Source organism: Caulobacter sp. 1776 (genome assembly GCF_040545685.1).
GTDB lineage: Bacteria > Pseudomonadota > Alphaproteobacteria > Caulobacterales > Caulobacteraceae > Caulobacter.
Genome location: NZ_JBEPMI010000008.1, coordinates 227418 through 284382 on the forward strand (window position 1 = coordinate 227418; position 56965 = coordinate 284382).

Consider the following 56965-nt stretch of genomic DNA (forward strand, 5'->3'; position numbering starts at 1 on the left):
AGCCCCAGGCGAGCGCCGCCGGCGGCGGTGTTGGTCGGGCTGCCGCCCAGGTACTTGGCGAAGGACGCCATGTCCTCCAGCCGACCGCCGACCTGCTGGCCGTAGAGGTCGACGCTGGACCGGCCCACGGCGATGAGGTCAAGGGTCTCTACGTCCTGGGCCATAAGGTTCCACGCCACTTCGGGGCCGGCTCCCTACCGGCGATGCGTAACGCATATTCCACACCCAAAAGCCGTGCAACATTCATTTCATTCTGGACCTGAAATGGAACGAACGGTTCAGCGAAGCCGCTTGCCCTTCTTCTTTTCCTTGCCAGCCTCGAAGGCGAAACTGATCACCAGAGCCTGGGCCAGGCAGATGGAGGCGGCCAGCGACCGGAAGGTCCGCACCTCGGACTCGCGCACGTGCAGCACCAGTTCGGCCGGCTTGGCGATCGGGCTGACCAGGCTGTCGCTGATCGACAGGATCCGCGCCCCGCGCTGGGTGGCCATTTCAACCGCCTGCACCGTCTCCTCGGCATAGGGGTGGTAGCTGACGGCGATCAGCAGGTCGCGCGGGCCGATGGTCTGGACCTGCTGCTTGGTCAGGCCCGCCACGCCGTCGATGAACATCGTGCGCTTGTTCGCCTGCTGCAACGAATAGGCCAGGTACGAGGCCACGGGGAACGAGCGGCGGAAGCCAATCACATAGACGGTCTCGGCCCGATCGATCAGCGCCACCGCCTCGCGCAGATCGGCTTCGCTGACCGTCTGGCCCAGGTTCTGCAGGGCCAGGGTATTGCCCTCGACGAACTCGTCCAGCACGTCCGCGCCGCCCTCGGGCTTGCGGGCCACGGCCTGGTTGAAGTGACGAACGCGCTCGCTGTAGCCCAGGCCCGCATGGCCCGACAGCAGGCCATCGCGGAACAACCGCTGCATTTGGCTGGCGCCCGCATAGCCGAAGCTCTTGGCGAAGCGGACGATGGCCGAGGGCTGCACCCCGCAGCGTTCGGAAATCACCGCCAGGGTCTCCAGCGCCAGTTCGTTGGGCTCGTCCAGTACGTAGCGGGCGATCTGCTGCAGGCGCTTGCTCAGCGAATCGTAGCGCTCGAGAATCGCCGCTCGCAGCTCCTCGGCCGTGGCCGGCGGGTTCGACGTGGTCTGTTCGGTCATTTCCGCCCCGATATGCTCACTCCAAGTTTAGAATATCCATTCCGCGCCCGAACACAAACGCCCCTGGAAGCGCTTCCCAATTCCACATTTTCCCTGGAAGGAATTTTTGTTCCACATTACAGGAAAACGGACCGCCGCCGTCGACCATCGGCGCGAGAGAGCATCAAGGTTCCCATGCACGACATCGCCATTTTGGGCGCCGGCCGGATCGGCCGCATCCACGCCAAGAACGTCGCCGGCCAGCCGGGCCTGCGGCTGAAATACGTGGTCGATCCGATCGCCGCGGCGGCCGACAGCCTGGCCGCCGAGACCGGCGCGAGCGTCGCCGACCTCGACACCGCCCTGAACGATCCGGCGGTGACCGGCGTCATCGTCGCCAGCTCGACCGACACCCACCTCGACTACGCCCTGCAGGCCATCGCGGCCGGCAAGGCGGTGTTCTGCGAGAAGCCGATCGACCAGGACCTGGCCCGCGCCCGCTCGGCCGCCGGCGAACTGGGCGGTCCAGGCGTGAAGCTGTTCCTGGGCTTCAACCGCCGCTTCGACCCCAACTTCCAAGGCCTGAAAGCGCGCTTGTCGGCCGGCGTCGTCGGCGCGTTGGAGACCGTGCACATCACCAGCCACGATCCGGCCCCGCCGCCGGTCGCTTACGTCAAGGTCTCGGGCGGCCTGTTCAAGGACATGGCCATCCACGACTTCGACATGGCCCGCTGGCTCTTGGACGAGCCGGTGACCGAGGTCTACGCCGCCGCGAGCTGCCTGGTCGATCCGGCGATCGGCGAGGCCGGCGACGTCGACACGGCCAAGATCATCCTGCGCACCGCCTCGGGCAAGATCTGCATGATCAGCAACAGCCGCCGCAGCGGCTACGGCTACGACCAGCGCATCGAGGCGTTCGGCGCCAAGGGCCTGGTCCGCGCCGACAACGTCATGGAGAGCACGGTCTCGGTCTGGAGCGAGGCCGGCGCGGCCAGCGACGCCTTCCAGAACTTCTTCCTCGACCGCTACGCCGAGGCCTATCGCCGCGAGCTGGCCCATTTCGCCGAGATCATCCGCGGCGAGGCCCTGCCCTCGGTCGGCTATGTCGATGGCGTCGAGGCCCTGGCCTTGGCCGAGGCGGCCGGCCAGTCGGCGAAGACGGGCCAGGTGGTGAAACTGTAGGGCAGCTTCGACCTTCGGTCTCTTGACCCGACAATTCCAACTTCCGTCATTCCCGCCCTTGTGGCGGGAACCCCTGGTTCAACTGACACGTGAAACGCAAGCGACGTGCTGAACACGTCGCCCCTGCTGCACCTGCGGCTGATAGAGGGCTTCCCGCCACAAGGGCGGGAATGACGAATAGTTTGGATAGATGACGAATACACATCCGTCGCCTCATCACCCGTTCGCCGGACTCTTCAGCTTGCCGTCGACGATCTTCCGGAAAGTTTCCAGCGGGCACAGCGTCGGCTCGCCCTTCACGCCGCAGCCCGGGATTGGAAAGTAGGAATAGGCCGGCGGGTTGCTGGCCGTCAGCGGCTGCAGGTCGCGCAGCTGGTCCATGAACTGAGCGGTGTAGAAGGCGCGGACATAGGCCTTGCCGGCGCTGTCCTTCAGCAACTCGAAGCCCATGGCGCCGCCGGGCGGAGGGTCGTCCCGCGGATAGTCGGCGGCGGTGAAGTGCGCGTCCAGGAAGCCGCGCAGGGCGGCGATGTTGGTGTCGTGGCCGACCAGCAGGGTCAGCTTGCCGCCAATCTGACCGCCGGTCTCGCCGCTCAGGGCGCCGACGATCTCCTTGGCCAAGGGCGCGGCGTAGCGGTCGGCGACATAGGCCGGCCCGACCTCGTAGCGGAACTTGACCGTGTGGAAGCGCAGCATGGCCTGGATATCGGCCTTGGAGGCGCGGCCCCAGCCGACCTCGCTCATCGGCTTGCCCTCGACATACTCCAGCAGCACCGTCTGACCGGCGGTCGAGGCGATCCCCAGCGCGCCTTCTAGGTTGGCGTTGTCGTCCTTGGCGGCTTCCAGACGCGAGTCCCGCTTGGCGATGTCGACGCCCAGCACGCGCCGCAGGATCGCGAACTCCTTCGACAGCGCCTTGGCTTCGGCCGTCAGGCCTGGCTTCTGGCGCAAGGAAGCCTTCAGAGCCAGGTCGCCGTCGATAATGGCCGATGGGTGGAAGATCACGTCGGTCTCTTCGCTGTCGGGGTGGGCGACCTTCAGGCCACAGCCGGGCTGCAAGCCCTCGACGAACATCTCGGCGGTCTTGATGGCGCGTTGCTTGCCACTGGCCCAGGCGACAACGTCGCCCGACGCCGCGCAGCCGTCGCGGGGCAACAAGCCTCGAGCCCCTAGAAACGTGCGGTAGTAAGCGCCCATCAGCCGCGCGCCCTCGCCGCCGTGCGGGGTCAGTTCGCCATAGGGCGTGGTCCAGCGCGACCAAGGCTGGGCGGTCGCGCCCTCCGGCGCGGCCTGCGCCTTGGTCGGCGGACGCACGCCGTGGCGCATCACCATGACCATGCGTTCGAGCTTGAGGTCGCCCGTCGGTCCGGCCGGGGTCGAGGCGCTGGCCGTTCCCGCCAGGCTTGCGGCCATGGCGACCGTCATCAGCGCGTTTCGAAGCCTGCCCATGGTCTCTCCCCCGATGACGCGGCGCGTCCGCGTTCGGCCTCTAGGCGAGAACCACGACGCAACCGTGACAACCGGCGCGAACCAACCGCGCAAAAGAAAAGCCCGGCGAAGCCGCCGGGCTCGAAAAGTTGGGGAGGAAACGCCCCAGGAAAGGGCAGAGGCCAGCGGCCTCACGGGGAGTGATCTATGGTCGGTCGAACGCCGTTCAAGGGCGGCGGACAAAAAACTTCCCGCTCAGCGCGCTTGGTTTGACCGGGCCGTATGGTAAGGAGCGCGCTCGACGAGTGAGGGCCTGCGCCCGAAGCGAGCGCCAAGCCCATGTCCGATCCCACCGATCCCGAAGACACCGCTCCGGAAAGCCCGCCGGCGCCGAAGCCCCGCAAACCTCGGAAGCCGCGCGCCCAGGCCGTGATGACCGAGGCCGCCGGCTTGGTTGAAGGCGCGCCCGAGGTCGCCGCGCCGAAGCCGTCGCGCCCGCGCAAGCCCCGCGCGCCTAAGGCCGTCGTCGCCGAGCCTGCGATCTCTCCCGAACTGGTCGTCGAGCCCGAGGCTCTGCCGGAAGAGGCTTCCCCCGAGACCGCCGAAACCGAGCTGCCCGAAGCGGTCGAGGCCGTTCCGGAGGCCGCTCTCTCGCCGTCCGAACCGGTCAAGCTCGTCAAGCCGCCGATCTGGAAGCGGCCCGCCTGGCTGATCGGCGCGGCCGCCGCCGTGGCGCTGGTCGTCGTCCTGGTCGCCTCGCTGTTCTGGTCGCTGCCGCTGAGCCGGGCGCTGGAGCCCCTGAACAATTCGGCCATCGTGCTGGTCGCCGAGGACGGCTCGCCGATCGCCCGTCGCGGCTCGTACAAGGAAGCCCCGATCGACGTGGCCAAGCTGCCGGCCTATGTGCCGGGCGCCTTCATCGCCATCGAGGATCGCCGCTTCTACAGCCACATGGGCGTCGACCCGAAGGCGATCGCCCGGGCCCTGGGCAAGAACGCCAAGGCCGGCGGCGTGTCCGAAGGCGGTTCGACCATCACCCAGCAGCTGGCCAAGAACGCCTTCCTGTCCAGCGACCGCAATCTGCGCCGCAAGGCGCAGGAGGCGATGATCGCTCTCTATCTGGAAGCCCGTCTCTCCAAGGACCAGATCCTCTCGCGCTACCTGTCGTCGGTCTATTTCGGCGACGGCGCCTTCGGCCTGCGCGCCGCGGCCCGCCACTATTTCGGCAAGCAGCCGGAGCAGCTGTCGATCGGCGAGGCCGCCATGCTGGCCGGCCTGGTCAAGGCCCCGTCCCGCCTGGCCCCGACCAACAACATCGACGGCGCCCGCGAGCGGATGCGCGTGGTGCTCGGCGCCATGGTCGAGACCAAGTTCATCACCCAGGCCCAGGCCGACGCGGTCGGCGAGGTCTCGGCGGTCGAGGCCGAGGACAAGTTGCCCACCGGCTCTTACTTCGCCGACTGGGCCCTGCCCCAGGCCCGCGCCGCCGTCGGCGCGCGTTATGGCGAGACCATCGTCAAGACGACGCTGGATCCTGAGATGCAGGAAAAAGCCGAGCGGATCCTCAACGACTTCATCGAACGCGACGGCAAGGTGCTGAACATCACCCAGGGCGCCCTGGTGGCCATGCGCAAGGACGGCCGCGTCGTCGCCATGGTCGGCGGGCGCGACTATCGCGCTAGCCAGTTCAACCGCGCCGACGGCGAGCGCCAGCCAGGCTCGTCGTTCAAGCTGTTCGTCTATCTGGCCGCCCTGCGCGAGGGCATGACCACGACCAGCCCGATCCTAGACACCCCGGTGCAGGTCAGCGGCTACATGCCCAAGAACCACGAGGGCAAGTATCGCGACCGCGAGATCCCGCTGATCAGCGCCTTCGCCGCCTCGTCGAACGTCGCGGCCGTGCGCCTGGCCCACGACCTTGGCCCCAAGAAGGTGATCAAGGTCGCGCGCGACCTGGGGATCACCGAGAAGATCCCCGACGACCTGACCATGGCGCTGGGCACCGGCTCGATGAGCCTGACGCGGCTGACGGCGGCCTACGCCTCGGTGGCTGCCGGGGAATATCCGATCGTTCCGCACGCCCTGGCCGACTTCAAGAAGCCAAAGACCACGGCGTATGATCCGAAGGTCCTGCTGGGCATGCGCGACCTGCTGCGCTCGGCCACCCATCGCGGCACGGGCCTGGAGGCGGCCATCGAGGGCGCCTACGGCAAGACCGGCACAACCCAGGACTATCACGACGCCCTGTTCGTCGGTTACGTCGACGACCTGGTGGTCGGGGTCTGGGTCGGCAACGACGACAACAGCTCGATGAACGGCGTGGTGGGCGGCGGCGAGCCCGCCAAGATCTGGAAGGCCTTCATGCTGTCGGCCCTGGGCCGCCAGGCCGCCGCGCCGGTCCAAGAGGATCCGCTGGAGGATCTGGGCCTGCCGCTGGAAGGCGAGATCGGCCCCGACGGCCTGCCGCTGGCCCCGCTGACGCCGGTCCCGGCGGAGCCGATCGCGCCCAACAGCGGCGTGCCGATCGCGCCGCCGCCACCGCCGCCGCCGCCACCGCCGGAGCCGAGGGGTTAAGCGCGAGGCCGGAGGTGGAAAACAACGACACGTCGCCGCCAGTCCACCGTATCGGGCGCTGGACGTTCCATCCCGACACCTGCCGCCTGCAGGCTCCGCACGAGACGCGTCCACTCGAGGAACGCGCCGCGCGTACGCTTGAAATCCTTTGCCGCCGTCGGGGTATGGTCGTGAGCAAGGACGAGCTGGTCACCTTGATCTGGCGCGGGCGGACAGTCAGCCCCAACAGCCTCGCGATCGTGATCGGCGATTTGCGCCGCGCTTTGGACGACGATCCCCGCGCGCCCACGCTGATCCAGACCGTCAAGAAACGCGGCTACCGGCTGGCGGCGCCCCAGGCGCCGATCATCGTCAGGCCGCGGATTTGGACACGACGGCTAGCGCCGTCGTCCGCCTTCCTGGCGGCGGCGCTGCTGGCGATCGTCGCGCTTAATGCGCGCGCGCCGGTCGCGCTGGTGATCGAACCGACGCGCAACGAGACGGGTCGGACCGAATACGCGCCGCTCGCGACGGCGCTCGGCAGCGTCGTCATGGACAGCGCCACGCATCTTCGCGGCTTCAGGATCACTCAGAACTCCAGGGCGAAACGAAGCCTCATTCTACGCACCCGCCTCATCCTCTGGGACGGCGCGCCCGAGCTGGCGCTCACCGCGATCGACCACGCGACCGGCGTCGTCGTCTGGTCGGGCTTCGCACCGGGGCCGAACGATCGCCTGGCGCGTCACAGCGCCGATCGCATCCGCGATATGGGCGCGACGCTCGGTTCACGATCGATTCTTTAGCCGTTCTTGAGTCGTCAGCCGTCAGCCGAGGAAGCACAGGCTTGCGCCTTCTTTCGCAAAAGGACGCCATGTCTTGCCCTGCTCTCGTCTCCTCGCCCTCGCCGGCGCCCTGACCCTTCTCGCGCCCGCGTCAGCGCGCGCCTCCGTCGAGTCCGACACACGCACCGTCGATACGCTCGTCGCCGCCTATCACGAGGCGGTCGTCAGCCATGACGGCGCGCGGCTCCTTCAGCTGTTCGCGCCGACCGGAACGGCCTGGTACAGCGCGTTGTCGGACGAGGCCCTCACCCGAGCCCGGCGAGCGAAGCCCGATGTCGCCAAGCTCCGCCCGGGCAGCGCCCAGGCCTTCGCCGCGATGGTCTCCAACAGCAAGGCTAGCCTGGATCCCCGTCACGGCGACATGAAGATCCTTAGCGACGGGACGATCGCGACCCTCTATTTCGATTTCAGCTTCTTGATCGATGGCCAGGAGCAGAACCGCGGCAGTGAAAGCTGGCAGCTGGTTCGCGGCGCCGAGGGCTGGCGGATCGTCTCGATCATCTACTCGTCAGATCCCCCCGTCCGATAGCGTCTTGCATCGCCAAGCCGCCGACGCGAACACCAGACCAGAACCGCCGAGGACAATAGGAGGCCGCTCAGCATGACGCCGATAGCGAGGACGCCGCGCGGCGTGACTCGAACCTCGGCGCGCGCGCGCAGCGGCCCCGCCTCGAACTCAGCCAGAGCGGTTTGCGGGATGTCGAACGATTCGTCGGACATGGAGCCTCCGGGCACGCCGTCCCGCAGACTGCGGACGCCACGCTCCCGGCGCAAGGTCTACGCCCCGACCAGCCTTCCCGCCGGCGGCACGCGGACGATGAAGTGACCCTTCACGCCTTCCGGCCACTGGCGGTACGGGACCACGCCCTCGTCGCTGGCGGCGTAGGCGACCGCGTAGTCGAGGATGGCGCGGGCGGCCTCCGGCGTCGGCTCGAACCGGCCCAGCACGTAGCCGATCTTGCCCGGCGCCCGCAGATGGATCGAGCAGTGCTGCGCGCAGTTGAACAGGCACGGCATCTCCTGGATCGCCACGCCGGTTCCGGGTGCGATCTCGCGCAGCGCCGCCGCCAGCACTGCCCCGCCCCGCACGCCCTCGGACGTCTCGCGTTCCGCTTCCGAAACCCGGCAGGTGTTGCAGACCACCACCGCCGGGCCGTCGTCGGCCTCGCGCAGCAGGGTCAAAACTCGATCCCCGCCTGGGCCTTCACGCCAGAGCGGCACGGGTGCTTGACCTGCGCCATCTCGGTGACCAGGTCGGCGGCCTCGATCAGGGCGTCGGGGGCGTTGCGGCCGGTGACGACCACGTGCTTGCCCTCCGGCCGATTGACCAGGACCTCGAGCACCTCCTCCAGCGGCAGGTAGTCATAGCGCAGGATGATGTTCAGCTCGTCGGCCACCACCATGTCCCAGTCGGGATCGGCGATGCGGGCCTTGATCACGTCCCAGGCCAGCCGGGCCACGGCGATGTCGCGGGCGCGGTCCTGGGTGTCCCAGGTGAAGCCTTCGCCCATCGGCCGGAACTCAACGTGGTCAGGAAAGGCGTCGAACACGACCTTCTCGCCGGTCTGCATCGCGCCCTTGATGAACTGGACGACGCTGACCCGCTGGCCGTGGCCGATGGCGCGGCAGACCATGCCCAGCGCCGCAGTTGTCTTGCCCTTGCCCGCCCCGGTATGGACGATCAGCAGGCCCTTCTCCAGCTGGCGCTCGGCCATCATCTTGGCGCGGGCGGCCTGGATGACCTTCATCTTGGCGTTATGGCGCGCGTTCCTGGCGGCCTCACCCGAGGCTTCGTCGGCTGTCTCGTTCATCACCCTGCCCTCGCCGGACACCCCGCCGGCCGTGTTGATGTGACGAAGGCCGGTCTCCTGGCTTACGCCCTCCCGTCGCGGCGCCTTCCCAGGACTCCTCAAGGTCGAGAGGGGGTCCCAGTGGCCAGTGCCGTGACGATCGACGGACGATCACAGTTGCGGGGGCAGCCGCGGATTGGTCACCGCGTTCCCGGAGATCTCGCGATCTCCATGCCTTCGCCGTCCGGGGTAGGCGCGCCGGCCCGAGGGGTCAAGCTAGTTAGGCAAGGTCATCGAGGTAGGGTCAGGCGATAGACCAGGATCAGGTTGTCGTTGTCGCCCGTCCCGGTGTCGCCCTTCAGCGCGGCGTCGAAGTCCTGGCCGTTGATCCGGCCGGTGGCCGTGGCGAAGTCGTTGTCGCTGCCGACCAGCAGGAAGACGTCGCGCGGGGCGGCTCTGTCCAGCGCGGGCGCCAGGGCCAGGGCCTCCAGCTTCTCGGGCAGGCTGGCCGCGGTGGACGGGCTGACCGACAGGTTCATGCCGACCTTGGCCAGTTGGACCGGGTTCAGCAGGTTGACCAGCTCGGCTTGTGTGACCGGCTTGATGTCGGGGTTCAGGACGCCGTCCTTGGCGATCGGGGTGACGTCCTGCTCGTACGGCGTGCCGGCCAGGTTGGTGGCGCCGGCTAGGTCGACCAGCAGGATGCTCTTGTAGACCGGGGCGTTCGGCGCGCCCTTGCCGCGGCCGTTGCCGTCGCGGGCCAGCAGCAGGAAGCGGCTGTCGCTCAGCGCGGCGATCTCGGACTGGGCGGCGGTGGCGTCGGCGGCCTGGCCGTCGCCGGCCTCGCGCACGGTCGGCAATTGCAGCACATAGTGGCCGATCGGGGCCAGCGGCGTGCGGGTCTTGCCGATGTCGTAGACCAGGACCCGGGTGTTGTTGCGGGTGGCGTTGTTCGAGGTCGAGTCCTGCATCGTCGCGCTTTGCAGCACCGCGATCAGGCGCTGGCCGTCGGGCGTGACGGCCAAGCCCTCCAGGCCCTGGTTGTTGCGGCGGCCGGTGGTCGGCGCCTTCTCGGCCCCGAAGTCCAGCTGGCCCTTCTTGATCGGCTTCAGAGCCGGAACGGTCTCGATGGCCCCGGTCAGCTTGCCGGTCTTGTCGAACAGATAGATGCCGGCCGCGTACTCGTCCGAAACGTAGAAGCCGCCGTCCGGCAGATAGGCGATGGCCTCGGAGTCCAGGCTGATCCGCCCCGCCCCCTCGCCGGCGGCCGGCGACGGATAGCGGACGCCGTCGCGGACCAGGATGTTCGAGCCCGGATCCTTGCCCGTGAACGGCGCGCCCGCCTGGTCCTTCAGCAGGAAGCCGCCGGTCGGGGTGATGGTCAGGCCCTTGCCCGGGACGAGCCTGATCGCGTGGGTGTGGACGCGGTTGGAATAGTCGGTCGTGCCGGCGAACGGCCCGACATTGTTGGGTCCGCGATCCGGCAGGGTGCGGAGGATCCCTTCATAGGATCCGTCCGCGTCCCGCTTCCAGCCGTCCAGCGCCATGCTGGAGAACGAGCCCAGGCTCTCGCCGTTGAAGTCGCGCGTCGCCGCCGGCAGCCAGCCCACGGCCACCAGGCCGTGGTTGACATAGGTCTTGCCCTCGAAGCTCACCGCCACGTCCCCCGCGTGCTTGTCCCAGTGCGGGGTAAGGTAGCTGAGCGATTGCGCCGACGCACTGGCCGTGGCGGCCAGGGTGACGACGCTCGCGAGGGCGGCGACGAGGCGACGGCTCATGGACGGCTCCCTAGGCGGATCGATATTCAAGTGAGCCCCCTTTCACCGCTCATCCCCGCGAAAGCGGGGAGCCAAGCGGCGTCGGGAAGCCTGTCACGGCCTGCTTCAAAAACTGAAGGTCAGCTTGGGTCCCCGCTTTCGCGGGGATGAGCGGGTTTGGGAATTGCCCCTTAGAAGCGATAGCGAATGGTGGCGCCCACGGTGCGCGGATTGCCGGGATAGCCTTGGATGATGCCGGTCGACTTCGTCAGGCCCAGCAGGTTGATGTAGTAGGCCTTGTCGGCCAGGTTCTCGACCCAGACCTGCAGGTCGAGGCGATCGTCCATGAACAGCGTGCCGATCCGCAGGTTGGCCAGGGCGTATTCCTTGATCTGCGCCGCCGGATCCAGGGTGATCGTGGTGTTCTGGGTCGAGCGCCAGTTGGCGTCCAGGGTCACATAGCTGGTCGTGCCCGACACGAACGAGTGCTCGTAGTTCACCGTGACGCTGCTGGTCCACTTCGGGGCCCAGGCGACCTGGCGGCCGGTCAGGTCGCAGGTCGGGGCCGTCAGCTGGGCCGGGCAGACCGAGTTGTGGAAGCTGCCATAGGTCGCCTCGTTGTAGCCGAGCAGGCCCTTGACGCGCAGCTCGCCCAGGCGCGCCTCGCTCTCGACCTCGACGCCCTTCGAGCGTAGCGAACCGACATTGGCCAGGAACTTGACGGCGGTGTTGCCGACTCCGATCGCCTGGTTGGCCTGGTAGTCCTTCACCTCGGTGTCGAAGGCGGTGACATTCAGCAGCAGGCGGCGGTCGAACCACTCGCTCTTGAAGCCGGCCTCGATGTTGTCCGAGGTCTCGCCTTCCACATCCTGCTTGGCGCCGTAGATCGCGGTGGCGGGGTCGAACGGCAGCAGGTTGAAGCCGGCCGACTTGTGACCGCGCGCGGCGGTGACATAGGCCATGAAGTCGGCGGTCGGGCGATAGCTGACGCCGATCTGACCCGACAGCGACTTGTCCTTCAGCGCATCGGTCGCGCGGCCCAGCTGGGCGTTGGCGCCGGCGGCCGACATCGCGGTGATCTGGGCCTGGGTCAGATTGCCGAGATTGCTCTCGACCCAGCCGCTATAGGCGTAGTCGCGGTCTTCCCAGGTCTGGCGCAGGCCGAGGTTGATGGCCCACTTCCGGTCGGCGTCCGGATGCCAGACGACGTTGCCGAACACGGCGGCCGTATCGGTGTGGAAGCTGGCGTACGAGCGCATGCCGAAGCCGGCCACGGCGTCGGCATAGGCGCCCTGGGCCCAGGTCTTGCCGCCCAGGGTCGGGAAGGCCGTCGCCGAGGGGTTGGCCGCCCAGATGTAGTATTGATTGCCGAAGCGGATGCGCGAATTGACGCCCAGGTACTGGGTCGACAGGAACGCGCCGACCACCGCCTCGACCGGCTTGTCCTTCGGCGAGGCCCAGCGCAGCTCCTGAGAGTACTGGCGCTCGACGTTGCAAGAGCCGTAGTCCGGGATGGCGTTCAGCTGGGTGTAGTCGTTGTCGTTGTTGGTGAAGCAGGTCCAGTTCTGGAAGGCGCTGATCGAGGTGATCGTCCCCTTTTCGCCCAGGTCCCAGTTCAGCTCGCCGCTGACCAGGTTGGCGTGGGTGGTCGCCGTCAGCGGGGCGTCGATATTGACCTCGCGCTTCTCGGCGTCGCTGACCAGCAGGGTGTAGCCGGCGGCGGCCATGCGTGCCTGCAGGGCGGCGGGATTGTAGACCGCCAGCGTCACCGGGCCGATAGAATTGAAGTTCTGCTCGGTGTGCTGGGCGATCAGGCGGAAGGTAACGTCGTCGCCGACCTTGGCCAGGAACTGGGCGCGCACGCCTTCGCTCTGGCGGGCGTTGGCGGCCGGGCCGCCGGCGCGGTTGGGATAGTTGCCGTCCCGGTCGGTGTAGAAGGCCGAGATGCGGCCGGCCAGCTTGCCGTCCAGGATCGGGCCCGAAACGCTGGCCTTGAACTGCTTCAGGCTGTCCTCGCCGAACGTCGCCTCGGCCGAGCCTTCCGGCGTGAAGGTCGGAAGCTTGGAATTGATGATCACTGCGCCGGCCGTGGTGTTCTTGCCGAACAGCGTGCCTTGTGGGCCACGCAGCAGCTCGATGTCGGCGATGTCGCTGAAGTCGCCGCTAACCATGCCCTGGCGACCAGTATAGACGCCGTCGACGAAGATGCCGACCGAACCGTCGATCCCGTCGGTGTTGAAGCCGTTGTTGCCGATGCCGCGGATGCCCAGGTTCTGCTGCTTCGGATTGGTCAGATAGACCGAGAAGGCCGGGAACTTGTACTGGAAGTTGGTGAAGTTCAGCAGGTTCTGGCGCTGGATCTCATTGCCCGAGATCACGGTCACCGGGGTCGGCACGGTCTGGACGTTCTCCGAGCGCTTGCGGGCGGTGACCATCACCTCCTCGATGCGGGAATCGTCGGCCGCCGGCTCGGCGGCGGGGGCCAGATCGGCCGCGCGGGCCTGCGCCACGGTCAGCAACATGCTGCTGGAGAACAGGAAGGCCAGCCCGTGCTTCAGGCGCGACGTTTGGATCGACATAGGAAATCCCCGACAGTACTCGTTTCCTGATGGAAACAAACGCGTCGGCGCGACGTCCGAATTCCGAACACAGGCGCGCGGAGAGGCGCACAGTCATAAGACTGTCTTAAAGGAGACCCTAGCTTCGACCAGAATTCGGACGCTGAGCGCCTCTGAACTTTGCGTCGCTCTTAGGGCGTTACTGCGTAGCTTTTGTGACTGGGTGGACGGTTTCCGAGAATGATTATCGTCCGGATACGGCGGGCTCCATCAGCGCCCGCGCGACGCCGTTGGTCCAGCCGAAACCGTCTTGGGTCGGATACTCCCCGCCCCCGCCGGCCTTGGCCTCCTCGACATCGTACTTCTCCAGCATCTTGCCGCTGGCCTTGTATTCGCGCTCGACCGTGGCCAGCCAGCGCTTGGAGATCTCGGCCGCCAGGGCGTCCTCGCCGTAGCGGCGCAGGCCCGAGACCGCCACCCACTGCAGCGGCGCCCAGCCATTCGGCGTGTCCCACTGCTGGCCGGTGCGGACCGTTGTGGTGCGCAAGCCGCCGGGGGCCAGCAGTTCGTCCCAAGCCTTCTGAGCCACGACATGGGCCTTGCGCTCGTCGGCCGCGCCGACGAACAGCGGGTAGAAGGTCGCCGCGCTCAGGTGATCCAGCCGCTGGTTGGTCTTCCACTGATAGTCGAGATAGGCCCCCTTGGCGGAGTCCCACAGGTAGAAGTCGATCGCTTCGGCCCGCGCGTGGGCGCGGCGGTCGAACTCGGACACGCAGTCGGCGTCGGCCAGCGTGGCGCAGCCGGCGGAGATCGCCTTTTCCAGGCCATACATCAGGCTGTTGAGGTCGACCGGCGTGATCGCGGTGGTCTGGATCGTCGCCAGCGTCTTGCCGTCGGCCATCCAGCGCGAGGAGAAGTCCCAGCCGCTCTCGGCGCCGGCCCGCAGATCGCGGAACACCTCGTCCCGCGGCCGGCCGCTCTTGGCGGCGGTCGCCAGGTCCTCACGGTAGGACTCGTCGCGCGGCGTGGCGCGGTCGTCATAGTAGCGGTTGAGGATCCCGCCATCGGCCATGGCCACGACCCGGCGATGGGCCTCGCCCGGCTTCACGTCCTCCTCGCCCTCCATCCAGAACGCATGCTCGCGGCGCATCAGATCCACGCGCGTCTTCAGCACCTTGGGGTCCGTCGCGCTGGACAGCCCGACCATGGCGAAGAAGAACGGCGGCTGCGAGCGGCTCAGATAGTAGGTCCGCGCACCGTTGGGGATGTGGCCATAGGTGTCGATCAGGCCGCCGAAATCGTCGATCATGTTGTCGACCAGATCGTCACGGCCATCGGCCTTCAGGCCCAGCATCGTGAAGTAGCTGTCCCAGTAGTAGATCTCGCGAAAGCGCCCACCGGGCACGACGAACGGCTTGGCCATGGCCAGGGCGGAACCGCCGGGGACGGGCTTGACCGGCGGCCGGGTCAGGTGCGGCCACAGGGCGGCGATGTGGGCCTTCAGCGTCGTGCGCTTGGCCGAGGGCTTGGGCGCCCGCCCCGCCTCCGGCACGATGAAGTTGGCCCGCACGAAACGCTTCAGCTCGGCGTCGCTGAACCGGGCATGGCCACGATAGGCCACCATGATCTTTTCCGGCGCGCGCTTGGGGATCGCGTCGACGAAGGTCTTGCCGTCCGGAAAGATCCGCCTGGTCTGAACCTGGTGGAACAGATCCTGATAGGTGTCCGCTGGCGTAGGGATCTTGGCCGCGTCCTGGGCCTGGGCGGCCGAGGACAATGTCAGGGCGGCGAGCGTCGCGGCGACCAGGCGGATCATGCGGAGCCTCACGGAACAGAAAAACGCGGACCGGCGAGGAGGCGGCCGGTCCGCGCGAGTGTACGGGGATATGGAGGATCGTGGGACTAGAAGTTGTAGCCTACCGACAAACGCACCGACCGGCCCAGGATCGGGCGGGCGTTGGCGCCGCTCGTGGACCGCGGATCGCCCTCGGTCAGGCCGTGGCTGTCGGTCAGATTGTCGGCGGCGACCTGGACGCTGAAATCGCCGACGTTGAAGATCGCGCCCAGATCCACCTTGGTGTAGCCGTTCAGCTTCTGGGTGTTGGCGTTGTCGCCCCAGCGATCGTCCACGGCGCTGATCGTGCCGTAGAAGGTCGTCGCCACCGAACCCAGTTGGACGTCGTAGCTGGGCGTGAAGCGGATCTGCCAGTTGGGCTGGCGCTGGGCGCTATTGCCCTTGTTGGCCGCGATCGAGGACTTCTTGATCTCGGTCTTCTGCAGCGTGCCGTTCAGCGACAGCGACAGGCCGAAGTCCGAGCGCCAGCGGCCGTCCAGCTCTATGCCACGCGCCTTGTTGCCATTGGTCTCCAGAATGCCGCCGACGTCGGCGAACTTGGCCCCGTCGAAGGTGTTGGCGAAGCCGGTGGCGTAAAGTTCGAACGGTCCCGAGCGCAGCTTGTAGCCCAACTCGTACTGCTTGACGCTCAAGACGTCCGTCAGGTTTTCGCGGAAGTTGTCGAAGCTGGGGAACTTGTAGCCCTTGGAGTAGCGGGCGAAGACACCCGAGATCTCCGAGAGGTCGTAGTTCAGGCCGGCCGTGTAGGAGAGCTTGCTCTTGCTGTAGTCGACGGTGCGCAGAGCCAGGCCGTCGGGATAGCCGTTGCCGTCGTCGACGACATAGTCGGTGTCGAAGGTCTCGTGGCGCACGCCGACGTCCAGGCGCAGGGCGTCCATGATCTGCCAGGAATCTGCCAGGTAGAAGGCGTTGACCTTGCCGTCGCCGTTCGAGTTCAGGCCATAGGCCCAGCAGCCTGAGCCGCTGCCCGCCGTGGTCAGGTTGGCGCAGCTTACATTGGTCGCCAGGTAGTCGCCATTGGCCTTCACCTGCATCGGCTTGAAGTTGCCGATGGTCCAGAAATCGTCCGACGAGAAGCTGGAGGCGTAGTAGCCGGCCGAGATCGAGTGGCCGCCGATCTTCTTGTTGATGCTGAAGTCGTTGACGAAGGCCTCGATGTCCTTCTCGACGATCCAGGCGCCCCAGTTCTGGACATAGGATCCCGCGCCCAGGGCCGCGCCGCCGCGGGTGCGGACCGGGCCGCCGATCACGGTCGCCACCGAGGCCGCCGTCACCGCCCCGCCATCCGGCACCAGGCCATAGGTGTCGGCGTCGCCCTTGGTGAAGCTGAAACGGTCGCGCACCGTCCAGCCGTCGCCGAACTCGTGCTCGAAGCTGCCGCCGGCCACATAGCCCTTCCAGCCCCGGCCGTGGGCCAGGTCGAAGTCGCGGGTCTGGCCGTTGGCGTGGACCTGCAGGGTCTGCTGGCGCGAGAGTTCGCCCAGCTGGGTGTATTCGCCCTTGTCGACCCCGGGCACGTTGATCGCGAACGGCAGATACCAGGCGCCGTGGTCGTCGGTGAAGCGGGCGTAGAAGTTGACCTTGCCGCGCTCCAGCCGCTTGGTCAGGTTGACCGTGAACTGCTGGCCGCGCTCGCTGTCGAACTGAGTGTCGCGGATGCCGTGCGAGCGGGTCACATAGCCGCCGGCCATGAAATAGAGATCGTCGGCCAGCTTGCCGCTGACCACGCCGTCGACGCGGCGCAGGCCGTAGTCGGAGGTGGTGGCCTTGACGAGACCCTTGGTCTCCTCGCCGCCTTCCTTGAGCATGAAGTTGGTCGTCAGGCCTGGCTGGCCGTTCGAGAAGATCGGGTTGGGACCCCCGCGCAGGGCTTCCATCCGCGAGATGGTCTCGTCGACGCGGAAGATCGACGAGTTCTCCAGGAACGACAGGGTCGAGGGCGGATAGATCGGCGCGCCCTGCAGCTGGATGGTCAGGAACTCGGCGTCGCCGGTGGCGGGGAAGCCGCGCACGAAGACGTTGGCGCCGGCCACGCCGCCCGAGGTCTCGACCCAGACGCCGGGCACCAGGGACAGCAGCTCGGCGCTGCTCTTGGGCGAGGCCTTCAGGATGTCCTGGGCGTTGACGGTGGTGACCGCGAAGCTGGCCGACAGCTTGTCGATCCCCGCGCCGCCGGGAGTGCCGACGACGATCACTTCGTCGACCTGCGCCGGCTCTTCCGGACGGCTTTGTTCTACGGCGGTGGCCGGCGCGGCGACCTGGCCGGCGGCGCTGGCCGAGACCAGCAGCGGTCGCTCGCGGATGGCGTAGACGCCGCTGGCAGTGGGCTGGGCCACCAGGTTCGAGCCGGACAGCAGGCGGGTCAGGCCCTCGTCGGCGCTGAACTCGCCCTTCAGCTTGGGCGCCCGTTTGCCGCGCGTCAGGTTCTCGTCGAAGGCCAGCTGCTTGCCCGAGGCCCGGCCGAAGGCGCGCAGGGCGCCGGCCAGGTCCTGGGCCGGAATGTCATAGGTTTGCTCGGTGCGGGCTTGCGCCTGGACAGCAACGGGCGCGGCCAGGGCCATCAGCACGGCCGCCGAAGCGCCCAGCAGCCAGCGTTGATCGAAAGACTTGCTCATACGTCCCTCCCTCGCGCCGCTTGTTCTGTCGTCTCGGCGCTTTTGGTAAGTGAGACGCCTCACTCCACGGAGGACTCACCACCACCCGTGAAGTTTTTTGGTTGGCGCTGGAACGAGCGCAGCACGGTCTCGCCCTGGCCGTTGACGGCGCGCACCGGCAGCACGGCCGTGACGCCGTCGACGAAAGCGCGGGTATCGCCCGACGTGAAGACGCCGCTGATCCGCAGGTTGGCGACCGTGGGATCGCCGATCCGCAGCTTCTCGCGGGCGTAGCGGTTCACCCGCTCGACAGCCAGGCTCATGGGCTCGTCCTGGAACACCAGCTGGCCGGTCTCCCAGGCGCCGGCGCGGGCCGGATCGGCCGGGGCGACGGTGGCGGCGTCCGAATTCAGTTGGGCGACCAGCTCGTGGTCGGGCGTCAGCGATTTCTCGGTCGGCGCGCCATTGACGCGCAGCAGCGGCGGCGGGCTGCCCTTGGCGCCCTCCCCGTCCAGCACGGCGACGTGGCCCTCGTAGAGCACGACGCGCATCTGGCCGGCGATCCGTTCGACGCTGAACGTCGTGCCGGTGGCGACCACTAGCTTGCCGCCGGCGGCGACCGAGAACGGCCGCAGCGGGTCCTTGGCCACCGCGAACTTGGCGCGGCCCTGCTCCAGCCACAGCCGGCGGCGATCGCCGTCGTAGCGGACCTTCAGCACGGTGTCGGCGTCCAGCGAGGCGCGCGAGCCGTCGGCCAGCTCGACGATGCGCCGCTCGCCCTCGGTGGTGCGGTAGACGTCCGGCAGGCTGGCGCGCCAGGCGAGCCCGCCGCCGAGCGCGACCGCGGCGACCAGCGCCGCGGCGGCGCTCCAGATCGCCACCCGTGGGCCGGGCTTGCTGGCCCACTGCCGGCGCTGGGCGCGGCGCAGATCGTTCAAGGCCTCGCCGCGCAAAGCGATCATGCCGGGATGGGCGGCCTGCTCGTCCACCGCCCGCCAGGCGGCGACGGCGTCGTCCAGCAGCTCGCGATGCTCGGGATGCCCCGCGAACCAGGCGTCCAGCTCCAGTTGCTCCGCCGGCGTCAGTTCGCCCTCGGACAGGCGCACGCACCATTCGGCCGCCTGGTCCAGCGCGAGGTCGAGGTCGAGATCCATCGTGTCGTCGTCCATGGGTCCGCTCATTCGCCCGCCCTCAGCTGTCGCGTCAGGTGGCCCATGGCCTTGAGGATGTGTTTCTGCACGCCGCTGGTGGTCATGCCGTAGAGGGTCGCCAGTTCGGCCTGCTTCATGCCTTCCAGCCGGTAGAGCAGGAAGATCGCCCGCGTGCGCTCGGGCAGCTCGCGCAGGACCCGCGACACCGCGCCCAGATCCTCGCGGCCCAGCAGGATGCGGGCCGGGTCCAGCGGCTCTAGGTCGACGGGGTCGCCGGCCGCGATGGTCGCGCGATAGCTGGCCCGCACCCGCTCGCGCCGGTGGCGGTCGCGCAGCAGGTTGGCGGCCATCTGGAAGATGTAGGCGTCGGCGTTCTCCATGGCGGGGTCCTCGACCCGGGCCAGCTTGGCGAACAGCTCCTGGGTCATGTCCTCGGCGTCGCTGTGGCTGGCGGCGCGGCGCATGAAGAAGGCCATCAGCGCTGGCCTGTAGCGCCGATCCAATCCTCTCAGATCGTGTGGCGTCGCCTGCCGCACCGTCGAACCTCACCGAGCCTGATACCGCGCCCTGCAAGACATGACGCGCATGTCCGCCGGACGCACACCACCACCGCTCAAGTTTTTTGGCCAGGACGTTCGCGGCGCCACCCGGAACCCGCCGCTCCGGCGCGCCGTTGGACCGCGATGCGGATCGCCACCTTCAACATCAACGGCGTCAACGGCCGGCTCGCCGCGCTCCTGCGCTGGCTGGACGAGGAAAAGCCCGACGTGGCCTGCCTGCAGGAGCTGAAGGCCCCGCAGGACCGGTTTCCGGAAGCCGCGCTCCGCGAAGCCGGCTACGGCGCCATCTGGCACGGCCAAAGCGCCTGGAACGGGGTGGCGATCCTGGCGCGCGGCGATCCGCCGGTCGAACGCCGGCGGGGCCTGGATGGCGACGCCGAAGACACGCACAGCCGCTATATCGAGGCCGAGATCGGCGACCTGATCGTCGGCTGCCTCTACGCGCCGAACGGCAATCCCGCCCCGGGGCCCAAGTTCGACTACAAGCTGAAATGGTACGCGCGCTTCCTGCTGCACGCCGAGGACCTGCTGGCCGAGGGCCGGCCGGTGATCCTGGCCGGCGACTACAACATCATTCCCACCGACCTGGACGTCTATGTTCCTGACCGCTGGCGCGACGACGCCCTGTTCCGGCCCGAGGTGCGGACGGCCTATCGCTACATGCTCGACCAGGGCTGGACCGACGCCTTGCGCACGCTACATCCCGACGAGCGGATCTACACCTTCTGGGACTATTTGCGCCGCCGCTTCGACCGCGACGCCGGCCTGCGGATCGACCATCTGATGCTGGACCCGATCCTGGCCAAGCGCCTGGTCGCCGCTGGGGTCGATCGGCGCGTGCGGGCTCGCGAGAAGCCCAGCGACCACGCGCCGGTCTGGGTGGAGTTGAAGGACTAGGCCGCCAACGCCTCGTCGGCCGGGCCGAAGAACTCATAGTGGATGCGATCGGCCTCCACTCCCGCCGCGACCAAGCCCTGGACCAGGACCCGCAGGAACGGCTTGGGACCGCACAGGTAGAAGTCGGCGGTGTCGAACGGCGTCTCCGCCTTCAGCCAGTCGATCGAGACGAAGCCCTCGACGTCGTGGGTCTGGCCCAGCACGTCGGCCGCGCCCGGTTCGCTGTAGAAGGTGGCCACCTTTGCGTGACCGTGGGCGGCGGCCAGGGCCTTGACCTGATCGGCCATGGCGTGGGTGTCGCCGTTCAACGCGCCGTGGACGAAGTGGGCTTCTAGCTCCGGATGGTCGGCGGCGATGGTTTCCAGCATGGCCACCATCGGCGTCAGACCGACGCCGCCGCTCAGCAGCACCACCGGACGCGCGGCGGGCTTGAAGTGGAAGTCGCCGGCCGGCGGGGTGGCCATCAGGACGTCGCCGACCTGGATGGCGTCGTGCAGGTGGCCCGAGGCCAAGCCGTTGGTCTCGCGCTTGACCGAGATGCGATAAGTCTCACCGTTGCTGGCCTGGCTGATCGAGTAGTTGCGCTTGACGCCCTTGTCGGTCGGCGTGTCGAACGTGAAGGTCAGGTACTGGCCGGGCTTGTGGGCCGCCACCTTGCCGCCGTCCTGGGGCCGCAGGACGAACGAGGTGATCACCGCGCTCTCGCGGATCTTCTTCTCGACCACGAACGCACGCCAGCCGCTCCAGCCGCCGTCTTGGCTCTCGATCTCGTGACGGATGCCGGCCTCGCGGCCCATCAGGATATTGGCCAGGGCCCAATAGGCCTCGCCCCAGGCGGCCAGGATCTCGTCGGTGGCGACGTCGCCCAACACCTCCTCGATCGCGCCCAGCAGGGCCGTGGCGACGTAGGGATAGTGCTCGGGCAGGATGTTGTAACCGATGTGCTTCTGGGCGATGCGCTCGACCGCCGCGCCCAGGACACCCAGGTTGTCGATATTCTTGGCGTAGGCCAGCACAGCCCCGGCCAGCGCCTTCACCTGCGCGCCCGACTCCTGGTTGGCCTGGTTGAACAGGGCGCGGATGGGCTCGTCCCGGAACAGGCGGGCGTACATCGCCGCGGTGATCGCCGCGCCATGCTCGGCGAGGGCCGGGACCGTGGCCTTGACCAGGATGATCGTCTTGTTGCTCAGCGGGGTCGTCATGGGGGCGCTCTTCTTTATAAGATGCAGAACGGATGCATCTATATCCATGCTGGAGCCGGAACAAGAAAAGATGCCTCTTACGTACCTCTTTTCCCGCGTCTGCTCGGCGCCCCTCTCGACGCCGGCGAAACGGACCTGTAAGCGACCCTCCAAATGCGCCTGACCCGCTACACCGACTATGCGATCCGCGTGTTGCTGCACCTGGCCGCGCACGAAGATCAGACGGTCTCGATCCAGGCGATCGCCCGCGCCTACGGCATCTCCAAGGACCACCTGATGAAGGTGGTGCAGCAGCTGTCCAAGGCCGGGTTTGTCACGGCCCAGCGCGGGCGCGGCGGCGGGCTGCGCCTGGGTCGTCCGGCCTCGGAGATCCGCATCGGCGATGTGGTGCGCGAGACCGAGGACGGCTTCCAGCTTGTGGACTGCGGCAGTTGCAAGGTCGCGCCGGTCTGTGGCCTGCCCCGAGCGCTGAACGAAGCCACCACTGCGTTTCTGGCCGTGTTGGACGCCCAGACCCTGGACAAGATCGTCGCCGACCAGGCCGCCGCGCGGCGGTTACTGGCGCTCGCGTCATAGGAGCCGCGCGCGCCCAGCCCCCCCCCGAAAGCTTCACCAAGGTGCGGCGACGCCGTCCGACCCCGAGATTTCGTCCGCATACGGACACCGTCGCAAAACTGTCGCGGAACCGTGACAAAAGCCCCTGTATTGCTCCGGCACGTTCCCCTGCGTTCCCGGACAACACAGGATTTGACGACATGAACAAGCTCATTGGCGCGGTCGCGACCGTCGCTCTGCTCGCCGTCGCCGACAATGCCTACGCGGCTCGCGACTATGTCTGGGCGGCCGGCTCCTCGACCGTGTTCCCGTTCTCCACGCGCGTCGCCGAGAACTTCTCGAAGAAGACCGGCAAGAAGTCGCCCAAGGTCGAAAGCCTGGGCACCGGCGGCGGCATCAAGATGTTCTGCGGCGGCACGGGCGAGAAGTTCCCCGACATCGCCAACGCCTCGCGCCCGATGAAGAAGTCCGAGTTCCAGGCCTGCCAGGCGGCCGGCGTGAAGGACATCGTCGAGCTGAAGATCGGCTTCGACGGCATCGTCGTGGCGGTCGACAAGAAAGGCCCGGACTTCAACTTCAAGCTCGAGCAGCTGTACCTGGGCCTGGCCGACCAGTCCCTGCGCGGCGGCCAGCTGGTCAAGCAGCCCTACAAAAACTGGAACGAGGTCGGCCCCGGCCTGCCGAAGGCCCGCATCCTGGTCTACGGCCCGCCGCCCACCTCGGGCACCCGTGACGCCTTCGTCGAACTGGCCATGGAAGGCGGCGCGTCGAAGCTGCCGACCCTGGCGAAGATGAAGGCCGACGACGAGAAGAAGTTCAAGGCCACCGTCTCGCCGATGCGCACCGACGGCGGCTGGGTCGACGCGGGCGAGAACGACAACGCCATCGTCGGCACGATCGAGAAGACCCCGAACGCGATCGGCGTGTTCGGCTATTCGTTCCTGGAAGAGAATGCCGCCCGCATCAAGGGCGCGGCGGTCAACGGCGTGAAGCCGACCGCTCAAGCCATCGCCAGCGGCCAGTATCCGCTGTCGCGCTCGCTCTACATCTACGTGAAGAAGTCGCAGGTCGGCGTGACGCCGGGCCTGAAGGAGTTCGTCACCGAGTTCGTGTCGGACGCCGCCACCGGTCGCGGCGGCTATCTGCAGGGCCGCGGCCTGATCCCGCTGCCGCCGGCCCTTCACGGCCAGATGAAGCAGAAGGCCGGCGCCCTGCCCGCCATGCCGGCGCCGAAGAGCTAGGCGTTCTTCAAGCCAGGAGAGTCATGGGAAAAGGCGGTCGCTCCGGCGGCCGCCTTTTTCTATTCGGGCTCCAGGTCGATCACCCTACCATATGGCCTGGCTTCGTCGCAGATCTCGTACCAGGGCGGCTTGTCCGGCGCGTATTCGTGGAAGTCCAGGCGCAACCCCGGATCGTCGTCCAGGCAATTGGCCGCGATGGCCACGACCCGGGCGCCGTCGGGATCGCCCAGCGACGTGCCGCAGCGCCTGCAGAATGCGCGAGTGAACCTCATCGGCGGCTTGGGCTGGTAGCGGACCAGCAGCTCCCGGCCCGCCAGCCAGTGGAACGCCTCGGTCCGGACATAGACATAGGTGCTGGAGCCGGCCTTGCGGCAGCGCGAGCAGTGGCAGGCCCCCATCATCGCCGGCGGCTCGAACAGCTCGAACCGTACGCCCCCGCAGCAGCAGCTTCCCTTGATCGTCCCACGCTTGCTCAAACGCGCATCTCCTTGAACCTCAAGGAAACTGCGCGCCCCCTGCCGCCAGCTTGGTGTCAGCAGGGTTCGGGGATGGCTGAGGCGGGTTGTCGCGGGTCGCGCCGACGAAACCCGGGTAGGCGACTACCGCGTGCGCGAGGTCATCCCCGCAGCGGCGGCGTCGTCGGCCACCTGCGGGTCCAGCGGCTGGGGCTGGGCGGCCGGACGGTCGGCTTGCGGCGCGGCCATGGGCGTCTCGGCGATCGGCGCGGAGGTTTCCATCTTGTGCGGAGCCGGCTGGGACGAGGTCGACTTGGCGTTCATCGCCGCGGCGGCGGCGTCATCGGCGGCGGTGCGCGTCTCGGTAGGACCGTCCTCGTAGCCGCCGTCGCCGGCGGTCAGGAACAGGATGGTCCCGAACGTCGCCAGGACGCCGATGATGAAGCCGAGGATGACCCAACCGAAGGGATTACCGCGACGCTCGCTCATCTGCCTCTTTCCTGCAACGCACTGCCGACATCGCCGGCTACCATGCTCTGAACGCTGGAACTAGGGCTTGGTTACGCGTTTCGCCAGAGTGGGAGCCTTTAGGTCCCCGACCATTTGCGCACGGGGCCGACGTCGACGTGCACGAACTTGCTCTTGGGGTAGTATCCGACGCCGCCGAGCTCCAGACCCAGCGCCTCGGCGCGGATCTCTTCCAGGGCGACGTCCTCCAGGAAGATGTCCATGGCCTTGCCCTCCATGTGCAGGCTGTGCTTGGCCACCTCGCCGCTGCGCTCGGTCAGGAGCTTGTTCGTCGCCGGCGAGCGGTAGCCGGAGATCACCTGGAAATGCGCCTTGGTCTGGGTTTTCTCGGCGATCTTGCCCAGGATGTCGTAGAGGCCCGGGTTGATCGGGTGGACCTCGTCGTTGCGATAGTCGCGCAGGACGTGGTTCAGGGCGGTCACCGCATCGGGGACGTACGCGCCGTTCTCCCAGTAGACGGCTTCCAGCTTCTCGTCGGTGTGGATGTTGCGCAGCTTCACCCAGCGCGGCTCGACCAGCGGCTTGCTGGCGAAGGTCTCGACGGGGGTCGGCCTCAGCCCGACTGGCGGCGCCGGAACCACGGGCGCGGTCGGGACTTTTCCTTCCAGGATCGCGCCGATGATGTCGTCGTCGGCCCGCGCCGCCGCGAACGGCAGCACACTGGTTCCTAAAGCGCCCAGCCCCCACTGGAGCAGCTTACGTCGATGCATGCGTACGCCCTTACCCGACACTAAGGTTGGGGAGGACACCGCAAGAATGTTAAGAAAGCAAGCTGAGCAGGGTCAGAGTGCGGCAATACGCTGCACCAGTTCGCGATCCCAGCCATAGGGGTCCTGGCGGAAGTTCACCTGTCCGTCGGGGGTCACATAGGCCGTCCAGTACAGCAGGAAAACCGCGATCTGCTGGGGCAGCTTGGCCCGCACGGTGTCGCCCGAAGCGATGGTTTCGTCGATCTTCTCAGGCGTCCAGACCGGGTCGCCGGCCATCAGCGCCTTGGCCAGTTCGATCGGCTTTTGCAGGCGCACGCAGCCGTGGCTGGCCAGGCGGCTGAAGCTGTCGAACTTCGAGCGACTGGGCGTGTCGTGCAGATAGACGCCGTAGGGATTGGCGAAGTCGAACTTTATCTGACCCAGGGCCGCCTTGGGGCCGGCCTTCTGCTGCAGGCGCGAGCCGCCGTCGCCCGTCGGGATGACGATGAAATCGTTGCGGCGCAGATAGCCAGGGCTGGCCCGTTCCTTGGGCCACAACTCCTTGGCCGCGATCGTGGACGGCACGTTCCACGGCGGGTTCAGGACGATCGAGTGGATCATAGACGACAGCATCGGCGTCTCGTCGCCTGGCCGGCCGGTGACCGCGCGCATGGTCAGGGTCGGGGTGTCGTGGCTGAATACCGACAGGATAGCGGCCGCGACATTCACCTGGATCCGGTCGGCCGGCAGGGTCTGGGGCAGCCAGCGCCAGCGCTCCATGTTGGCGACGATCTGGTCGATGCGCCGCTCGACCGGGATGTTGAGGGCATCCAGGGTGGTCTTGTTCACGACGCCGGTCGGATTGAGGCCAAAGCGCTTCTGGGCTCGCTGCACGGCCTGGGTCAGGGCGGCGTCGAAGATCGGCGCGCCGTCGACGGCGATGGTCGGATCCTCGGCGGCGAGGCGGGCCTCCAGAGCAACCACGCGAGCGCCGGTCGCGCCCTCTTTCAGGTCCGGACCGGCGGCCAGCGGCGCCCAACCGCCCCGGGCGGCGATGTCGCGGTAGGTCGACAGGCCCGTGCGCAGGGTCTGATAGCCGGTATAGGGCGGCGGCAGGGTGTCCAGCCATTCGGCCAGGCGATCCTGCTGCACGGCCATGACGAAGTCGGCCGTCGGATCGTAGGGCGCGGGGCGCAGGCCCCATTCGTTCATGAAACCGCTGGGCGGCAGACGGCCGGTGCGGACGGCGCGGGCATAGGTCAGGGTCAGGCTGATCAGTTGGTTTTGACCGGCGGCGCGGGCGGCCGGATCGCGGCTCGCATAGAGCGCGATCGCCTGGTCGGGCGCGAACGCTCCGACGTCGAACCCGTGGGTGTAGGCGTCGCCCAGCACGCGGCGCAGCACCTCGACCTGGTCGGCGCGCAGTTGCACGCTGGAGACGTCGGGCTGGAAGATCGATGGCCGCGGGGCTTGGATCAGCGGGACCTGTTGGGGCGGCCGCCCGCCGGCCAGCGGCGGCCGTTGCGACTGGGCGTCCGCGGGCGCGAAGGACGCCATGCTCAGCGCCGCGGCCACGACGCCGAAGGTTCTCGAAACTCGCATCACCGTCGAACAGCCCGCCGCACACGCGCGGCAATGCCGCGTTAAGGATCCCAGATGGCCGGCGTCGGCCACCGCCGTCAACGCGAGTAGCGTGAAAGGCGAGCCCTTCTCGCCCTCCGCGAAGACGTTTTTCGAGAACAGGAACCCCCAAGCCACACCGTTGGTTTCACTCAAAACGGGGAACGCGCGACAGCGCTCGCCCAATCGCTCACAAAGGGGCGCCCACGGGGGGTGTCCGCCATGGACAACCGCATGAACAAGACGCTCGACCTCTATCCGATCGGCAACTGCGCGGTCAGCGCCTTGATCGACACCAATGGCCGTTTCGTCTGGGGTTGCGCTCCGCGCGTCGATTCCGACCCGGTGTTCAGCGCCCTGCTGGACGACGCCGACCCGGACGGCGCTAGCGCCAAGGGCCTGTGGGATGTCCAGGTCGACCGTCGCGCCGAGGTCCGCCAGGGCTATCTGCGCAACACCCCGATCCTACGCACCGAGATCGCCGACGAGGACGGCGCACGGATCGAGATCCTGGATTTCGCCCCGCGCTACCAGCAGTTCGGCCGCGTCTTTAGGCCCACCGCCTATATCCGCCTGATCCGGCCGATCATCGGCGTGGCCCGCGTCACCCTGCGCCTGCGGCCCACGGCCGGCTGGGGCGCGAAGATCGCCGAGCACACCTCGGGCTCGAACCACATCCGCTATCTCTGCTCGGACATGACGCTGCGCCTGACCACCGATGCGCCGGTCTCGCACATCCTGGAAGAACGCACGTTCCGGCTAGAACAGCCGATCGCCATGTATCTGGGTCCCGACGAGGGCTTCGACGCGCCGGTGGGCGCGACCTGCGAGCGGATGCTGCGCGAGACGGAAGGCTACTGGAAGAACTGGGTCCGGGGCCTGGCCATCCCGCTGGAGTGGCAAACGGCCGTGATCCGCGCGGCCATCACCCTGAAGCTCTGCACGCACGAGGAGACGGGCGCCATCGTCGCGGCCCTGACCACTTCGATCCCGGAGCACTCGGACAGCGGCCGCAACTGGGACTATCGCTACTGCTGGCTGCGGGACGCCTATTACGTGGTCCAGGCCCTGAATCGGCTGGGCGCGGTCGACATCCTGGAGAACTATCTCGGCTATCTGCGCAATATCGTCGATCGCGCGGGCGGCGGGCACATCCAGCCGCTGTTCGGGGTCGGGTTCGAGGAGCTGCTGACCGAGCGTTTCGCCCCGGACCTGCCCGGCTATCGCGGCATGGGGCCGGTGCGGGTCGGTAACCAGGCGTTCGAGCACATCCAGAACGACGTCTACGGCCAGATCATCCTGTCGACCGTCCAGGCCTTCTTCGACGAGCGCCTGCTGCGCCCCGCCACCGTCGAGGACTTCGAGGCGCTGGAGCCGGTCGGCGAGCGGGCTTATCGGATGCACGACCAGCCCGACGCCAGCCTGTGGGAGTTCCGCGGCCGGGCCAATGTCCACACCTATTCCTCGGCCATGTGCTGGGCGGCGTGCGACCGCCTCGGCAACGCCGCCGAGAAGCTGGGCCTGAAGGACAAGGCCGCCTTCTGGAACGGCCGCGCCGCCCAGATGCGTAAGACCATCGAGGACCGCGCTTGGAACCCTACGCTGGGCCGTTTCGCCGCCACCTTCGACGGCGACGAGCTGGACGCCTCGCTGCTGCAGCTGGTGGACCTGCGTTTCCACACCGCCGACGACCCGCGTAACGTCGCCACCCTGAAAGCGGTCGAGGACGGTCTGCGCCGGGGCGCCTACCTGCTGCGCTACGCCATTCCCGACGACTTCGGCTCACCACAGACGGCGTTCAACATCTGCACCTTCTGGCTGATCGAGGCCCTGCACCTGTCCGGCCGCTCGGCGGAGGCGCGCGAGCTGTTCGAGGACATGCTGTCGCGCCGCACCGGCGCTGGCCTGCTGTCCGAGGACATCGGCTTCGCCGACGGAGAGCTCTGGGGCAACTATCCCCAGACCTACTCCCTGGTCGGCCTGATCAACTGCGCCGTCCTGCTGAGCCGCCCATGGACCTCGGTGCGCTAGAGCCGGGTCAGATGTTGCAGTTTGGGCAAACACTGAAATCCGGACGCCACATCGGTCGGGCAACCGCGACATCGGGACGTCGAGAATTCGGAGAAACGCCTTGGCGAGCCACAAGCTGACCCTGGTCGGGCTCCTGGGCTGTGTCGCGACGGTCGCGCACGCGCAGGACGCCAAGCCGCCTGCCCCCACGCCCACCCAGACGCCCAGCGCGCCGGTCGCCGCACCAGCCGCCGCGTCTCAGGCGACGCAGAAGCCCGTCACGCCCGAGGATCTCGACACCGAGGTCGAGGCCGTCACCATCACCGCCAGCGGCAAGCCGTTCGGCGCGGTGCTGGGCGACATCCCGCCCGAGGAAACCCTGAACGCGGCTGACGTCCGCTCGTTCGGGGTCAGCTCGATGGCGGACCTGCTGTCCGAATTGACGCCGCAGACCACCAGCGGCCTGGGCGGCGATCCGGTGGTGCTGCTGAACGGTCGGCGCATCTCCGGTCAGGGCGAGATCCGCGACATCCCCACCGAGGCCATCCAGCGGGTCGAGATCCTGCCCGAGGAAGTGGCCCTGAAATACGGCTACTCGGCCGACCAGAAGGTCGTGAACATCGTGCTGCGCCAGCGTTTCCGGGCCCAGACGATCGAGGGCCAGGTCGGCGGCTCGACGGGCGGCGGCCAGCTGTCGGAACAGGCCAATTACAGCCAGCTGCGCCTGAACCGCCAGGGCCGCACCAACCTGGCTATCAAACTGCAGAACAGCGACTCCTTGTTGGAGGGCGATCGCGACCTGATCAGCCGGGGCCAGAGCGGCGTCTACGACTTCGTCGGCAATATCACCGCGCCCACGACCGGCGAGATCGACCCGGCGCTGAGCGCCCTGGCCGGCGCGCCGATCACCGTGGCCGGCGTCCCGACCTCGGCCGCCGGCGCCGCGCCCGGCCTGCCCGCCTTCCTGCCGGGAGCCAACAAGGCCAATGTCAGCGATCTGGGTGACACCCGCACCCTGCTGCCGAAGACCACCCAGCTCACGATCAACAGCGTCACCAATCGCTACGTCTGGGACAATGTGTCGGCGACCCTGAACCTGGGGGCCACGGCTTCGCAGAGCGACTCCCTGCTGGGCCCGGCCCGCGCGCGCCTGCTGATCCCGACCGGAGATCCCTATTCGCCGTTCGGCCGCGACGTGGCGCTCTATCGCTATCTCGGCGAGCAAGCCCCACTGGGCCAGACGTCGAAAGACCTGTCCGGCCATGCCGGCTTCACGCTGAACCGCGACACCGAAGACCTGCGGCTGTCCTTGACCGGCAACTACGACCACGCCGTCAGCACCACCCTGACCGATCGCGGCGTTGACCTGACCAATGTCAACGCCCGCCTCGCCGCCCGTGACCCGACCTTCAACCCGTTCGCCCCGCTGGACGGCCAGCTGGTGCTGACCGACCGCGCCCGCTCGACCAGCGACACGGCCGACCTGCAGTTCGTGGCCAACGGAGCCCTGGCCCATTTCAAGGCCGGCGACCTGTCGACGACGTTCAAGGCCGGCGTCAACGGCTCGCGACTGCAAGCGGTCTCGCGCCGCTCGGGTGTGGAGAGCGACAGCGAGCTGTCGCGCGGCGACGCCAATGTCCAGCTCAGCTTCGACCTGCCGCTGGCCAGCCGTCGCAAGGGCGTGCGAGCCGGGATCGGCGACCTGTCGACCAACCTGAACCTGGCGGCGCGCCAGGTCTCGGATTTCGGGACCCTGACCACGATCGGCGGCGGCCTGAACTGGTCGCCGATCAAGCCGATCAGTTTCATCGTCTCGATGACCCGCCAGGAAAACGCCCCTAGCATCGCCCAGCTGGGCAATCCGCTGGTCACCACGCCGAACGCCCAGGTCTTCGACTATGTGCGCGGCGCCAGCGTCGATGTCACCCGGATCAGCGGTGGCAATCCGAACCTGAAGGCCGAGGAGCGCAACGTCCTGAAGCTGGGCGGAACCTACCGGCCCGAGAAGATCACCGGCCTATCGCTGACCGCCAACTACACCCGCATCCGGATCAACAACCCCGTCGCCGGCTTCCCGGCCGCCACGGCGGCGGTCGAGGCGGCCTTCCCCGATCGCTTCACCCGCGACGCCGACGGCAATCTGACCCGCATCGACACCCGTCCCGTGAACTTCGCCAGGCGCGAGAGCGAGCAGTTCCGCTGGGGCCTGAACTTCTCGCGCCAGATCGGCAAGACGCCGCCCCCGCCGCCCGGCGGCTGGCGCGGCCGGCAAGGCGGCGGTCGAGACGGCGATCAGGGCGGTCAATCCGCCGTGCCTGGCGCGGAACTGCTGCGCCGGAACAACAGCGACGGTGACGCCGCTCGCGCGCCGACGCCTCAGCCCGACACCCTCGCCCAAACCCCAGGGCAGACCCCTCCGACGGGCGAGGACCCGCCGCGCCCGGCCTTCGACGGCGGCGGCCAAGGCGCGCGCGGCTCTGGCGGCTTCGGCGGCGGGCGCGGCGGCTTCGGGGGCCGGGGCGGCGGCGGCAATCCCCGCGCCACCCGCCTGCAGCTGGCGCTGTTCCACACCGTCCACCTGAAGGAGCGAGTGACGATCAACGATGCGATCCCGGCCCTGGATCTGCTGAACGGCGACGTTCTGGGCTCGGGCGGCGGCCAATCCCGCCACGAGGTCGAGGCCCAGGCGGGGATCATCCACTACGGCCTCGGCGCGCGCCTGTCGGCCAATTGGCAGAGCGGCACTCACGTGGTCGCCGGCGCCGGCGGCGCGAGCACCGACCTGGATTTCTCCAGCCTGGCGACTCTGAACCTGCGTCTGTTCGCCGATCTGGGCGTGCGGCGGGAGCTGGTCCAGAAGCACCCGCTCCTGCGAGGCACGCGCCTGAGCCTGTCGGTGAACAATCTGTTCGACACGCGACAAACGGTGCGCGACGCCACCGGCGCGACGCCGGTGACCTACCAGCCAGATTATCTGGATCCGCGTGGGCGGGTGATCCAGTTCAGCGTTCGGAAGCTGCTGTTCTAGCGGCCTCCCCCTCTCGTCGGTACGCGCGATCCCGGAAACTTGAGCGCCTTCCCGGGATCGAACCTGGCCGTTCGGCGTTTTTGCCGCATGTTGCTTACTGATGAGGGGGTTCTCGCCATGACCGCGGTTCAGCCGGTCTCGCGGGCGGAGTCTGTCGACCTCCCGCCCCCGCCCTTCGACTTGCCGCGCCGTTGCGCGCTGTTTCTCGACCTCGACGGCACCCTGGCGCCGATCATGCCGCGTCCCGACGACGTGGGCCCCGACCCGCGCCGCGCGCACCTGGTCGCCCGCCTGCGCGAGGCGTTCGACGACCGGGTCGCGGTGGTCAGCGGCCGCGCCCTGCCCGACCTGGATCACATCCTGGATGGCGGGGTGACCGCGATCGCCGCCGTCCATGGCCTGGTCCGCCGCGCCGCCGACGGCGCGATCATCGACCGCCAACCTCACGCCGGCCTCGAGGACGCCCGCCGCATCCTGGGCGAACTGGCCCATTGCGAGCGCGGCCTGCTGTTCGAAGACAAAGGCCTCAGCGTCGCCCTGCATTATCGCGCGGCCCCGGCCTGCGCTGACGCGGTGATCGAGGCCGCCGAGCGCCTGTCGCAGGCTACGGGCCTCGTTCTGCAGCTGGGCGACATGGTGGCCGAGCTGCGCACGCCCGGCGCCGACAAGGGCGCGGCGGTGCGGGCCTTTCTGCGCGAGGCGCCGTTCACCGGCGCGACGCCGGTGTTCATCGGCGACGACCTGACCGACGAGGACGGCTTCGTGGCCGCCAAACGCTTGGGCGGCTTTGGCGTCCTGGTCGGCGAGCCTCGCCCGACCGAGGCCCGTCATCGCCTGGCCGACCCCGCCGCCGTCTTCCAGTGGCTGGAAGGCCTTACGGTCCCGGTGATCGCATGAGCCGGCTGATCGTCGTCTCCAATCGCGTCAATCCGCCGAACCCGGCGGAGGGCGGCGAAGGATCGGTCGGCGGCCTGGCCATGGCCCTGGCCGCGGCGCTGCGCGAATATTCCGGCATCTGGTTCGGCTGGAGCGGCAAGACCGTCCCGGAATTCACCGGCCAGCTGAACATGCAGCGGATCGAGGGCGTCACAGTCGCCACCGTCGACCTCGAGGAGACCGACTACCAGGAATATTACAACGGCTACGCCAACAAGACGCTGTGGCCGCTGTTCCACTATCGCGTCGACCTAACCGCCTACGACCGCTCGTTCGGCGAGGGCTACGACCGGGTCAACAAGCGGTTCGCCGAGACCCTGCTGCCGCTGATCGAGCCGGACGACATCGTCTGGGTCCACGACTACCACCTGATCCCGGTCGCTCGGGAACTGCGGCGCATGGGCGTGACCAACCGGATCGGCTTCTTCCTGCACATCCCCTGGCCGGCGCATCAGCTGGTCACCACCCTGCCTCGCCACCGGCCGCTGGTGGAGGCGCTGTTCCATTACGACCTGATCGGCTTCCAGACCGAGGAGTCTTTGCAGGCCTTCGAGGGCTATGTGTTCTCGGAGGTGCATGGCTCGAAGAACGAGCGCGGCGAACTGCTCGCCTTCGGCCAGCGCCTGCAAGCGGCCGCCTTCCCGATCGGCGTCGACGCCAAGGACTTCGCCGAAATCACCAGGAGCGCCACCGCCCGGCAGGTCTACGACCGGATGATGGCCCATAGCGTGTTCCGCAAGATGATCGTCGGCGTCGACCGCCTCGACTATTCCAAGGGCCTGGAAGAGCGGCTGATCGGCTTCGAGCGCTTCCTGCACGACCACCCGGACATGGTTCGCGAGGTCATGCTGCTGCAAATCGCCCCTCTGTCGCGCGACGAGGTCGAGGCCTACCAGGACCTGCGCGGCCGGCTGGACGGCCTGATCGGCCGGATCAACGGGGCCTATGCCGAGATGGACTCCACGCCGATCCGCTACGTCAACCGCTCGTATCGCCGCGACGAGCTGGCGGGGATCTATCGAGCGGCCAAGGTCGGCCTGGTCACGCCGCTGCGCGACGGCATGAACCTCGTGGCCAAGGAATATGTCGCGGCCCAGGATCCGGAGGATCCCGGCGTGCTGATCCTGTCCCGCTTCGCCGGCGCGGCCCGGCAGATGAAGGACGCCCTGATCGTCAATCCCAACAGCCCCGAAGAGATCTCAGATGCGCTCGAGCGGGCGCTTTCGATGGATCAGACGGAGCGCAAGCGGCGCTGGGAAGCCCTGTTCGACAATGTCGAGCGCGAGGACGTCACCGCCTGGCGCGACAACTTCGTAACGGCCCTACGCGCACGGCCGGGACCCGACGAGGACGACGACAAGCCGGAAAAGCCCGTAAGAAGCCTCGACGTGGCGGCCAAGGCGCTGAAGGCCGGCCCTGAAGCCAAGGCAATGCGGGCTTAGGGGAAGCTCCAATAGCCACCGTCATGACGACGCGTGAACTCAGCGCCCCTCGCCCATCTCGTCGATCAGTTTTTTCAGCTTTTCCACCTCATCGGCCTTCAGCGGGCGGTGCTGGGCGAAGTGGCTGATCAGAGGGGCCAATTGGCCTTCGAACAGGCGGTCGAGCAGTCCCTGGCTCTCGGAATGGACATAGGCGCTGCGGTCGATCAGCGGCCGATAGCCGTGCTTGCCGTCGGCGCGCTCGGACTTGATCGCCTTCTTCTTCAGCAGACGATTGATGAGGGTCTTGACCGTGGCCTCGCCCCAACTCTGCGACGCCCCGACTTCCGCGACCAGATCGTCAGCCGACAGCGGATGGCGGCGCCAGAGCGCTTCCATGACGTGAGCTTCAGCGGCGGTGATGTGCATGACGCTTACATCCGTAATTCTCGGGGGACGCTATACCCGCTATTACGGGTGTCAAGTCATCGGACGGTCCCCTCGTCCATCCATGCCCGCATTGTCAATGACACCGGTTTCCATTAGAGACGTCACAACACCCGCCAAGCGGGACCCGTGCCGAATTCGAGGGAGGATCTACGGCGTGACCGTTTCTGAGGCCGATAGCGAGGTTTTCGCCCCCGCGGCCATCGCCCCCCAATTCGTCAAGGCCCGCCAGGCGGGCGTCAGCGTCCCCGGCTATCCGGGCGGGGTGATTCCCTCGAGCATGGCCGCCGGCTATTCGGTGCAGGACATCGCCATCGACCTCTGGCCTGACGAACTGGTGGGCTGGAAGGTCGGCCTGGTGCCGCCGCAGCATCGCGAGCGCCTGGGCGCCGAGCGCCTGGCCGGTTGCATCTTCAAGTCCAAGGTCCAGGACGCCAAGGTCGGCGCCCCGAACGAGTTCCGCGCCATCGAGGGCGGCTTCTGCGCGGTCGAGGCCGAGTTCATCGTCCGCCTGGGCAAGGACGCCCCGGCCGACAAGACCGAATGGACCGCCGAGGAAGCCGCCGACTATGTCGGCGAGCTGCTGGTCGGCGTCGAGATCGCCGGCAGCCCGCTGAAGACCATCAACGCCCTGGGCCCCACCGTGGTGGCGTCGGACTTCGGCAACAATGATGGTCAGATCATTGGTCAGGCCATTTCCAACTGGCGCGACGTCGCCTGGGAGGATATGCCGGTCGAGACCTTCATCAACGGCGCGTCGGTCGGTAAGGCGACCGCCGCGACGATTCCGGGCTCCCCGTTGGCCGCGTTGGCCTTCCTGCTCGGGACCGTCGCCGCGCGCGGCAAGCCGCTGAAGAAGGGCATGATCGTCACCACCGGCGCGACCACGGGCATTCACGACGTGGTCGCCGGAGACGTGGCCCACATCAGTTTCGGCCCGTACGGAACCGTGGACTGCGTCGCCGTGCCGGCGAAATAGCCAAGGCGAGCGCGACGTCCGAAACGGCCTGCTGATTTCGTGGACCGTCGTGCTCTAAACATTGATTGCAGCCGCGCGGCCTCATTCGGGTGAAAAAGCCGAAGGGCGCGGGGTGTCGGGGAAGGAAGGCGTGTCCATGGACGTTTCGAAGGCCCCCACGCCGTCCGAGAAGATCGGACGGTATCGGTGGGTGATCGTGACGCTGCTGTTCGCGGCGATGGTCATCAACTACGTCGATCGCCAGACGATCGGACTCCTGAAAGCCGACCTGTCGAAGGAATTCGGCTGGGACGAGACGCACTACGCCGACCTCGTCTTCTACTTCCAGCTCGCCTACGCCGTGGCCTACATGGCCTGGGGCCGGATCATGGACAAGATCGGGGCCCGCTGGGGCTTCGGCGTCGCCTTCTTCATCTGGCAGGTCGCCCACATCGCCCACGCCGCCGCGCGCGGCTTCGGCGGCTTCGCTATCGCCCGCATGGGCCTTGGCGTCGGCGAGGCCGGCGGCTTCCCGGGCGGCATCAAGGCCGTGGCCGAGTGGTTCCCCAAGAAGGAACGCGCCTTCGCCACGGGCCTGTTCAACGCCGGCACCAATATCGGCGCCATCGTCACGCCGCTGGTCGTGCCGGGGATCGTCCTGGCCTTCGGCTGGCAGATGGCCTTCATCGTCACCGGGGTCGCTGGCCTGATCTGGTTGCCGATCTGGCTGCTGGTCTATCGCCGCCCGCGTGAGCAGAAGCGCGTCTCGCCCGCCGAGTTGGCCTATATCGAGCAAGATCCGGCCGACCCGGTCGAGAAGATCGGCTGGTCCAAGCTGCTGACCAAGCGCGAGACCTGGGCCTTCGCCCTGGGCAAGTTCCTGATCGACCCGATCTGGTGGATGTTCCTGTTCTGGCTGCCCGACTTCCTGGGCAAGCGCTACGGCCTGGACCTGAAGTCCTTCGGTCCGCCGCTGATCGCCATCTACCTGCTCAGCGACGTCGGCAGCGTCGCGGGCGGCTGGCTGTCGTCGAACCTGATGAAGATGGGCTGGAGCATCAACAACGCGCGCAAGACCACCATGCTGATCTGCGCCCTGCTGGCCGTGCCCGTCATGTTCGCCGCCAAGGCCGACAGCGTCTGGCTGGCCGTGCTGATCATCGGCGTCGCCACCGCCGCCCACCAAGGCTTCTCGGCCAATCTCTACACCCTGCCGTCGGACGTGTTCCCGCGCGGCGCGGTCGGCTCGGTCGTCGGCATCGGCGGCATGCTGGGCGCCCTGGGCGGCATGGCCTTCTCCAAGTACATCGGCAAGGTCCTCGACAGCATCGGCACCTATACGCCGATCTTCGTGGTGGCCGGCTCGGCGTATCTGATCGCTCTGATCGTCATCCACGTCCTCTCGCCGAAGATGGAGCCCGCGAAGCTCTAGCTAGCGGATCACGTTCGCGAGACACGGAAAGGCCGGGGAGCGATCCTCGGCCTTTTTCGTTTAGAACGCGGCCATGTCCGCCTTTCGTCCCCTCAACGTGGCCCTCGTCGGCTACGGCTATGTCGGCAAGACCTTCCACGCCCCGCTGATCGCCGCGACGCCTGGTCTGAACTTGCACGCCGTGGTCTCCGGTGACCCGGCTAAGGTCGCCGCCGACTGGCCCGACGCGCGTGTCGCGCCCGATCTGCCGTCAGCCCTGGCCGATCCGGCGATCGACCTGGTGGTCGTCGCCACGCCCAACGCCCTGCACGCGCCCCAGGCGATCGCCGCGCTGAACGCCGGCAAGCACGTCGTCGTCGACAAGCCGTTCGCCCTCGACGCCGGCGAGGCCCGCGCCATGGCCGACGCCGCGACCGCCGCCGGCAAGCTCCTGACCGTGTTCCACAACCGCCGCTGGGACAGCGACTTTCTGACCCTCAAGCGGCTGATCGCGGACGGGGCCCTAGGCGAGATCGTCCAGTACGAGAGCCATTTCGACCGCTTCCGCCCGGTAGTCCGCGACCGCTGGCGCGAGCGGGCCGGGCCAGGGGCCGGGGCCTGGATGGACCTGGGCCCTCACCTGCTGGACCAAGCCCTCGTGTTGTTCGGCGAGCCTCTGGCCATCGCCGCCGACATCGGCGTCCAGCGCCCGGGCGGGGAAGCGGACGACTATTTCCACGTGACGCTGCGCTATCCGACCCTGCGGGTGATCCTGCACGGCAGCCTGCTGACCGCGGCCTCGGACCTGCGCCTGGCCGTGCATGGAACCGCCGGCAGCTTCGTCAAGCACGGCCTCGATCCGCAGGAGGCTCAGCTGAAGGCCGGCATGGTCCCCGGCGCCCCTGGCTGGGGCCGCGACAGCCGCCATGGCGTCTTGACCACCGTCGAGAACGACACCCAGGTCCACACCGACGTCCCCCCGGCCCCGGCCGACTATCGGGCCTTCTACGCCGGCGTGCGCGAGGCGATCCTGCACGGCGCGCCCGCGCCGGTCCCGGTCGAGGAGGCCTTGCGCGTCATGGGCCTTCTGGACCTAACTGGTCGCGCCGCCGCCGAACGTCGCGAAATCCCGCTCGAACTCTGAGGCTCCATGCCGCTCGTCGCCGCCTTTCTCGCCGCCCAAGCCCTGGCCCAGGCCCAGGCCCAGCCGCACGGCGTGACGCTGCGCGAGACCACGTTCGAGGGGCGAAAGGCCGTCGAGCTGACGCCGATCGCCGGGACGGCGGTCGTCGACGACGAGACCCTGGCCATCGCGCCGGGACCGACCTTCCACGAGGGCGAGATCGAGGTGCGCGTCGCCGCCGACGCCCTGCCCGGCGCCGCCGAGTCGATCCGCGCCTTCGCCGGCCTGGCCTTCCGTCTGCAGGACAAGGAAACCTACGAGGCCTTCTATCTGCGGATGAAGAACGGCCGCGCGCGCGACCAAATCCAGCGCAACCACGCCGTCCAGTACGTCTCGCACCCCGAATTTCCGTGGGAGCGGCTGCGCAAGGAGACGCCCGGCGTCTACGAAACCTACGTCGACCTCGTTCCGCGCCGCTGGACCACGATGCGGCTGCGCGTCTGCGGAAGCGAGGCGCGCCTGTTCGTCGACGGCGCCCGCCAGCCGACCCTGGTGGTCCACGACCTGAAGCATGGAGCCGACGCCAAGGGCGCGGTGGCCTTGTGGATCGGGCCGGCGACGATCGGCTGGTTTTCGGACCTACGCGTCAAATCCGAGCCCGGGTGCTTGATCGAACCATGATCCGGCCTCTTATCTGACGCACATCCAGGATTAAGGCCGACTCATGCGTCCGTCCCTCCCCGCCTTCGCCATCTTCGTCGCCCTGGCCGCCTGCGGCCCGGCTCCGGCCCAACCAGGCCAAGCTGGCGCGCCGGTCGAGACCCGCCCGCCGAACGCGCCCGAGCAGAAGCCCGCGTTCGTGGGCCAGACCCGGGCGCCCGGCCTGAACTCGAACACGGTCGGCCAGTACGCGACGCTGGCCAGCGGCCTCGACCATCCGTGGGGCATGACCGTCCTGCCCTCGGGCGAGATCCTGCTGACCGAGCGGGCCGGACGGCTGCGCATCCTCGGCAAGGACGGCAAGCTGTCGCCCGCCGTCGCCGGCCTGCCCGCCGTGTTCGCCGAGGGCCAGGGCGGCCTGCTCGACGTCGCGCTGGATCCCGCTTACGCCAGCAACGGCCTGGTCTACTGGTCCTACGCGGAAGCGGACGGCGGCGTGAACGGCACGGCCGTCGCGCGCGGCAAGCTGGTCCTGAGCGCCGCGCCGAAGCTGGAGAACGTCCAGGTCATCTGGCGCCAGGCCCCGAAGATGGACAGCGCCCTGCACTTCGGCGGCCGCCTGGTCTTCGCCAAGGACGGCAAGCTCTTCATCACCACCGGCGAGCGCTCGATCCTGGAAGGCCGCGTCCAGGCCCAGCATCTGGACGCCACCCTGGGCAAGGTGATCCGCATCAATGCCGACGGCTCGGTTCCGTCCGACAACCCGTTCGTCAAGACGGCCGGCGCCAAGCCCGAGATCTGGTCGCTGGGCCACCGCAACATCCAGGCCGCCGCGCTCGATCCCAGCGGCAAGCTGTGGACCGTCGAGCACGGCGCCAAGGGCGGCGACGAGCTGAACCACCCCGAGCCCGGCAAGAACTACGGCTGGGCGACCATCACCTATGGCGAGGAATATTCCGGCAAGCCGATCGGCGACGGGATCACCCAGAAGGATGGGCTCGAGCAGCCCGTCTACTACTGGGATCCGGTGATCGCGCCATCAGGCATGGCCTTCTATCAGGCCAACCTGTTTCCCGCCCTGAAAGGCAGCCTGCTGATCGGCTCGATGAAGGAGCAGCACGTCGACCGCCTGGTCCTGAAGGACGGCAAGGTGGTCGGCGAGGAGCGCCTGTTCACCGACATCGGCGGCCGCGTCCGCGACGTCACGGTCGGTCCGGACGGCGCGATCTACGTCCTGACCGACGAGGACGACGGCAAGCTGATCAAGGTGACGCCGAAGGGGTGAGGCCGCCCCTGGCTATTCCGGGATCAGGTGGGCGTCGCGCAGCAGGTCGCCGATCTCGGTGGCGTCGATCTTGCTGAGCAGCAGCTCGCGCAGGAACGCTGGCCCCGGTGCGTCGAAGGGCTTGCCGTCGCGAACATGCCCGATCGCGGCGAGCAGCTTGCGCACATCATAGGTCGAGTTGAACACCTCCGGGACGCCCCGCTCGACGTTCAGCAGCGTATAGACCGCCTCCATCGGCGTGCGCACCGAATATTCGGTGGTGAAGATGCAGTCGCGCTCGGCGGACTCGGCGAACTGACCGATGAAGGCGAAATTGACCGCGCCCTCGGGCACGACGTCCGGCCTGTCCCCCGCCTGGCGCGGCATGAAGAAGGCGGTGATGTAGGGCATCATCACCGGCACGGCCCTGGCGCCCGTGGCGGCCAGCTCGGCGATCTCCTCGACCGGAACGCCCATGTGGTAGAGCCACTCCTGCGTGATTTCCTCGCCCGTGCAGTCCTGCATCGGCTTCTTGACGAAGTCGCCGGGCGCATCGACGAACAGCGAATAAACCCAGACGATGACCTGGTCCTTGGGCTGCTGCTTGAAGTGCGGCTGGCGACTGACCGTCCAGCTCATCAGCCAACTGGAGTCCTTGACGGTGACGATGCCGCCCGTGACCACCGCGCCGCTGAACGGGTCGCGCTTGGCGACCTTCTGGATGTAGGGCGGAATTCGCGCGTCCAGGGTGGTGATCGTCGCCGACTCCCACTTGGTTTCGGGAATATGCGCGCCGAAGACGTCGGGCCGCCCGAACGCCGGGTCCTTCGCCGCGATGTTCCGCCAGAGATCCCAGGCGGGCGCGGGACCCTCGTTGAGCTTCGCGGGCGTATGATGGTCGCCGTTGTCGGAGTTCTCGGTCAGCGATCCGATGGTCATGAACACCAGATCGTCGGGACCCAGGTCGACCCCGCCCTGGACCCCATCCTGGCGCCAGTGGATGCGCGTAGCCTGCTTGCGCTTTGGGGTGATGTCGAAGTCGACATCGATGACCTCGACGCCGTAGCGGAACGTGACGCCGCGATCGGTCAGCCATTTGTACAGCGGCAACACCAGCGACTCGTACTGGTTCCGGCGCGTGAACTTCAGGGCGCTGAAGTCGGCCAGGCCGCCGATATGGTGGATGAAGCGGTGGACGTAGAGCTTCATCTCCAGGGCCGAGTGCCATTCCTCGAAGGCGAACATGGTGCGCCAATAGAGCCAGAAGTTGCTCTTCAGGAAGTCCTCGCCGACCACCTCGTTGATCCGCTTGTTCTCCATCTCCTCGCGGGTCGCCAGGAAGAGCGAGATCAGGTCCTTCTGGGCCTTGCCGTTCAGGGTCAGGCGCGCCACGTCCTCGATGGGCTCGCCGCGGTTCTGGGTCGCCCTTTGCAGGGAGAAGTTCGGGTCGTCCTTGTCCAGCCAGTAGAATTCGTCGAGCACGCTGGCGCCTTCGACCTCGAGCGACGGGATCGAGCGGTACAGATCCCAGAGGCACTCGAAATGCTCTTCCATTTCGCGACCGCCGCGGATCACGAAGCCCTTCTCGGGCTCCTTGATGCCGTCCAGGGCGCCGCCAGGAAGCGCCAGCCGTTCGAGAATGGTGATCTTCTCGCCGGACATGTGTCCGTCCCGGATCAGAAAGGCAGCTCCAGCCAAGCTGGCCAGTCCCGAGCCCACGAAGAACGCCGTCTTGTTCTCCACGCCCTGGGGCTTGCGGGGCCGAGCGAAGGCTTCGTAATTTCCGCTGCTGTAATACATGGCGAGATCCTTTCCGGGAGCCGAGGGCTCAGGGGAGGCTAGTCGCCGGAACGCCACAATTGGGGTTAGCCCTTAGACACCCGCGATGCCGGATGGCGCCGGCGTCCCACCGAACCTCCCTCCCCCGCCCCGAACTCTGCTATCTATCCCCCATGCAACGCAGGCGAAGCATCCTCATCGTGGGCGGCGGCACGGCCGGGTGGCTGACAGCCGCCTATCTGGCCAAGGCGTTGCGCGTGGCCGACCAGGCGCACCTGGACATCACCCTGCTGGAATCGCCCGACATCGGCATCATCGGCGTCGGCGAGGCCACCTTCCCCACCATCCGCAACACCCTGCGGTTCCTGGGCATCGACGAGGCGCATTTCATTCGCGAGACCTCGGCCACGTTCAAACAAGGCATCCGGTTCGTCGACTGGGCCCAGCCGCCGGAGCCGGGCAAGCCGAAAAGCTTCTTCCACCCGTTCGAGGCGCCGTTCTCGACCGACGGGACCAGCCTGGCCCCCTACTGGCTGCTGCAGAGCGAGGCCACCCGCGCGCCGTTCGCCGAGGCCGTGACCATCCAGGCCCGGGTCGCCGACGCCCAGCGCGCGCCCAAGCGGCCGCACGAGAGCGACTTCGCCGGCCCGCTGAACTACGCCTACCATTTCGACGCCGCCAAGCTGGCCCAGGTGCTGGCCGAGCGGGCCCGCGAGCTGGGCGTGCGTCATCTGAAGGGCAACCTCACCGGGGCCGTGCTCGATGACAGCGGCGCCATCGCCTATATCGTCTGCCCCGAGCACGGCGACCTTTCGGCCGACCTCTATGTCGACTGCACCGGCTTCCGGGCCGAGCTGATCGGCAAGGCGCTGGGCTCGCCGTTCAAGTCGGCGCGGCCGATCCTGTTCGCCGACCGGGCCATGGCCTGCCGCGCGCCCTATGAGCGTCCCAACGCGCCGATCCAGAGCTATACGATCGCCACCGCCCACGAGGCCGGTTGGACCTGGGATATCGGCCTGGCCGGCGCGCGCGGCGTCGGCTGCGTCTATTCCAGCGACCACATCGACGACGACCGGGCCGAGGCGATCCTGCGCGGTTATCTGGGCGGAACGGAGATCGAGCCCCGCAAGATCGGCTTCGACGCTGGCTATCGCCAGATGCAGTGGATCAAGAACTGCGTCTCGGTGGGCCTGTCGGCCGGCTTCCTGGAGCCGTTGGAATCAACCGGCGTGGTGCTGATCGAGGCGGCGGTGGCGATGATCGCCGAACTGTTCCCGCACACGGGCCCGGTCAGCGCGCCGGCCCGGCGCTTCAACGAGCTGATGACGGCGCGCTACGACAACATCATCGTCTTCCTGAAGCTGCACTACGCCCTGAGCCGCCGGACCGAGCCGTTCTGGCGCGAAAATACCGATCCCGCCTCGATCCCCGAACGGCTGCTCGACCTGTTGGAGCAGTGGAAGCACCGCCCGCCCGCGCGGTTCGATTTCATCCTGGATCTCGAGACCTTCGCCTTCTTCAACTACCAGTACATTCTGTACGGCATGGGCTTCAAAACCGACCTGACCGACGGGGCCGGCGAGTTTCCCGACGTGGCCAGCGCCGCCAAGCTGTTCGCCAAGATCCGCGGCTTCGCCGACCGCGCGACCCAGGACCTGCCCAGCCACCGCGACCTGATCGCCCAGATCAACCGCTTCGGCTTCGACAAGGCGCTGGAGCCGGCCTGACCTAGAAAAGGGGCCGCCTCTCGCGAGGAGGCGGCCCCAGGGGGAGAGATGATTTCCCACGATCGCTAGGCGGCCGCGGCGTCCGGAACGGCGCCCAGCTCGCCCGACTCGCGGGCCTTCTTGCCGTAGACGACCTCGAATAGCGGGCTGGCCATCACCGTGGTGACGATCGCCATCAGCACCAGCATCGAGAACAGGGTCGGGCCGATGATGCCCTTCTGCAGGCCGATATTGATGATGATCAGCTCCATCAGGCCGCGCGAGTTCATCAGCGCGCCGATGCCCATGGCGGTGGCGTGGTTCTCGCCGGTCAGACGGGCGGCGAGGTAGCAGGCGCCCCACTTGGCCACGACCGAAGCGGCCAGGACCCCGCCCGCGATCAGTAGCAGGCTGGGTGAATTGACCATGTCCATGCGGGTGTTGAGGCCCGAATAGGTGAAGAACATCGGCAGCAGCAGCACGACCGCGATCGGCTCGACCTTCTTCTTCAGCTCCTCGACCAGCAGGCCGCGCGGCATGACCACGCCCAGGATGAAGCCGCCGAAGATGGCGTGGATGCCGACGGCGTCCATCAGGAAGGCCGAGACGCAGAAGGCCAGGATGACCAGGGCCAGCACGTGGGTGCTCATCTGCCCCTCGCGCTCGACCATGCGGCCCAGCGGGGCCAGGATCCTCGGGCCCATGGTGGTGACGAACAGCACCCACAGCAAGCCGCCGCCGATCGCCAGGCCGGCCACGCCGGGGCCGCCGCCGAACGTCGCCAGCACCAGGGCCAGCACGCACCACGAGACGGCGTCGTCGAAGGCGCCGGCGGTCAGGGACAGCGTGCCCAGCGAGGTCTTGGCCAGGCCGCGTTCGTTGATGATCCGGGCCAGCATCGGGAAGGCGGTCAGGGCGATGCAGGCGCCCATGAACAGGGTGGCGTTGGCCTGGCTAATGCCAGCCGCGAACAAGCCCGGGACCTTCAGCAGGAACGGCGTGATGGCCGCCGCGATCAGGAACGGCGCGGCGATGCCGGCGAACGAGACGCTCATCGCGCTCTTGGCCTTGGCCTTGAAGTGGCCGGCCTGGAAGCTGGTGCCGACCATGAACATGTAGAGGCCCACGCCCAGCTGGGCGCCGACGTACAGGATGCTCCTGGTCTCCTTGGGGAAGATCGCCGCCTGCAGGTCGGGGGCCAGCAGGCCCAGCAGCGACGGGCCTAGGACTACGCCGGCGATCATCTCGCCCACGACCTGGGGCTGCTTCAACAGCTTCTGGCCCAGCCAGCCGACGACGCGGCAGGTCAGCACGATCACGGCCAGCTGCAGGAAGAAGTGCACTGAAAAGTCGGTCGGCGAGAAGCTGTGCGCGGCCGCCTTGGTCGCCGGTCCGTGCTTGTTCAGCAGATCCGCCGCCACGGCGAACGTCTGCGAAAGTAGGTCTGACACTGTCTTGAGCCCCCTAATGGCTGTCTTGGCTTTGCGCCTTGACCTCAAGCCCGCGCAGAGATCGGCGCGATGCGCAATCGGGCCGAAGCGTTTTTGACAGCCCCATCAGCAGATTGTTTTCGTTGGCTTATTTTCTGTTGCCGCAACGACACAATGTAGTAACGTACCTACAAGACAGCCTTGTCAATTTGGGGGAAGCGGACGGCGATGAAGATCCTGACCAGCCGCGAATTCAATCAGGATGTCAGCCAAGCCAAGCGCGCGGCGAGAATCGAGCCGGTGTTCATCACCGACCGCGGCCGCCCCACGCACGTGCTGATGAGCGTCGAGACCTATCGCCGCCTGACCGGCCAGACCGAGACCATCGTCGACCTGCTGGCCATGCCAGGCCTGCCCGCCGTCGACCTCGAGCAGGCGCGCCAGGCGGAGACTTGGGACAAGCTTGGGGACCTCTGATGCACCTGCTGGACACCGACCTCGTCTTCGAGCTGCGCAACGCCAAGGCCGGCGCGACCGATCCGGGCCTGGCCGCCTGGGCCGCCGGCGCGGCGCGCTCCAGCCTGTTCATCTCGGCCCTGACCCTGCTGGAGCTCGAGACCGCCGCCGCCCGCGCCGAGCGCAAGGACAAGACGCGGCGGGCCGCGCTCCGCGACTGGCTGGACGACCGCGTGGCGCCGGCCTTCGAGGGCCGTGTGCTGGCGATCGACGCCGCCGTGGTCCGCCGCCGGGCTCACGTGCCGCTGGCCGACTCGCGCGACGCCCTGCTGGCCGCCACCGCTCTGGAGCACGGCCTGACCCTGGCCACGCGCAACGCGGCCGCCTTCGCCAAGGTCCCCCGGCTGAAGGTGTTCAATCCCTGGGGCTACAGGCCCGAGGCGCTGGACGATGTCGAGGACTGGGGCGAAGCCGCCAAGGTCGGCGCCCAGTGGCTGCGCAACATCTTCGTGCGGGGCTAGAGACCTAGCGCGGCGCCCCCGGCGCCTCCGACGCCGTCGCGACCTTCACCACGCTGCTGAACGGCGCCAGCGGCGCATTGACCAGAACCGGCGAAGGTTCAGCCGCCACCAGGACCGGCGCGACTGGTTCGGCGGCCACGAACACCGGCTTCGGCGCGGGCTTGGCGGCGATGAAGACGGTCCGGTTCCCCTTGCATGCGCCGGCGTTGTAGAGACCCTTCAGATAGCCGCGCCGCACGAAGCCGGCCTTGATGGCCTCGCGGACCATCTGGTCGTGGCGCTCGGCCCCGGTCAGTTGACGCACCCAGCCACGCATCGGGATGACGTCGGTGACGGTGCGAGCCACCACCGCCAGCATGGGTTTGGACACGCTCTCGCTCTTCTTTGGGTCCTTCTGGTCGTCGTAATCGTCGCCCAACACGGCGTCGAGATCGTCGATCTCGGCCTTCAACGGCTCACAGCCCATCTTGGGCGACGCGTAGGGGTCGGCGACGGCCTTTTTGAGCAGGTCGGGGATCTGGGAGCGCACGACATTGATGTCGCGCAGCGGTGCGGCCATGGCCGAGCCCAGGTTGTCGCTATTGGCCTCCGCCGAGGTCTGGGGGATTTTCTTGTCCTGCTGGCCCGCCAACGCCGCGCCGGCCGTCCCCAAGCCCAGACACAGCGCCAGCACGGCCACGCCGCATCGGCGGGCGGCGCCGACGGCTGGAGTGGACGGGAGAGCTGGCGACGTCATTTGCGTGAACTCGCACGATTGAACCACGCCAGATCAACCCGGGAGCGCCCCCGGGCGTTCCGCTGGACGCCCGATCATGATGCCGAGCGTTGCCGCATACGCCCGAAGCGTGCTGATCTGCCGGCTCATCCTGGAGCTGAGCCGAAACCGCCAATGCCCGATCTCCCGCGCTTGTCAGAGGCCGAACGGCGGGTGCTGCTGTTGCTGGCCCGCGGCCATACGGCCAAGAGCGCCGCGACCGCCCTGGGTCTGACCGAGGGCGCGGTCAACGAGCGGCTGCGCGAGGCGCGGCGCAAGACGGGCGTGGGCAGCAGCCGCGAACTGGCGCGGCGCGTATCGACGCCCCAAGAAACTTGGGACGACAAAATCGGGGTGGCCGCGCCGACCGCCCACAGCGACATCGGTGGCCATCCCCTCACCTTCCGGGTCCGCTGGCCCGTACTGCTCGGAGCGCTTTCGATGATCATCCTGGCTTCCGCCGCCGGCGCCTTCGCCGCCCTCGCCGTGGTCGGCCACGCGGCGCCGGCGGGTCCGCCCCGCGTGGTCCAGACCTACCCCGCCGTCGCCGCCGAGGTCGCGGCCGGCAAGATCGCCATCAAGGTCACCTTCGACCAGCCGATGCGGCCGGGCGGCTACTCGTTCGTGGCCCGCGACAAGGCCAGCTATCCGACCTGCGCCTCCACGCCGACCCAGTCAAAGGACGGGCGCAGCTTCACGCTGGACTGCGTGGTCGAGCCGGGGAAGGATTACTGGATCGGCTTCAACAGCGAGCGGTTCCGGAATTTCACCTCGACGACCGGCGTCCCGGCGGTTCCCGCGATGCTGCGGTTCTCGGCGCGCTAGAGCGCGTTGGGCGAAAGTGTGAGCGGTTTCGCCCTTAAAACGCGCGCTAAACTTTTGACTCTAGAGCCTGTTTATCGCGTTCAGATGAGTCCACCTGAACTCGACAGGCTCTAGCCGCCGACGCGCTCAGCCACGCCAGGAAAGCCCTGGCCTCGGGACGGGTCTCGCCCTCGCGAACCACGGCGAAATGCCAGTCGGCGTCGGCCAGCGCCTGGTCGAACGGCGCGACCAGCCGGCCCTCATCGAGCAGCCCGCCGAACAGCGCGCGCGGCAGCAGCGCGACGCCCTCGCCAGCCATCGCGGCCTCGGCGTTTAGCTCGTGGGTCGGGTATTCGATCGCGGCGTAGCGGACGGCCCCACTGTCGGCGCCGACCTGGGCCAGCCAGCGGATCCAGTCCGGATGCGGCAGCAGCGGAAGCCGCAGCAGGTCCGAGGGCTCAGCCAGGGCGTGCCCCGCAACCAAGGCAGGCGACAGCATCGGCGTCAGGTCGACCGGAAACAGCGCCCACGCCTCCAGGCCGGGCCAGGCGCCGGCGCCGGTCCGGATCGCGACGTCGAAAGCCTCGTTCGGGCGCGGGTCGGCGGAGACGTCGAGCTCGATCCCGACGCCGGGGTTCAGGGCGCGATACCGCGGGATGCGCGGCGCCAGGAAGCGGGCGGCGAAACTGGGCGGCGCGGTCACCCGGATGCGCGGCGGAGCGGCGTGAAACTCGGCGAGGCCGAGATCGATCTCCTTCAGCCCGCGCTCAACCCGATCCGCCAGCGCCAGCGCGGCGGTCGTCGGCGCGATCCTGGGCCCGCTGCGGACGAACAGCGACACGCCCAGCGCCTTTTCCAGCGTGCGTACGCGCAGGCTGACGGCGGCCGGCGTCACGCACAGTCGCTCGGCGGCGGCGGCGAAGCTGCCCGCCCGGACGCACGCGGCGAAGAACCTCAGCGATTCCAGGGACGGAGTCATCGCAAGTTTCCCTTTCGGTGATCGCGAGCAAAGCGCGTTTTGCCGACGCGAGCGACGGCGCCACATCTGAGCGATCGAAACGGAGCCATCACGTGTCCCTGCAATCGCGCCCCCTCTTCACCCTGACCATCCACCTGCACCCCACCATCGACTTGGGTCAGACCCCGGCCGGCGGACGCCGGATCTTCCCGGTGTCGGGCGGCGTCTTCGAGGGCGACCGCCTGCGGGGCGTCGTTTCGCCGCTGATCGGCTCAGACCTGTTGCTGATGCGATCGGACGGCGCGTTTCAGCAGGATGTCCGCCTGCTGCTCGTCACCGACGACGGGGATAACATCCTGATGACCTATCGCGGAATCCGCCGCGCCTCGCCCGAGGTCGACGCGCGCCTCTCGCGGGGCGAGGCGGTGGATCCCTCGGCCTACTATCTCAGAACCACGCCCTATTTCGAAACCGCCTCGGAAAAATACGCCTGGATCAACGGCGTGGTCTGCGTCGCGCAAGGCGGCCGCGTCGCCGGCGGGGTCCGTTACGAGACCTACGAGATCCTCTGAAGCAGCGTGACGCTGCGGGGGACATCGACGAGCGTTCAGCCTTCTCCGTCCCCGGCCCTGTGCGCCGGCCTATAGTAGCTCCACCTCGAAGCACTGGGGAGGGCGCGCGGCCAGCGACCTTCGCGGCTTCGGGGGGCGATCGAGCGGGGCCAGGTTCGAGGGGGATACTCGGACGGTCCGGGGATGAGCTTGCTGGGCTCACCCGCCCGCCGTCGGCGTGGTCGAAGGCAAAAGGGCGTGTCAGGCTGCAAGCCCGTCCTCTTCGACCTCTGGAGCTTGCCGGAAACGGCGAGGTCCGGGTCCCGGTAAGGCCTGAACAGGGCCACCCGACGGGACGCTGGCGAACAACGATCGCGCGGGGCGTCAGGCTTCGTCGAAACGGTACTACAAACTCAACTCCGGACGAACGTCCGGCGCCCCGCATCCCTCCCCGACCTCGCGGTCCTCGCCGCGAGCCGATTTCGTTCGCCCAAGCTGCCGCTCCCCGTTGGGGGAGCTGAGGGGGCCAGCGCGCCCTATGCGGAGCTGCCCCTCCGGCCCTCTGGGCCGCCTCCCCCCGAGGGGAGGATCCACGATGGAGACCCGCCCCATGCCCCTGCCCCGCAAACCGCGTCAGAAACGCTCCCCGAACGGCACCCGAGCCAGCCGGCGCAACGTCCGCAAACGAGCCTGGCTTCACGCGAAACTGGTCGAGCGTTTCACCGCGCTCGCGATCCAACTCGAAGAGCGACGCAAGTACACCTACCGCGGCGCCTATGGCGCGATCAGCTACTTCAAGCCCGGGGAGCCCATCCCGCCGGGCTATCAGAAGGTCGAGTACGACGAGAACGGCGACGAGACCTCGCCCTACGTCAAAGAAAAAGCCCCCGGCCTTGCGACCGAGGGCTCCATCTTCTTCCAGGAGAAAGAGACGCCTAGCGGATGACCCGCGCGCCCTTGCCCTTCATCACGGCCTCGACTTCCGCCTGGCGCACCATCGAGGTGTCGCCCGGGGTGGTCATGGCCAGGGCGCCGTGAGCCGCGCCGTATTCGACGGCGGCCTGGGGGCCCTTGCCTTCCATGAAGCCGAACGCGAGACCGGAGGCGAAGCCGTCGCCGCCGCCGACGCGGTCGTAGATCTCGAGGTTTTCGCGCATCATCGAGGCGTAGAACTCGCCGCCGGCGTACAGGATCGCCGACCAGTCGTTGACCGAGGCGGTCTTGGCGTTGCGCAGGGTGGTGGCGGCGACCTTGAAGTTCGGGAACTCCTTCACGGCCGTCTGGATCATCTTCTTGAAGTTGGCCGGATCGATCGCGCTGATGTGCTCGTCCAGGCCTTCGACTTCGAAGCCCAGGCAGGCGGTGAAGTCTTCTTCGTTGCCGATCATCACGTCGACATATTGGGCGATGTGACGGTTGACCTTCTGGGCGCCTTCCTTGCCGCCCTGCGACTTCCACAACGAGGCGCGGTAGTTCAGGTCGTAGGAAATCACGGTGCCGTACTTGCGGGCCACTTCGACCGCTTCGATCACGGCCTCGGCGGTGTTGCTGGCCAGGGCCGCGAAGATGCCACCGGTGTGGAACCAGCGCACGCCTTCCTCACCAAACAGCTTTTCCCAGTTCACTTCACCGGGGCGAATCTGCGAGGCGGCCGAGTGGCCACGGTCGCTGCAGCCCAGGGCCGGACGAACGCCGAAGCCCTTTTCGGTGAAGTTCAGGCCGACGCGGGTGTTGCGGCCCAGGCCGTCGAAGTCGCGCCAGATGATGTGGGAGGTGTCGACACCGCCCTGCATCATCAGATCCTCGACCAGCCAGCCCAGGTCGTTCACCGGCAGGGCGGTGACGGCGGTCGAGCGCTTGCCCCAGCACTTGCGGAAAGCGCGGGCGACGTTGTATTCGCCGCCGCCTTCCCAGACTTGGAACTGACGGGCGTTGCGGACCCGGCCGAAGCCCGGGTCGAAGCGCAGCATCACTTCGCCGAAGGAAGCACAGTCCCACTTCGTTTCCGAAGCCGGGCGGATGTTGAGGATATTGTCGGTCATTTAGGCCTTCCCACGAACCTTCTTGATCAGATCAACCGTCTCGCGGACCTTCTTGGAAATGCCCGCGTAGTCCTTGGCGTCCAGCATTTCTTGGGTGATCAGCTTGGAGCCCATGCCGGCGGCGACGATGCCCGCGCCGAACCACTTCTTGACCGAGGCCTCGTCCGGATCGACGCCGCCCGTCGGCATGATGCGGGTCCAGGGCATCGGGCCCAGCACCGCCTTGACGAAATCGGGGCCGCCGACCGACGAACCCGGGAACACCTTGACGATCTCGCAGCCCAGTTCCTCGGCGTAAGAGATCTCCGAGGCCGAGCCGCAGCCCGGCGAGTACGGGATCTTGCGGCGGTTGCAGACCTTGGCGACGTCGGCGTTCAGGATCGGGCCGACGACGAACTTGGCGCCGTTGGCGATGTAGATGCCGGCGGTCGGGGCGTCGACGATCGAGCCCACGCCCATGATCACGCGCGGATCGGCCTCGGCGAAGTAGCGGGTGACTTCGTAGAAGACGTGGCTGGCGAAGTCGCCGCGGTTGGTGAACTCGATGCAAGGCGCGCCGCCGTCGGCGCAGGCCTGGATCACGCTCTTACAGACCTCGACGTCCGGGTGATAGAAAACCGGGATCACGCCTTGGTCCATCAGGGCGGTCAGCACCGCCATACGGTCTTTCACCATCGTAAACTCCTTCCCGAAGGATCGTTCTTGCGCGGATGGCCTTTTGGGCCGCCGCACGAGCAATATTTCGCCGGTAGTGGCTCAGGGCGTTCCCTTAGACCGCGTCGCGCGCCGGCGCCATACCGGGGGCGCCGCGACGGAGAACTAATGGGGCGCGGGACGCGAAAACCTGGCCGAACCCGGCCGCTCCGCGTGAAAGTCTCTGGTCGTCGCTTCCTTCCCCGAACCCTTTTTGCCTTGCCGCCCCTGGCCCGTTCCGGACGCAAAAGTGAGGGCGCCGGCATGACCCGACGCCCCGGAAGTTTGCGCAGGAGCGAGCTCAAAGAGCCGCAAACGAGACGGCCAACCACGACGCTGAACCGAACCGTTGTGACACCGGTGTCACGGAAAACCAGAAAAGTGGCCTGGCCACTTAGCCACCGGTGTCATGCGCAGATAAACAGAAAGCGGCGGACAGCGCAAGCGCCGTGGAGTTGGGAAATGCCGGCCGGCAAAGCGTTGAAAATGAAAGCCTTTGCGGGCTTGGCCAATCCGCGTTTCGGCCCGCCTCTCCCTCTCCGCCCTTACCCCGTATTGCGCAGACCCGCCGCGATGCCGGCGACGGTCAATTGGATGGCCAGACGCAGCGACTCGTCCTGGTCTCCGGCCCGGCGTCGCGACAGCAGCTCCAGCTGCAGATGGTTCAGGGGATCCACCGAGCGGCCGGCCAGGGCGACCGACTCGGCCAGGTCCGGCTGGTTGTCGAGCAGCGCCGCGCCGTTGCGGATCTCCAGCGCCAGGCGGGTGGCGGCCTCGTGCTCGCGCTGGATGGTCGCGAAGATCCGCTGAGCGTCGGCCTTGTCCGGCGACAGGGCCACGTACCGGGCGGCGATGCCCATGTGGCTTTGGGCCAGGGCCAGCTCCATGTTCGACAGCAGCGAAGCGAAGAAGTCGAAGTTTCCGGCCAGGTCGCGCAGCTGCTCGACCGACAGGCCGGCCCGCTCGACGCCCGAGGCGAAGCCATACCAGCCCGGCAGCATGAAGCGGGCCTGCGACCAGCTGAACACCCACGGAATGGCGCGCAGGTCCTCGATCTTGCGACTGGCGGTGCGGCTGGCCGGACGGCTGCCGATGTTGAGACGGGCGATCTCGCTGATCGGCGTGACCGACCAGAAGAAGTCCTCGAACGCCGGATCGTCATAGACGAGCGCCCGATAGCCCTCGAACGAGCTCTGGGCCAGGGCGGTCATGGCGGCCTCGACCTTGGGATCGGGGCGGTGGACGGGCCGGTCGCTGGCGATCAACACGGCGGCGGCCAGGCCGTCCAGGTTGCGGCGGGCGGTGGGCTGGTCGCCGAAGCGGCGGGCGATCATCTCGCCCTGCTCGGTCATGCGGATGCGGCCCTGGACGGTGCCGGCCGGCTGGGCCAGCACGGCCTCGGCGGCCGGTCCCCCGCCCCGCCCGACGCTGCCGCCGCGGCCGTGGAACAGCTGCAGGCCGACGCCCATCCGGTCGGCCTCGAACGCCAGGGCCGAGGCGCCGCGCGCCACGCCCCGACGGCTGGCGACATAGCCGCCGTCCTTGTTCGAGTCCGAATAGCCGAGCATGATTTCCTGCACCGGCCGATCGCCCAGAATGGTCCGGCTGAGTGGCATCTCCAGCCACTGGCGCAGCACGGCCGGGCCGTTCTCCAGGTCGCCGATGGTCTCGAACAGCGGCGCGACCTTGACCGAGGCGCGCGGCGCGGCCCCGCCCCAGACCAGGCCAACCTGCTTCAGCAGAACCAGCGGCTCGAGGATGTCGGACAGGGTCGCCGCCTTCGAAATGATGTAAGCCCCCAGGCATCCATGACCGTAATCGCGCACCGCCTGGGCGGCGGCGTCCATGGTCGCCAGCTCCTTCGTCGTTTCCTCGCTATAGGCGGTGAACGGCGAGACCAGCGGCCGCTGGTGCGACAGCTCCTCGATCAGCACCTTGCAGCGAGCGTCCTCGTCGAGGTCCAGATAGCGGACGCCGGCCCCGGCGCGCTGGAACAGCTCGTGGACCGTGCGCTCATGAACGTCGGCGTTCTGGCGCAGATCCAGGCTCATCAGGTGGAAGCCACAGGCCTTGGCCACCGCGACCAGGGTGCGCAGGGCCGAGCCGACCAAGCGCTCGCCGCCGTTGCGTTCCAGACTGTCGATAATGACCGTCAGATCGGCGACGAAGGCGTCCGGATGGCCGTACGGATCGACGTCGGTGGCGCCGTTGGCATAGGCCACCGGTTGGCCGGTCAGCTTCTGGGACACGGCGGTCAAGCGGTCGAAAACCAATTCGAGGGCCAGGCGATAAGGCTCGTCCAGGCGATGGACCGACGGGTCCTTCGTCTGGGCCGCCAGGGCCAGCAGCTCCTCCGAGACCGGCGTATAGGCTGTCGAGACCGCGAGATTAGACCACAGTTTGCGCACTTCGCCGGCGTACCAGTCGAGGATCACGCGCGACTGCGAGGCGAAGGCCAGCTTCAGGGTCTCGCCGTTGACGCCGGGGTGGCCGTCGCGGTCGCCGCCCAGCCACGAGCCCATCTTCAGCAGCGGCGCCAGGTGGCCGTGCTGGCCGATCTTGCCGGTCCAGTCGCCATAGAGGTCGATGATCGCCGGCAGGATCGAGGTGCGGACGATCGACAGGGCGTTGCGGATCTCGTCCTTCACCGTGATCCGCTCGGGCCGGTACAGACGGGTCCGCCACATTAGGGCGATCTCGCGGAACAGGCTCTCGCGGATCTCGGCGTCCAGGTCCGGCGGCAAATGGTGGCGGCGCAGGGCCATCAGGCGCGAGATCTCGGTCTCGCGGTCGACCATGCTGCGGCGACGGACTTCGGTCGGGTGGGCGGTCAGCACCGGCACCACGTTCATGGCCGCGAAGATCTTGGCCAGCTCGGCGTCGGTCTTGCCGTGAGCCTTCAGGATGCGGACGGCGTCGATCAGGGTGCGCGGACGCTCGTCGCCCGGCTGGGCGTCGGCCTCGGCGTGGCGGCGGCGGCCGGCGACGTCCTCGCCGATATTGGCCAGCAGCGAGTGGCTGGCGAAGGCCCGGGCCAGGAACACGGCCTGCTCGGTCGAGAGGTCGGCGAACAAATGGTCCAGCACCGGCGCGTCGCCATTGGCCACATCCTCGCGGGAAGCGGCCCTGCGCGCCTTGGCGACCAGGGCGGCGGCCTCGTCGCCTTCCAGATAGGCGATGGCTTCGGCCAGCAGATCGCTCAGCAGATTGGCGTTCTGACGGACGTAACGGCTGGTCGGGCGGTCGACGTCGATCGACAGGGCCGGGTTGCGCATGGGCGGACTCCAGGGACCGCCGAGGCGGCGATCCCGTACTGGAATGGATCTAGAAACGCGTTGGGCGCCGCAGGGCGAACCGAGGCGCCAACGCCGCGGCGCCCTCTAGCGCGCTTCACCGGGCGGGGAAAGCCGCCCAGCACGATGGTTGCGCTACCATCGTATTTTTGCGCGTTTTCGTTTCGCTAACGGGCCAGCCAGCCGCCATCCACGGGCAGAGTAATCCCTTGGACGTAGTCGGCGGCCGACGACGCCAGGAACACGGCGGCTCCGCCGATGTCCTCCGGACGCCCCCAGCGGCCAGCCGGGATGCGGGCCAGGATGGCCGCGTTGCGGTCCTGATCGGCGCGCAGGGCCTCGGTATTGTTCGTGTCGAAATAGCCGGGGGCGATGGCGTTGATGTTGATGCCCTTGGTCGCCCACTCGTTGGCCAGGATCTTGGTCAGGCCGGCCAGGCCCGACTTGGCGGCCGTGTAGGACGGCACGCGGATGCCGCCCTGGAACGAGAGCAAGGAGGCGATGTTAATGACCTTGCCGCCCCCCTGCTTCAGCGCCTGCTTGGCGAAGGCCTGGGTCAGGAAGAAGACGACCTTCAGATTGGTGTCCATCACCGCGTCCCAGTCGGCCTCCGAGAACTCGATCGAGTCGGCGCGACGAATGATGCCGGCATTGTTGACCAGAATGTCGACCTTGCCGAACGCGGCGACGGTCTCGTCGACCACGCGCTGGACGGGTTCGATCGAGCCGAAGTCGGCCTTGATCGACAGGAACTTGCGGCCCAGCGCCTCGACGGCGGCCTGAGTCTCGGTCGGTTCGCTGCGACCCGCCGCGGCGATGTCGGCGCCGGCTTGCGCCAAGGCGATGGCGATCCCCTGCCCGATGCCGGTGTTGGCGCCGGTGACGAGCGCGACCTTGCCTTCGAGGCTGAACGGATTGGCCATGGCGAGTTCCTGTCTAGAAATGCTGTCATCCCGGCGGAAGCCGGGACCGCCGCAAGCGCAAGCGCCTTGGGCGGTCCCGGGTCTACGCTGCGCTCCGCCCGGGATGACAGGTCGGGAGTGCGCGGGCTTTCGCCCCTACTTCAGCTGGCAGATGTCCAGCACGTTCATGTCGGTATAGTCGAGGTTCTCGCCGCCCATCGCCCAGATGAAGGTGTAGTTGGCGGTGCCCGAACCCATGTGGATCGACCACGGCGGGCTCATCACAGCTTCTTCGTTGGCGATCACGATGTGACGCATCTCGTCCGGCTCGCCCATATAGTGGAAGACCCGGTCGTTCTCGCCCAGGCCGAAGTAGAAATAGGCCTCCGAGCGGCGGTCGTGCAGGTGGGGCGGCATGGTGTTCCAGACGCTGCCCGTCTTCAGCACGGTCATGCCCAGCAGCAGCTGGGCCGACTTGCAGGTGGTCGGCACGATGTATTGGTAGATGGTGCGCTCGTTGGAGGTCTCCAGCGCGCCGCGCTCCAGGGCGACGGCGTCGGCGAAGGCCAGCTTCTTGGTCTCGAACGACGCGTGGGCCGGCAGGCTGACCAGATAGAAGCGGGCCGCGGCGCCGCCCACGCCTTCGAACGTCACATCCTTCGCGCCCATGGTGACGTACAGGCCGTCACGCGGAACGATCTCGTAGACGACGCCGTCGACGGTGATCTTGCCGGTGGTCTCGCCGACATTGATCACGCCAAGCTCACGGCGCTCCAGGAAGGGGTGGCCGGCGGCCGAGGCGGGCTCGGTCTGGTCGGGCAGCTTGATCGCCGTGGTGGCGACGACGCCGCCGACGACGAAGCGTTCGGCGTGATTGTAGGTCAGGACGATCTGGCCGTCTTGGAACAGGCCCTGCATCAGGTAGCGATCGCGCAGGTCGTCGTTGCTGACCGCGAACATCATGTCCGGATGGGTGGCGTGGTAGGTCTTGGCGAACATCAGGAAGTCTCCGGAAGGGTGTTCTTATTCGGCGGCGGCGCGCAGCGTGGTCGGGCGAGCCCAGTCCGGACGCTGGTCCAGCTTGTAGGCCTTCTTAGGCAGGTTGTACGTCAGATCGACGATCAGCTCCTCGGCCTCCACGAGGTCCATGCGGTGCTCGGCGACCATGCGGGCCAGGAAAGCGCTGTCGACTCGGCGCGCCACGTCGTGGCGGGCGGGGATCGACAGGAAG

At 67.8% G+C, this 56965-nt stretch carries 49 protein-coding genes, 1 pseudogene and 1 riboswitch (2 of these 51 only partly in view); of the genes and pseudogenes, 23 read left to right on the top strand and 27 right to left on the bottom strand.

The features are described from left to right. Both ABIC66_RS21705 and ABIC66_RS21710 read right to left on the bottom strand, forming a co-directional pair. Nucleotides 1-164 carry the 5' end (the start) of a bifunctional 5-dehydro-2-deoxygluconokinase/5-dehydro-2-deoxyphosphogluconate aldolase gene (locus ABIC66_RS21705; protein WP_354073039.1) on the bottom strand. Its footprint begins 1768 nt before the window's first position, so 164 of the gene's 1932 nt are visible here — the first part of the coding sequence; it begins with the start codon at nt 162-164; its stop codon lies off the left edge, out of view. 114 nt (nt 165-278) lie between these two features. Further along, nucleotides 279-1151 (bottom strand): MurR/RpiR family transcriptional regulator, encoded by an 873-nt coding sequence (locus tag ABIC66_RS21710; protein WP_354073041.1) that lies wholly within the window; start codon nt 1149-1151, stop codon nt 279-281. Nucleotides 1152-1325: 174 nt separating this feature from the next. Here ABIC66_RS21710 and iolG point away from each other — a divergent pair, with 174 nt between their 5' ends. Continuing rightward, entirely contained in the window at nt 1326-2312 is a 987-nt protein-coding gene (iolG, locus tag ABIC66_RS21715) for an inositol 2-dehydrogenase (protein WP_354073043.1), read from the top strand. 216 nt (nt 2313-2528) lie between these two features. Here the strand turns inward: iolG and ABIC66_RS21720 are convergent, their stop codons facing one another. Continuing rightward, the gene (locus ABIC66_RS21720; RefSeq protein ID WP_354073045.1) at nt 2529-3761 is read right to left on the bottom strand and encodes a histidine-type phosphatase; all 1233 of its coding nucleotides are present in this window, start codon (nt 3759-3761) and stop codon (nt 2529-2531) included. Nucleotides 3762-4079: 318 nt separating this feature from the next. On the opposite strand from ABIC66_RS21720, the gene ABIC66_RS21725 reads away from it, so the two are divergent. The 3 genes from ABIC66_RS21725 to ABIC66_RS21735 all read left to right on the top strand — a co-directional run bounded on the left by ABIC66_RS21725 (nt 4080) and on the right by ABIC66_RS21735 (nt 7664). Next, nucleotides 4080-6314 (top strand): transglycosylase domain-containing protein, encoded by a 2235-nt coding sequence (locus ABIC66_RS21725; protein ID WP_354073047.1) that lies wholly within the window; start codon nt 4080-4082, stop codon nt 6312-6314. A 14-nt stretch (nt 6315-6328) separates the two neighbouring features. After that, nucleotides 6329-7096, top strand: coding sequence for a winged helix-turn-helix domain-containing protein (locus ABIC66_RS21730; protein WP_354073049.1), 768 nt, complete (start codon nt 6329-6331; stop codon nt 7094-7096). A gap of 73 nt (nt 7097-7169) precedes the next feature. Then, nucleotides 7170-7664: a Cif family virulence factor gene (locus ABIC66_RS21735; protein WP_354073051.1), complete on the top strand. Its 495-nt coding sequence runs from the start codon at nt 7170-7172 to the stop codon at nt 7662-7664. Nucleotides 7665-7912: 248 nt separating this feature from the next. Here ABIC66_RS21735 and ABIC66_RS21740 read toward each other — a convergent pair whose 3' ends face one another. The 8 genes from ABIC66_RS21740 to ABIC66_RS21775 form a co-directional block, all read right to left on the bottom strand. Continuing rightward, nucleotides 7913-8317 (bottom strand): DUF1636 domain-containing protein, encoded by a 405-nt coding sequence (locus tag ABIC66_RS21740; RefSeq protein ID WP_354073053.1) that lies wholly within the window; start codon nt 8315-8317, stop codon nt 7913-7915. Further along, entirely contained in the window at nt 8314-8946 is a 633-nt protein-coding gene (cobO, locus tag ABIC66_RS21745) for a cob(I)yrinic acid a,c-diamide adenosyltransferase (protein WP_354073055.1), read from the bottom strand. The genes ABIC66_RS21740 and cobO overlap by 4 nt, the downstream gene beginning before the upstream one ends. 30 nt (nt 8947-8976) lie before the next feature. Then, nucleotides 8977-9179, bottom strand: a riboswitch (cobalamin riboswitch). A gap of 36 nt (nt 9180-9215) precedes the next feature. Beyond that, nucleotides 9216-10703 carry an esterase-like activity of phytase family protein gene (locus ABIC66_RS21750; protein ID WP_354073057.1) on the bottom strand — a complete coding sequence of 496 codons (1488 nt, stop codon included), beginning with the start codon at nt 10701-10703 and terminating at the stop codon, nt 9216-9218. Nucleotides 10704-10873: 170 nt separating this feature from the next. After that, entirely contained in the window at nt 10874-13261 is a 2388-nt protein-coding gene (locus tag ABIC66_RS21755; RefSeq protein ID WP_354073059.1) for a TonB-dependent receptor, read from the bottom strand. 223 nt (nt 13262-13484) lie between these two features. Next, on the bottom strand, nt 13485-15056 hold the full coding sequence (treF, locus tag ABIC66_RS21760; protein WP_354073061.1) for an alpha,alpha-trehalase TreF: 1572 nt from the start codon (nt 15054-15056) through the stop codon (nt 13485-13487). Between the two features lie 86 nt (nt 15057-15142). Beyond that, nucleotides 15143-17710 carry a TonB-dependent receptor gene (locus ABIC66_RS21765; RefSeq protein WP_354073063.1) on the bottom strand — a complete coding sequence of 856 codons (2568 nt, stop codon included), beginning with the start codon at nt 17708-17710 and terminating at the stop codon, nt 15143-15145. A 59-nt stretch (nt 17711-17769) separates the two neighbouring features. Further along, nucleotides 17770-18858 (bottom strand): FecR family protein, encoded by a 1089-nt coding sequence (locus ABIC66_RS21770; protein ID WP_354073065.1) that lies wholly within the window; start codon nt 18856-18858, stop codon nt 17770-17772. 8 nt (nt 18859-18866) lie between these two features. Beyond that, nucleotides 18867-19376: an RNA polymerase sigma factor gene (locus ABIC66_RS21775; RefSeq protein ID WP_056046042.1), complete on the bottom strand. Its 510-nt coding sequence runs from the start codon at nt 19374-19376 to the stop codon at nt 18867-18869. Between the two features lie 147 nt (nt 19377-19523). Between ABIC66_RS21775 and xth the strand changes: the two genes are divergently transcribed. Beyond that, nucleotides 19524-20297, top strand: coding sequence for an exodeoxyribonuclease III (gene xth, locus ABIC66_RS21780; RefSeq protein WP_354073067.1), 774 nt, complete (start codon nt 19524-19526; stop codon nt 20295-20297). Here xth and hmpA read toward each other — a convergent pair. After that, nucleotides 20294-21499: an NO-inducible flavohemoprotein gene (hmpA, locus tag ABIC66_RS21785; protein WP_354073069.1), complete on the bottom strand. Its 1206-nt coding sequence runs from the start codon at nt 21497-21499 to the stop codon at nt 20294-20296. The two genes, xth and hmpA, sit on opposite strands and share 4 nt — an antisense overlap. 153 nt (nt 21500-21652) lie before the next feature. On the opposite strand from hmpA, the gene ABIC66_RS21790 reads away from it, so the two are divergent. After that, entirely contained in the window at nt 21653-22075 is a 423-nt protein-coding gene (locus ABIC66_RS21790) for an Rrf2 family transcriptional regulator (RefSeq protein WP_354073071.1), read from the top strand. A gap of 179 nt (nt 22076-22254) precedes the next feature. Next, nucleotides 22255-23295: a substrate-binding domain-containing protein gene (locus ABIC66_RS21795; protein WP_354073073.1), complete on the top strand. Its 1041-nt coding sequence runs from the start codon at nt 22255-22257 to the stop codon at nt 23293-23295. Between the two features lie 59 nt (nt 23296-23354). Here the strand turns inward: ABIC66_RS21795 and ABIC66_RS21800 are convergent, their stop codons facing one another. From ABIC66_RS21800 to ABIC66_RS21815, 4 genes are all read right to left on the bottom strand, one after another. Next, entirely contained in the window at nt 23355-23771 is a 417-nt protein-coding gene (locus ABIC66_RS21800) for a GFA family protein (protein ID WP_354073075.1), read from the bottom strand. A gap of 123 nt (nt 23772-23894) precedes the next feature. Further along, a complete protein-coding gene (locus tag ABIC66_RS21805) occupies nt 23895-24239 on the bottom strand; it encodes a hypothetical protein (RefSeq protein WP_354073077.1) in 345 nt (114 codons plus the stop codon). A 98-nt stretch (nt 24240-24337) separates the two neighbouring features. Continuing rightward, complete coding sequence (mepK, locus tag ABIC66_RS21810) at nt 24338-24988, bottom strand: peptidoglycan L,D-endopeptidase MepK (protein ID WP_354073079.1); 651 nt, start codon at nt 24986-24988, stop codon at nt 24338-24340. A 72-nt stretch (nt 24989-25060) separates the two neighbouring features. Then, nucleotides 25061-26572, bottom strand: coding sequence for a L,D-transpeptidase family protein (locus ABIC66_RS21815; protein WP_354073081.1), 1512 nt, complete (start codon nt 26570-26572; stop codon nt 25061-25063). A 249-nt stretch (nt 26573-26821) separates the two neighbouring features. On the opposite strand from ABIC66_RS21815, the gene ABIC66_RS21820 reads away from it, so the two are divergent. The 4 genes from ABIC66_RS21820 to otsA all read left to right on the top strand — a co-directional run bounded on the left by ABIC66_RS21820 (nt 26822) and on the right by otsA (nt 34003). Beyond that, a complete protein-coding gene (locus tag ABIC66_RS21820; protein ID WP_354073083.1) occupies nt 26822-28618 on the top strand; it encodes a glycoside hydrolase family 15 protein in 1797 nt (598 codons plus the stop codon). A gap of 100 nt (nt 28619-28718) precedes the next feature. Further along, the gene (locus tag ABIC66_RS21825) at nt 28719-31625 is read left to right on the top strand and encodes a TonB-dependent receptor (protein WP_354073085.1); all 2907 of its coding nucleotides are present in this window, start codon (nt 28719-28721) and stop codon (nt 31623-31625) included. 117 nt (nt 31626-31742) lie between these two features. After that, on the top strand, nt 31743-32522 hold the full coding sequence (gene otsB, locus ABIC66_RS21830; RefSeq protein WP_354073086.1) for a trehalose-phosphatase: 780 nt from the start codon (nt 31743-31745) through the stop codon (nt 32520-32522). Further along, entirely contained in the window at nt 32519-34003 is a 1485-nt protein-coding gene (gene otsA / locus ABIC66_RS21835; protein WP_354073088.1) for an alpha,alpha-trehalose-phosphate synthase (UDP-forming), read from the top strand. The genes otsB and otsA overlap by 4 nt, the downstream gene beginning before the upstream one ends. Before the next feature lie 39 nt (nt 34004-34042). Here otsA and ABIC66_RS21840 read toward each other — a convergent pair whose 3' ends face one another. After that, a complete protein-coding gene (locus tag ABIC66_RS21840; protein WP_354073090.1) occupies nt 34043-34411 on the bottom strand; it encodes a BlaI/MecI/CopY family transcriptional regulator in 369 nt (122 codons plus the stop codon). 175 nt (nt 34412-34586) lie between these two features. On the opposite strand from ABIC66_RS21840, the gene ABIC66_RS21845 reads away from it, so the two are divergent. From ABIC66_RS21845 to ABIC66_RS21865, 5 genes are all read left to right on the top strand, one after another. Continuing rightward, complete coding sequence (locus ABIC66_RS21845) at nt 34587-35408, top strand: 2-keto-4-pentenoate hydratase (protein WP_354073092.1); 822 nt, start codon at nt 34587-34589, stop codon at nt 35406-35408. A gap of 136 nt (nt 35409-35544) precedes the next feature. Continuing rightward, complete coding sequence (locus tag ABIC66_RS21850; RefSeq protein ID WP_354073093.1) at nt 35545-36819, top strand: MFS transporter; 1275 nt, start codon at nt 35545-35547, stop codon at nt 36817-36819. 73 nt (nt 36820-36892) lie between these two features. Then, nucleotides 36893-37942 (top strand): oxidoreductase, encoded by a 1050-nt coding sequence (locus ABIC66_RS21855; RefSeq protein ID WP_354073095.1) that lies wholly within the window; start codon nt 36893-36895, stop codon nt 37940-37942. 6 nt (nt 37943-37948) lie between these two features. Further along, nucleotides 37949-38602 carry a hypothetical protein gene (locus tag ABIC66_RS21860; protein WP_354073097.1) on the top strand — a complete coding sequence of 218 codons (654 nt, stop codon included), beginning with the start codon at nt 37949-37951 and terminating at the stop codon, nt 38600-38602. 43 nt (nt 38603-38645) lie between these two features. Beyond that, on the top strand, nt 38646-39866 hold the full coding sequence (locus tag ABIC66_RS21865; protein ID WP_354073098.1) for a PQQ-dependent sugar dehydrogenase: 1221 nt from the start codon (nt 38646-38648) through the stop codon (nt 39864-39866). 12 nt (nt 39867-39878) lie between these two features. Here ABIC66_RS21865 and ABIC66_RS21870 read toward each other — a convergent pair whose 3' ends face one another. Further along, entirely contained in the window at nt 39879-41645 is a 1767-nt protein-coding gene (locus tag ABIC66_RS21870) for an oleate hydratase (protein WP_354073100.1), read from the bottom strand. A 152-nt stretch (nt 41646-41797) separates the two neighbouring features. On the opposite strand from ABIC66_RS21870, the gene ABIC66_RS21875 reads away from it, so the two are divergent. Further along, on the top strand, nt 41798-43351 hold the full coding sequence (locus ABIC66_RS21875; RefSeq protein WP_354073102.1) for a tryptophan halogenase family protein: 1554 nt from the start codon (nt 41798-41800) through the stop codon (nt 43349-43351). 65 nt (nt 43352-43416) lie between these two features. On the opposite strand, the gene ABIC66_RS21880 is transcribed toward ABIC66_RS21875, so the two are convergent. Then, nucleotides 43417-44781, bottom strand: a complete 1365-nt coding sequence (locus ABIC66_RS21880) for a cation:proton antiporter (RefSeq protein WP_354073104.1) — start codon at nt 44779-44781, stop codon at nt 43417-43419. Between the two features lie 207 nt (nt 44782-44988). Between ABIC66_RS21880 and ABIC66_RS21885 the strand changes: the two genes are divergently transcribed. Both ABIC66_RS21885 and ABIC66_RS21890 read left to right on the top strand, forming a co-directional pair. Beyond that, the gene (locus tag ABIC66_RS21885) at nt 44989-45237 is read left to right on the top strand and encodes a type II toxin-antitoxin system Phd/YefM family antitoxin (RefSeq protein ID WP_354073106.1); all 249 of its coding nucleotides are present in this window, start codon (nt 44989-44991) and stop codon (nt 45235-45237) included. Then, the gene (locus ABIC66_RS21890; protein WP_354073108.1) at nt 45237-45737 is read left to right on the top strand and encodes a PIN domain-containing protein; all 501 of its coding nucleotides are present in this window, start codon (nt 45237-45239) and stop codon (nt 45735-45737) included. Before ABIC66_RS21885 ends, ABIC66_RS21890 begins: the two co-directional genes overlap by 1 nt. 4 nt (nt 45738-45741) lie before the next feature. On the opposite strand, the gene ABIC66_RS21895 is transcribed toward ABIC66_RS21890, so the two are convergent. Next, entirely contained in the window at nt 45742-46473 is a 732-nt protein-coding gene (locus ABIC66_RS21895; protein ID WP_354073110.1) for a hypothetical protein, read from the bottom strand. Between the two features lie 153 nt (nt 46474-46626). Here ABIC66_RS21895 and ABIC66_RS21900 point away from each other — a divergent pair, with 153 nt between their 5' ends. Continuing rightward, nucleotides 46627-47316: a LuxR C-terminal-related transcriptional regulator gene (locus ABIC66_RS21900; RefSeq protein WP_354073111.1), complete on the top strand. Its 690-nt coding sequence runs from the start codon at nt 46627-46629 to the stop codon at nt 47314-47316. A 46-nt stretch (nt 47317-47362) separates the two neighbouring features. On the opposite strand, the gene ABIC66_RS21905 is transcribed toward ABIC66_RS21900, so the two are convergent. Continuing rightward, on the bottom strand, nt 47363-48274 hold the full coding sequence (locus ABIC66_RS21905) for a LysR substrate-binding domain-containing protein (RefSeq protein WP_354073113.1): 912 nt from the start codon (nt 48272-48274) through the stop codon (nt 47363-47365). Nucleotides 48275-48366: 92 nt separating this feature from the next. On the opposite strand from ABIC66_RS21905, the gene ABIC66_RS21910 reads away from it, so the two are divergent. From ABIC66_RS21910 to ABIC66_RS21920, 3 genes and pseudogenes are all read left to right on the top strand, one after another. Then, on the top strand, nt 48367-48825 hold the full coding sequence (locus ABIC66_RS21910; RefSeq protein ID WP_354073114.1) for a DUF3237 domain-containing protein: 459 nt from the start codon (nt 48367-48369) through the stop codon (nt 48823-48825). Nucleotides 48826-48989: 164 nt separating this feature from the next. Next, nucleotides 48990-49067 (top strand): annotated as a pseudogene (locus ABIC66_RS21915) (hypothetical protein); the annotation flags it as partial. Between the two features lie 347 nt (nt 49068-49414). Continuing rightward, entirely contained in the window at nt 49415-49750 is a 336-nt protein-coding gene (locus ABIC66_RS21920; RefSeq protein ID WP_354073116.1) for a hypothetical protein, read from the top strand. On the opposite strand, the gene ABIC66_RS21925 is transcribed toward ABIC66_RS21920, so the two are convergent. From ABIC66_RS21925 to uxaC, 6 genes are all read right to left on the bottom strand, one after another. Continuing rightward, entirely contained in the window at nt 49740-50846 is a 1107-nt protein-coding gene (locus tag ABIC66_RS21925; RefSeq protein ID WP_354073118.1) for a PfkB family carbohydrate kinase, read from the bottom strand. The genes ABIC66_RS21920 and ABIC66_RS21925 overlap by 11 nt on opposite strands. After that, complete coding sequence (locus ABIC66_RS21930) at nt 50847-51521, bottom strand: bifunctional 4-hydroxy-2-oxoglutarate aldolase/2-dehydro-3-deoxy-phosphogluconate aldolase (protein ID WP_047411483.1); 675 nt, start codon at nt 51519-51521, stop codon at nt 50847-50849. 563 nt (nt 51522-52084) lie between these two features. Further along, nucleotides 52085-54814, bottom strand: coding sequence for a phosphoenolpyruvate carboxylase (gene ppc / locus ABIC66_RS21935; RefSeq protein WP_354073120.1), 2730 nt, complete (start codon nt 54812-54814; stop codon nt 52085-52087). Nucleotides 54815-54999: 185 nt separating this feature from the next. Next, nucleotides 55000-55755 (bottom strand): 2-dehydro-3-deoxy-D-gluconate 5-dehydrogenase KduD, encoded by a 756-nt coding sequence (gene kduD, locus ABIC66_RS21940; RefSeq protein WP_354073122.1) that lies wholly within the window; start codon nt 55753-55755, stop codon nt 55000-55002. A 135-nt stretch (nt 55756-55890) separates the two neighbouring features. Continuing rightward, complete coding sequence (gene kduI, locus ABIC66_RS21945; RefSeq protein WP_354073124.1) at nt 55891-56733, bottom strand: 5-dehydro-4-deoxy-D-glucuronate isomerase; 843 nt, start codon at nt 56731-56733, stop codon at nt 55891-55893. A 24-nt stretch (nt 56734-56757) separates the two neighbouring features. Then, nucleotides 56758-56965 carry the 3' end of a glucuronate isomerase gene (gene uxaC, locus ABIC66_RS21950; protein ID WP_354073126.1) on the bottom strand. It continues 1256 nt past the right edge of the window, so the window shows 208 of its 1464 coding nt (coding positions 1257-1464); the start codon falls outside the window, past its right edge — the gene reads right to left on this strand; its stop codon occupies nt 56758-56760.

Bases quoted from the DNA above. Each gene is read 5' to 3' on its own strand.
- ABIC66_RS21720 (WP_354073045.1), bottom strand. From the start codon at position 3,761: ATGGGCAGGCTTCGAAACGCGCTGATGACGGTCGCCATGGCCGCAAGC.
- ppc (WP_354073120.1), bottom strand. From the start codon at position 54,814: ATGCGCAACCCGGCCCTGTCGATCGACGTCGACCGCCCGACCAGCCGT.
- ABIC66_RS21860 (WP_354073097.1), top strand. From the start codon at position 37,949: ATGCCGCTCGTCGCCGCCTTTCTCGCCGCCCAAGCCCTGGCCCAGGCC.
- otsA (WP_354073088.1), top strand. From the start codon at position 32,519: ATGAGCCGGCTGATCGTCGTCTCCAATCGCGTCAATCCGCCGAACCCG.
- ABIC66_RS21790 (WP_354073071.1), top strand. From the start codon at position 21,653: ATGCGCCTGACCCGCTACACCGACTATGCGATCCGCGTGTTGCTGCAC.
- ABIC66_RS21795 (WP_354073073.1), top strand. From the start codon at position 22,255: ATGAACAAGCTCATTGGCGCGGTCGCGACCGTCGCTCTGCTCGCCGTC.
- ABIC66_RS21850 (WP_354073093.1), top strand. From the start codon at position 35,545: ATGGACGTTTCGAAGGCCCCCACGCCGTCCGAGAAGATCGGACGGTAT.
- ABIC66_RS21765 (WP_354073063.1), bottom strand. From the start codon at position 17,710: ATGAGCAAGTCTTTCGATCAACGCTGGCTGCTGGGCGCTTCGGCGGCC.
- ABIC66_RS21905 (WP_354073113.1), bottom strand. From the start codon at position 48,274: ATGACTCCGTCCCTGGAATCGCTGAGGTTCTTCGCCGCGTGCGTCCGG.
- otsB (WP_354073086.1), top strand. From the start codon at position 31,743: ATGACCGCGGTTCAGCCGGTCTCGCGGGCGGAGTCTGTCGACCTCCCG.
- ABIC66_RS21770 (WP_354073065.1), bottom strand. From the start codon at position 18,858: ATGGACGACGACACGATGGATCTCGACCTCGACCTCGCGCTGGACCAG.
- ABIC66_RS21855 (WP_354073095.1), top strand. From the start codon at position 36,893: ATGTCCGCCTTTCGTCCCCTCAACGTGGCCCTCGTCGGCTACGGCTAT.
- ABIC66_RS21750 (WP_354073057.1), bottom strand. From the start codon at position 10,703: ATGAGCCGTCGCCTCGTCGCCGCCCTCGCGAGCGTCGTCACCCTGGCC.
- kduD (WP_354073122.1), bottom strand. From the start codon at position 55,755: ATGGCCAATCCGTTCAGCCTCGAAGGCAAGGTCGCGCTCGTCACCGGC.
- ABIC66_RS21805 (WP_354073077.1), bottom strand. From the start codon at position 24,239: ATGAGCGAGCGTCGCGGTAATCCCTTCGGTTGGGTCATCCTCGGCTTC.
- xth (WP_354073067.1), top strand. From the start codon at position 19,524: ATGCGGATCGCCACCTTCAACATCAACGGCGTCAACGGCCGGCTCGCC.
- ABIC66_RS21920 (WP_354073116.1), top strand. From the start codon at position 49,415: ATGCCCCTGCCCCGCAAACCGCGTCAGAAACGCTCCCCGAACGGCACC.
- ABIC66_RS21925 (WP_354073118.1), bottom strand. From the start codon at position 50,846: ATGACCGACAATATCCTCAACATCCGCCCGGCTTCGGAAACGAAGTGG.
- ABIC66_RS21875 (WP_354073102.1), top strand. From the start codon at position 41,798: ATGCAACGCAGGCGAAGCATCCTCATCGTGGGCGGCGGCACGGCCGGG.
- ABIC66_RS21725 (WP_354073047.1), top strand. From the start codon at position 4,080: ATGTCCGATCCCACCGATCCCGAAGACACCGCTCCGGAAAGCCCGCCG.
- ABIC66_RS21755 (WP_354073059.1), bottom strand. From the start codon at position 13,261: ATGTCGATCCAAACGTCGCGCCTGAAGCACGGGCTGGCCTTCCTGTTC.
- kduI (WP_354073124.1), bottom strand. From the start codon at position 56,733: ATGTTCGCCAAGACCTACCACGCCACCCATCCGGACATGATGTTCGCG.
- hmpA (WP_354073069.1), bottom strand. From the start codon at position 21,499: ATGACGACCCCGCTGAGCAACAAGACGATCATCCTGGTCAAGGCCACG.
- ABIC66_RS21840 (WP_354073090.1), bottom strand. From the start codon at position 34,411: ATGCACATCACCGCCGCTGAAGCTCACGTCATGGAAGCGCTCTGGCGC.
- cobO (WP_354073055.1), bottom strand. From the start codon at position 8,946: ATGAACGAGACAGCCGACGAAGCCTCGGGTGAGGCCGCCAGGAACGCG.
- ABIC66_RS21820 (WP_354073083.1), top strand. From the start codon at position 26,822: ATGAACAAGACGCTCGACCTCTATCCGATCGGCAACTGCGCGGTCAGC.
- ABIC66_RS21865 (WP_354073098.1), top strand. From the start codon at position 38,646: ATGCGTCCGTCCCTCCCCGCCTTCGCCATCTTCGTCGCCCTGGCCGCC.
- ABIC66_RS21885 (WP_354073106.1), top strand. From the start codon at position 44,989: ATGAAGATCCTGACCAGCCGCGAATTCAATCAGGATGTCAGCCAAGCC.
- ABIC66_RS21710 (WP_354073041.1), bottom strand. From the start codon at position 1,151: ATGACCGAACAGACCACGTCGAACCCGCCGGCCACGGCCGAGGAGCTG.
- ABIC66_RS21930 (WP_047411483.1), bottom strand. From the start codon at position 51,521: ATGGTGAAAGACCGTATGGCGGTGCTGACCGCCCTGATGGACCAAGGC.
- ABIC66_RS21900 (WP_354073111.1), top strand. From the start codon at position 46,627: ATGCCCGATCTCCCGCGCTTGTCAGAGGCCGAACGGCGGGTGCTGCTG.
- ABIC66_RS21890 (WP_354073108.1), top strand. From the start codon at position 45,237: ATGCACCTGCTGGACACCGACCTCGTCTTCGAGCTGCGCAACGCCAAG.
- ABIC66_RS21895 (WP_354073110.1), bottom strand. From the start codon at position 46,473: ATGACGTCGCCAGCTCTCCCGTCCACTCCAGCCGTCGGCGCCGCCCGC.
- ABIC66_RS21870 (WP_354073100.1), bottom strand. From the start codon at position 41,645: ATGTATTACAGCAGCGGAAATTACGAAGCCTTCGCTCGGCCCCGCAAG.
- iolG (WP_354073043.1), top strand. From the start codon at position 1,326: ATGCACGACATCGCCATTTTGGGCGCCGGCCGGATCGGCCGCATCCAC.
- mepK (WP_354073079.1), bottom strand. From the start codon at position 24,988: ATGCATCGACGTAAGCTGCTCCAGTGGGGGCTGGGCGCTTTAGGAACC.
- treF (WP_354073061.1), bottom strand. From the start codon at position 15,056: ATGATCCGCCTGGTCGCCGCGACGCTCGCCGCCCTGACATTGTCCTCG.